This is a genomic window from uncultured Bacteroides sp. (assembly GCF_949298305.1).
In the GTDB taxonomy this organism is placed as follows: domain Bacteria; phylum Bacteroidota; class Bacteroidia; order Bacteroidales; family Bacteroidaceae; genus Bacteroides.
Genome location: NZ_CASFWU010000032.1, coordinates 1 through 57,671 on the forward strand (window position 1 = coordinate 1; position 57,671 = coordinate 57,671).

At 57.9% G+C, this 57,671-nt stretch carries 43 protein-coding genes and 1 pseudogene (1 of these 44 running past the window's edge); 13 read left to right on the top strand and 31 right to left on the bottom strand.

Going from position 1 to position 57,671, the window contains the following annotated elements; all coding sequences use genetic code 11:
- From Q1Y74_RS05955 to polA, 3 genes are all read right to left on the bottom strand, one after another.
- Positions 1 to 360 (bottom strand): BT4734/BF3469 family protein (locus tag Q1Y74_RS05955; RefSeq protein WP_300812884.1); only part of this gene is annotated, 360 nt, incomplete at its 3' end.
- A 344-nt stretch (positions 361 to 704) separates the two neighbouring features.
- Positions 705 to 1,088, bottom strand: coding sequence for a DUF3836 domain-containing protein (locus tag Q1Y74_RS05960; RefSeq protein ID WP_300812885.1), 384 nt, complete (start codon positions 1,086 to 1,088; stop codon positions 705 to 707).
- A gap of 278 nt (positions 1,089 to 1,366) precedes the next feature.
- Complete coding sequence (gene polA, locus Q1Y74_RS05965) at positions 1,367 to 4,201, bottom strand: DNA polymerase I (RefSeq protein WP_300812887.1); 2,835 nt, start codon at positions 4,199 to 4,201, stop codon at positions 1,367 to 1,369.
- 86 nt (positions 4,202 to 4,287) lie between these two features.
- On the opposite strand from polA, the gene Q1Y74_RS05970 reads away from it, so the two are divergent.
- Complete coding sequence (locus tag Q1Y74_RS05970) at positions 4,288 to 5,262, top strand: polyprenyl synthetase family protein (protein ID WP_300812890.1); 975 nt, start codon at positions 4,288 to 4,290, stop codon at positions 5,260 to 5,262.
- A 98-nt stretch (positions 5,263 to 5,360) separates the two neighbouring features.
- On the opposite strand, the gene deoC is transcribed toward Q1Y74_RS05970, so the two are convergent.
- The 6 genes from deoC to mnmG form a co-directional block, all read right to left on the bottom strand.
- Entirely contained in the window at positions 5,361 to 6,263 is a 903-nt protein-coding gene (deoC, locus tag Q1Y74_RS05975; RefSeq protein ID WP_300812891.1) for a deoxyribose-phosphate aldolase, read from the bottom strand.
- Positions 6,250 to 6,588 carry a nucleotide pyrophosphohydrolase gene (locus Q1Y74_RS05980; protein ID WP_300812894.1) on the bottom strand — a complete coding sequence of 113 codons (339 nt, stop codon included), beginning with the start codon at positions 6,586 to 6,588 and terminating at the stop codon, positions 6,250 to 6,252. Before Q1Y74_RS05980 ends, deoC begins: the two co-directional genes overlap by 14 nt.
- A 17-nt stretch (positions 6,589 to 6,605) precedes the next feature.
- Entirely contained in the window at positions 6,606 to 7,058 is a 453-nt protein-coding gene (gene dtd, locus Q1Y74_RS05985) for a D-aminoacyl-tRNA deacylase (RefSeq protein ID WP_300812896.1), read from the bottom strand.
- Between the two features lie 111 nt (positions 7,059 to 7,169).
- Positions 7,170 to 9,008, bottom strand: a complete 1,839-nt coding sequence (gene uvrC, locus Q1Y74_RS05990; RefSeq protein WP_300812898.1) for an excinuclease ABC subunit UvrC — start codon at positions 9,006 to 9,008, stop codon at positions 7,170 to 7,172.
- Between the two features lie 79 nt (positions 9,009 to 9,087).
- Complete coding sequence (locus tag Q1Y74_RS05995) at positions 9,088 to 9,612, bottom strand: adenine phosphoribosyltransferase (protein WP_300812899.1); 525 nt, start codon at positions 9,610 to 9,612, stop codon at positions 9,088 to 9,090.
- A gap of 57 nt (positions 9,613 to 9,669) precedes the next feature.
- Entirely contained in the window at positions 9,670 to 11,544 is a 1,875-nt protein-coding gene (mnmG, locus tag Q1Y74_RS06000; protein ID WP_300812901.1) for a tRNA uridine-5-carboxymethylaminomethyl(34) synthesis enzyme MnmG, read from the bottom strand.
- A 437-nt stretch (positions 11,545 to 11,981) separates the two neighbouring features.
- Here mnmG and Q1Y74_RS06005 point away from each other — a divergent pair, with 437 nt between their 5' ends.
- Positions 11,982 to 12,827, top strand: a complete 846-nt coding sequence (locus Q1Y74_RS06005; protein ID WP_300812903.1) for a hypothetical protein — start codon at positions 11,982 to 11,984, stop codon at positions 12,825 to 12,827.
- A 60-nt stretch (positions 12,828 to 12,887) separates the two neighbouring features.
- On the opposite strand, the gene ybeY is transcribed toward Q1Y74_RS06005, so the two are convergent.
- Together ybeY and Q1Y74_RS06015 are read right to left on the bottom strand one after the other, a co-directional pair.
- Positions 12,888 to 13,331, bottom strand: coding sequence for an rRNA maturation RNase YbeY (gene ybeY, locus Q1Y74_RS06010; protein ID WP_300812904.1), 444 nt, complete (start codon positions 13,329 to 13,331; stop codon positions 12,888 to 12,890).
- A gap of 166 nt (positions 13,332 to 13,497) precedes the next feature.
- Positions 13,498 to 14,727, bottom strand: a complete 1,230-nt coding sequence (locus tag Q1Y74_RS06015) for a nucleoside recognition domain-containing protein (RefSeq protein WP_300812906.1) — start codon at positions 14,725 to 14,727, stop codon at positions 13,498 to 13,500.
- Positions 14,728 to 14,892: 165 nt separating this feature from the next.
- Between Q1Y74_RS06015 and Q1Y74_RS06020 the strand changes: the two genes are divergently transcribed.
- Together Q1Y74_RS06020 and Q1Y74_RS06025 are read left to right on the top strand one after the other, a co-directional pair.
- A complete protein-coding gene (locus Q1Y74_RS06020; protein WP_300812908.1) occupies positions 14,893 to 15,633 on the top strand; it encodes a DNA alkylation repair protein in 741 nt (246 codons plus the stop codon).
- Between the two features lie 65 nt (positions 15,634 to 15,698).
- The gene (locus Q1Y74_RS06025; protein ID WP_300812910.1) at positions 15,699 to 16,703 is read left to right on the top strand and encodes a M28 family peptidase; all 1,005 of its coding nucleotides are present in this window, start codon (positions 15,699 to 15,701) and stop codon (positions 16,701 to 16,703) included.
- Positions 16,704 to 16,748: 45 nt separating this feature from the next.
- Here the strand turns inward: Q1Y74_RS06025 and mnmA are convergent, their stop codons facing one another.
- Positions 16,749 to 17,795, bottom strand: coding sequence for a tRNA 2-thiouridine(34) synthase MnmA (gene mnmA / locus Q1Y74_RS06030; protein WP_300812911.1), 1,047 nt, complete (start codon positions 17,793 to 17,795; stop codon positions 16,749 to 16,751).
- A 439-nt stretch (positions 17,796 to 18,234) separates the two neighbouring features.
- On the opposite strand from mnmA, the gene Q1Y74_RS06035 reads away from it, so the two are divergent.
- Both Q1Y74_RS06035 and cysS read left to right on the top strand, forming a co-directional pair.
- On the top strand, positions 18,235 to 20,544 hold the full coding sequence (locus Q1Y74_RS06035; protein WP_300812913.1) for a HAMP domain-containing sensor histidine kinase: 2,310 nt from the start codon (positions 18,235 to 18,237) through the stop codon (positions 20,542 to 20,544).
- 63 nt (positions 20,545 to 20,607) lie between these two features.
- Complete coding sequence (gene cysS, locus Q1Y74_RS06040; RefSeq protein WP_300812915.1) at positions 20,608 to 22,083, top strand: cysteine--tRNA ligase; 1,476 nt, start codon at positions 20,608 to 20,610, stop codon at positions 22,081 to 22,083.
- A 304-nt stretch (positions 22,084 to 22,387) separates the two neighbouring features.
- On the opposite strand, the gene Q1Y74_RS06045 is transcribed toward cysS, so the two are convergent.
- Both Q1Y74_RS06045 and Q1Y74_RS06050 read right to left on the bottom strand, forming a co-directional pair.
- Positions 22,388 to 23,932 carry a sulfatase gene (locus Q1Y74_RS06045; RefSeq protein ID WP_300812917.1) on the bottom strand — a complete coding sequence of 515 codons (1,545 nt, stop codon included), beginning with the start codon at positions 23,930 to 23,932 and terminating at the stop codon, positions 22,388 to 22,390.
- Between the two features lie 104 nt (positions 23,933 to 24,036).
- Complete coding sequence (locus Q1Y74_RS06050) at positions 24,037 to 25,242, bottom strand: glycoside hydrolase family 88 protein (protein WP_300812919.1); 1,206 nt, start codon at positions 25,240 to 25,242, stop codon at positions 24,037 to 24,039.
- 283 nt (positions 25,243 to 25,525) lie between these two features.
- On the opposite strand from Q1Y74_RS06050, the gene Q1Y74_RS06055 reads away from it, so the two are divergent.
- Positions 25,526 to 25,930 (top strand): hotdog fold thioesterase, encoded by a 405-nt coding sequence (locus Q1Y74_RS06055; protein WP_300812920.1) that lies wholly within the window; start codon positions 25,526 to 25,528, stop codon positions 25,928 to 25,930.
- Here the strand turns inward: Q1Y74_RS06055 and Q1Y74_RS06060 are convergent.
- Together Q1Y74_RS06060 and Q1Y74_RS06065 are read right to left on the bottom strand one after the other, a co-directional pair.
- A complete protein-coding gene (locus Q1Y74_RS06060) occupies positions 25,920 to 26,687 on the bottom strand; it encodes a DUF3108 domain-containing protein (protein ID WP_300812998.1) in 768 nt (255 codons plus the stop codon). The two genes, Q1Y74_RS06055 and Q1Y74_RS06060, sit on opposite strands and share 11 nt — an antisense overlap.
- Before the next feature lie 73 nt (positions 26,688 to 26,760).
- Complete coding sequence (locus Q1Y74_RS06065; RefSeq protein WP_300812922.1) at positions 26,761 to 28,668, bottom strand: Ig-like domain-containing protein; 1,908 nt, start codon at positions 28,666 to 28,668, stop codon at positions 26,761 to 26,763.
- Positions 28,669 to 28,968: 300 nt separating this feature from the next.
- On the opposite strand from Q1Y74_RS06065, the gene Q1Y74_RS06070 reads away from it, so the two are divergent.
- From Q1Y74_RS06070 to lpxA, 4 genes are all read left to right on the top strand, one after another.
- Entirely contained in the window at positions 28,969 to 30,144 is a 1,176-nt protein-coding gene (locus Q1Y74_RS06070; RefSeq protein WP_300812924.1) for an efflux RND transporter periplasmic adaptor subunit, read from the top strand.
- Positions 30,145 to 30,267: 123 nt separating this feature from the next.
- On the top strand, positions 30,268 to 33,687 hold the full coding sequence (locus Q1Y74_RS06075; RefSeq protein ID WP_300812925.1) for an efflux RND transporter permease subunit: 3,420 nt from the start codon (positions 30,268 to 30,270) through the stop codon (positions 33,685 to 33,687).
- 111 nt (positions 33,688 to 33,798) lie between these two features.
- Positions 33,799 to 35,184, top strand: coding sequence for a TolC family protein (locus Q1Y74_RS06080; RefSeq protein WP_300812927.1), 1,386 nt, complete (start codon positions 33,799 to 33,801; stop codon positions 35,182 to 35,184).
- Between the two features lie 28 nt (positions 35,185 to 35,212).
- Positions 35,213 to 35,980, top strand: a complete 768-nt coding sequence (lpxA, locus tag Q1Y74_RS06085) for an acyl-ACP--UDP-N-acetylglucosamine O-acyltransferase (protein WP_300812929.1) — start codon at positions 35,213 to 35,215, stop codon at positions 35,978 to 35,980.
- A 389-nt stretch (positions 35,981 to 36,369) separates the two neighbouring features.
- Here lpxA and dacB read toward each other — a convergent pair whose 3' ends face one another.
- The 15 genes and pseudogenes from dacB to Q1Y74_RS06160 all read right to left on the bottom strand — a co-directional run bounded on the left by dacB (position 36,370) and on the right by Q1Y74_RS06160 (position 54,997).
- The gene (dacB, locus tag Q1Y74_RS06090; protein ID WP_300812931.1) at positions 36,370 to 37,797 is read right to left on the bottom strand and encodes a D-alanyl-D-alanine carboxypeptidase/D-alanyl-D-alanine-endopeptidase; all 1,428 of its coding nucleotides are present in this window, start codon (positions 37,795 to 37,797) and stop codon (positions 36,370 to 36,372) included.
- A 195-nt stretch (positions 37,798 to 37,992) separates the two neighbouring features.
- Entirely contained in the window at positions 37,993 to 39,354 is a 1,362-nt protein-coding gene (gene lpdA / locus Q1Y74_RS06095; RefSeq protein WP_300812932.1) for a dihydrolipoyl dehydrogenase, read from the bottom strand.
- A gap of 103 nt (positions 39,355 to 39,457) precedes the next feature.
- Positions 39,458 to 42,577, bottom strand: a complete 3,120-nt coding sequence (locus tag Q1Y74_RS06100) for a chondroitinase family polysaccharide lyase (protein ID WP_300812934.1) — start codon at positions 42,575 to 42,577, stop codon at positions 39,458 to 39,460.
- 237 nt (positions 42,578 to 42,814) lie between these two features.
- Positions 42,815 to 43,321 carry a DUF4348 domain-containing protein gene (locus Q1Y74_RS06105; RefSeq protein WP_300812936.1) on the bottom strand — a complete coding sequence of 169 codons (507 nt, stop codon included), beginning with the start codon at positions 43,319 to 43,321 and terminating at the stop codon, positions 42,815 to 42,817.
- 516 nt (positions 43,322 to 43,837) lie between these two features.
- On the bottom strand, positions 43,838 to 44,746 hold the full coding sequence (locus Q1Y74_RS06110) for a DUF1593 domain-containing protein (protein WP_300812938.1): 909 nt from the start codon (positions 44,744 to 44,746) through the stop codon (positions 43,838 to 43,840).
- Between the two features lie 16 nt (positions 44,747 to 44,762).
- Positions 44,763 to 46,184, bottom strand: coding sequence for a nucleoside hydrolase-like domain-containing protein (locus tag Q1Y74_RS06115; protein WP_300812940.1), 1,422 nt, complete (start codon positions 46,182 to 46,184; stop codon positions 44,763 to 44,765).
- A 114-nt stretch (positions 46,185 to 46,298) separates the two neighbouring features.
- Positions 46,299 to 46,910 (bottom strand): epoxyqueuosine reductase QueH, encoded by a 612-nt coding sequence (locus tag Q1Y74_RS06120; RefSeq protein WP_300812942.1) that lies wholly within the window; start codon positions 46,908 to 46,910, stop codon positions 46,299 to 46,301.
- 164 nt (positions 46,911 to 47,074) lie between these two features.
- Positions 47,075 to 48,100, bottom strand: a complete 1,026-nt coding sequence (gene uxuA, locus Q1Y74_RS06125) for a mannonate dehydratase (RefSeq protein WP_300812943.1) — start codon at positions 48,098 to 48,100, stop codon at positions 47,075 to 47,077.
- Positions 48,101 to 48,274: 174 nt separating this feature from the next.
- The gene (locus Q1Y74_RS06130; protein WP_300812945.1) at positions 48,275 to 49,087 is read right to left on the bottom strand and encodes an SDR family oxidoreductase; all 813 of its coding nucleotides are present in this window, start codon (positions 49,085 to 49,087) and stop codon (positions 48,275 to 48,277) included.
- Positions 49,088 to 49,234: 147 nt separating this feature from the next.
- Entirely contained in the window at positions 49,235 to 49,915 is a 681-nt protein-coding gene (locus tag Q1Y74_RS06135) for a WbqC family protein (RefSeq protein WP_300812947.1), read from the bottom strand.
- A 119-nt stretch (positions 49,916 to 50,034) separates the two neighbouring features.
- Positions 50,035 to 50,947 (bottom strand): annotated as a pseudogene (gene lepB / locus Q1Y74_RS06140) (signal peptidase I).
- 10 nt (positions 50,948 to 50,957) lie between these two features.
- A complete protein-coding gene (locus Q1Y74_RS06145) occupies positions 50,958 to 52,448 on the bottom strand; it encodes a S26 family signal peptidase (RefSeq protein WP_300812949.1) in 1,491 nt (496 codons plus the stop codon).
- 14 nt (positions 52,449 to 52,462) lie between these two features.
- Positions 52,463 to 53,347 (bottom strand): DNA damage-inducible protein D, encoded by an 885-nt coding sequence (gene dinD / locus Q1Y74_RS06150; RefSeq protein ID WP_300812951.1) that lies wholly within the window; start codon positions 53,345 to 53,347, stop codon positions 52,463 to 52,465.
- A 9-nt stretch (positions 53,348 to 53,356) separates the two neighbouring features.
- A complete protein-coding gene (gene dapB, locus Q1Y74_RS06155) occupies positions 53,357 to 54,118 on the bottom strand; it encodes a 4-hydroxy-tetrahydrodipicolinate reductase (RefSeq protein ID WP_300812952.1) in 762 nt (253 codons plus the stop codon).
- A 285-nt stretch (positions 54,119 to 54,403) separates the two neighbouring features.
- Positions 54,404 to 54,997 carry a DUF3267 domain-containing protein gene (locus Q1Y74_RS06160; protein ID WP_300812954.1) on the bottom strand — a complete coding sequence of 198 codons (594 nt, stop codon included), beginning with the start codon at positions 54,995 to 54,997 and terminating at the stop codon, positions 54,404 to 54,406.
- Positions 54,998 to 55,204: 207 nt separating this feature from the next.
- On the opposite strand from Q1Y74_RS06160, the gene Q1Y74_RS06165 reads away from it, so the two are divergent.
- Entirely contained in the window at positions 55,205 to 56,449 is a 1,245-nt protein-coding gene (locus Q1Y74_RS06165) for a HAMP domain-containing sensor histidine kinase (protein WP_300812955.1), read from the top strand.
- A gap of 340 nt (positions 56,450 to 56,789) precedes the next feature.
- Positions 56,790 to 57,671: the 5' portion of a DUF2851 family protein gene (locus Q1Y74_RS06170; protein ID WP_300812957.1), read on the top strand. It continues 405 nt past the right edge of the window; the window shows 882 of its 1,287 coding nt (coding positions 1-882); it begins with the start codon at positions 56,790 to 56,792; the stop codon falls past the right edge of the window.

Here is a 57,671-nt window from a genome sequence, read left to right on the forward strand (position 1 = left end):
GGCAGCCACCACCCAAGGCAAGGTGCTGACGCGGCGTACGATTTCGTCCGTACGTTCGTCGGTATGGTCCAGGTCGATGCACAGCAGTCCGCTGTAGCTTGTCAGGTTGCGCACGGCGTGCCCGCCGCGGCAGGTGCCCGCCGTCACCACGCAGGGCGTGCGTCCCTTCACCGCCTGCGCCTCGGCCCTGCGGTCCGGCTGCGCGGCCAGTCGGCGGTAGTTCAGTGTGTGCGCCTTGAAGTCGTCGCCGCGCACCCGTTCGATGAAGCGGGCAAAGGGAATGTCGCGGGGCTTTTTGCTCCTGACGTCCGGAAACTCGGAGACCAGGAACGGTTCGTGTTTTGCAGTTGATGTTTCCATAGTAACCATCAAGTTTGAGTCCGACCGCCAGCACCATTGCTGCGGTCGCTGCAAAACAACACAAAATATTTTTGCCCGTTCCCCGATTTTGGAGTACTTATTTGCGCAACCCGCTGACAACCAGCGCCTCTTTCAGACAAAAACACTCCAAACGCAGTTTTATGGTTTATTAACGTGGCTGACCGGAGACCGGGATGCCGATGTGTCTTGCCGCAGAGGGCGGATATGTCCGTGCCGGCTATAAAGACAGAGGGCACACCGTCGGGGTGTGCCCTCAATCCTTGCGAAGCCGGCATCCGGCCGCCTTCGGATATGGTTTTTCTTAAGAGAGAATTGGCAGGTTGTTAGAGGTTGGGGTTGTCCATGGTGACGGTCATTTCGGGCTGCAGCACGTACTGGCCTTTCTTCTTGCTCCACTTGTAGTACTCGGTGGTGATGGTCTTGCCCTGATACAGGTAGTGGATGCAGATGTCCTTTTCCCACTGGTTGCGGTCGCTGTTCCACTTCAGTGTCTCGCTTTCGGTCATGCGGTTCTGCTCGTCGTACTTGTAGTTATGCTTCATGTAGTTGGCCAGCAGGTTGCCGTCTGTCTTGTACACTGTCTGTCCCACCATCACGCCGTTAACCTCTTCCGAATTGTAAATAAGGTTGTTCTTGTTGTCGGCCGAAGCATTCAGGGCACAAGTGAAGAGAAGAGTAGAGAACATCAAAGTTTTTAAAATTTTCATGGCTGTTATGTTTTTGGTTTATATTTTACATTTGTCTTTTGATTGCCTCTGAAATCGGGCGCAAAGGTAGGCATTAAATTGACACAACGCAAAGAAAAAGCAATTATTTTATCAATATGTCAGCTTTCCGTGTTTTCTACCCCTTTCTTTTTGGCAAGATGAATGAACAAAAAATATCCGGCAGTGGGGCTGCCGGATATTTTAGTGTACAAAGTGCACTTGAAAGGATTTGCTTGCTTGGCTTTCTGATTGTAAGTTAAATAACGTTATAGCCTCCGTTAGTGGGCTTCGAGCCAGTTCTTTCCCCAGCCGCAATCGGCCCTGAGGGGCACCTGCATGGGGTAGGCGTTCTCCATTTCCTCGATTACAATTTTCTGTACCAGCTCCTTTTCTTCGGCCGGAACGCTGAAATTCAGTTCGTCGTGGACCTGTAGAATCATCTTTGCTTTCAGATTGTAAGCTTCGAAGCGGCGGTGGATGCGCGCCATGGCCACTTTGATGATGTCGGCGGCGCTTCCCTGGATGGGGGCGTTGATGGCGTTCCGCTCGGCATAGCCGCGCACCACGGCGTTGCGCGAGTTGATGTCGGGCAGGTAGCGCTTGCGGCGGAAGATGGTCTCCACGTAGCCTTTCTCGCGGGCTGCCTCGATGCTGCGGTCCATGTATTCCTTCACTTGCGGATAGGTGGCGAAGTATTCGTCAATCAGTTCCTTGGCCTCCTTGCGGTCCACGTTCATGCGCTCGGCCAGCCCGAAGACCGAGATGCCGTAGATGATGCCGAAGTTGGCGGTCTTGGCCTTGCGGCGCATGTCGGACGTGACGTCCTTCAGGTCCACCTTGTAGACTTTGGCGGCGGTGGCGGCGTGGATGTCGTGTCCGCTGCAGAAGGCTTCAATCATGTTGCGGTCGCCGCTCAGGTGGGCCATGATGCGCAGCTCTATCTGCGAGTAGTCGGCCGAGAAGAACTCGCAGCCGTCGTCGGGGATGAAGGCCTTGCGTATCTCCTTGCCGTCCTCGTCGCGGATGGGGATGTTCTGCAGGTTGGGGTTGCTGGAACTGAGGCGGCCGGTGGCAGTGACGGCTTGGTTGAACGAGGTGTGTATCCGTCCCGTGCGCGGATTGATGAGCTGGGGCAGGGCGTCCACGTAGGTGCCGAGCAGCTTCTTCAGCCCGCGGTGCTCCAGTATCTTGCCCACGATGTCGTGCTTGCCGCGCAGACTCTCCAGCACTTCTTCCGAGGTGACGTACTGGCCCGTCTTGGTCTTCTTGGGTTTCTGCATCAGCTTCAGGCGGTCGAAGAGCACTTCGCCCACCTGCTTGGGCGAGGCGATGTTGAATTCGCCTCCGGCCAGGCGGTAGATGTCCTGCTCTATCTCCTGCAGGCGCACGTTGAAGTGTTCGGACGAGAGCTTCAGCGCGTCGGTGTCCAGGCGCACGCCGTTGGTCTCGAGATTGACCAGCACGGGGACGAGGGGCATCTCTATCCCGGCAAACAGCTGCTCGGCGTCTTGTGCCTTCAGCTCTTTCTCCAGCACGTTCTTCAGCCGCAGGGTGATGTCGGCGTCCTCGCAGGCGTAGACGTAGACATCCTCGGGCCGGAGGTCGCGCATGTTCTTCTGGCCTTTGCCCTTCGGGCCGATGAGCTCGTCGATGTGGATGGTGCGGTAGTGCAGGTATATCTCGGCCAGGTAGTCCATGTTGTGGCGCAGTTCGGGCTGGAGGACGTAGTGGGCGAGCATGGTGTCGAAGAGGGGGCCTTTGACGCGGACGCCGTAGTTCTGCAGGACTATCAGGTCGTACTTGATGTTTTGCCCCACCTTCAGCGAGCGCTCGTTTTCGTAGAGCGGGCGCAGGTCGTCCACGATGCGCCGTGCCTCTTCGCGTCCGGCGGGGACGGGGACGTACCAGGCCCTGCCTTCGGCGTCGCTGAAGCTCATTCCCACCAGTTCGGCCTCCATGGGCTCGGTGCCGGTGGTCTCCGTGTCTATTGAGAGAATTTCCGTTGTAAGCAACTTTTGAACAAATTCCTTTCTTTTCTCTTCTGTATCAATCAGTTGATAGTCTGTTTCTGCCTGATTGAAGCTCGCGAGATTTGAATTTTTCCGTTCGTCCGTCCCCTCGTCCGCAAATTCTGCAAACAAATCGCCTTGCAGCGGGGCGGTAGCGGCTGTCGGAGCGGCAGCGGCGAACAGGGTGCCTGCATAGGGGTCGGCTGCGGGAGAGGGTGGGGGAGTGGCGGACTTCTTCAGCACGCGGTCGATGAGCGAGCGGAACTCCAGCTCGTCGAAGATTTTGCGCAGGGCTTCCTCGTCCGGCTCTTCGCGCACCAGCTTCTCCATCTCCAGCTCGATGGGCACATCGGTCTTGATGGTCGCCAGAAATTTGGAGAAGCTGATGCTTTCGCGGTTGTTCTCCACCTTCTGCTTCAGCGCGCCCTTCAGGCGGTCGGTGTTGGCCAGCAGGTTCTCGATGCTGCCGAATTCGGCTATCAGCTTCTGCGCGGTCTTCTCGCCCACGCCGGGACAGCCGGGTATGTTGTCCGAGGCGTCGCCCATCAGGCCCAGCATGTCTATGACTTGGGCGGTGTTCCCGATGCCGAACTTGGCTTTCACCTCTTCCGTGCCCATCACCTCAAAGCCGCCTGTGTGTTTGGGTCGGTACATGAACACGTGTTCGCCCACCAGCTGCCCGTAGTCCTTGTCGGGCGTCATCATGTAGGTGGTGATGCCCCGCTTGCCGGCTTCGGTGGCCAGTGTGCCGATTACGTCGTCGGCCTCATAGCCGGGCACTTCGAGAATGGGGATGCGGTAGGCGCGGATGATGTCCTTTATAATAGGTACGGAGAGGCGGATGGTCTCGGGCGTCTCTTCGCGCTGGGCTTTGTATTGCTGGTAGGCTTCGTGGCGGAAGGTGGGGCCTGCGGGGTCGAAGGCAACTCCCAGGTGCGTGGGGTTCTCCTTTTTCAGCACTTCCTCCAGGGTGTTTACGAAGCCGAAGATGGCCGAGGTGTTCAGTCCCTTGGAGTTGATGCGCGGGTTTTTGATGAGTGCGTAGTAGGCCCGATAGATGAGCGCGTAGGCGTCGAGCAAGAAAAGTTTATCGGTTGAATCCATATATTTATCTTTTTTTTCTTGGTAAAAGTACAAAAAAATACGGTATTAACCGTTTTATTACTATTTTTGTAGGCAAATAGTCACGGATGAACATACTATCAATCATAAAATCTCCAATATCGGCCGAACTGGAGGATTTCGTACAGCTTTTTGACAGTTCGCTCGACAGCTCCAATATCCTGCTGAAGCGTGTCATCACCCATATCCGTCAGCGGAATGGCAAGATGATGCGTCCCATGCTGGTACTGCTGGTGGCCAAGCTGTGCGGCAACGTCAGCCGGCAGACTTATCATGCGGCGGTGGCGCTGGAGCTGTTGCACACGGCCAGCCTGGTACACGACGATGTGGTGGACGAAAGCTCCGAACGCCGTGGCCAGCTCTCGGTGAATGCGGTGTTCAACAACAAGGTGGCTGTCTTGGCGGGCGACTATCTGCTGGCTACGGCTCTGGTGCAGGTAGGGCAGACGCGCAACCACGACATCATCGACGTGGTGTCCGCCCTGGGTCAGAACCTGGCCGAAGGCGAGCTGCTGCAGCTTTCCAACGTCAGCAATCTTGAGTTTTCCGAAGCTGTCTATTTTGACGTCATCCGCAAGAAGACGGCCGTGCTCTTTGCCGCCTGTACCAAAGCGGGGGCCTTGTCTGCGGGAGCAACCGATGAAATGGTAGAATCCGCACGTCTTTTCGGCGAATACATCGGCTTGTGCTTCCAGATTAAGGACGACATTTTCGACTACTACGAGAGCAAGGAGATTGGCAAGCCTACGGGCAACGACATGCACGAAGGCAAGCTGACTCTGCCCGTGCTCTATGCGCTCAATTCTACCCGCAACGAAGAGGCCTGCGCCTGGGCCGTCAAGGTGAAGAACGGTACGGCCAACGCCGATGAAATCGGTCGTTTGGTGCAGTTCACCAAAGAGAACGGAGGCATTGAGTATGCTGCGAAAGTGATGGACGACTATCGGCAGAAGGCCTTTGCGCTTCTGCCCGAAGGTACCGATTCCGAGGTCCGGCAGGCTTTGGAGGCTTACTTGAATTATGTGGTGGAAAGGGAGAAATAATCCCTGGCAATGATACAAGCAAAAGGCCGCTTTCCGAATGGGAAAGCGGCCTTTTGTCTGTCGGAAAGGAACCTGTCGGTTCCCCTGGTGAGGATTGTTCAGAAGAACTTGGTCTCCTGTCCCAGAATGTCGCTCAGCAGCAGGTTGGCCAGTCGGCTGGTGCCCAGTCGGAAGAGCTGGTTGTTCAGCCATTCATCGCCCAGCACTTCCTTGACAATGGTGTAGTAGACGAGGGCATCACGCACGCAGTTGATGCCTCCGGCGGGCTTGAAGCCAATTTTGTTGCCAGTCTCTTCGTAGTATTCCTTGATGGCCTGGCACATGACGTAGGCGGCTTCGGGCGTGGCTGCAGGCTGTTGCTTGCCGGTAGAGGTCTTGATGAAGTCGGCGCCGGCATACATGGCCAGGATGGAGGCCTTCTTGATGTTGCTGGCTGTCTTCAGCGCTCCTGTCTCCAGAATCACTTTCAGATGGTGCTCTTTGCAGGTCTCCTTCAGCTCCTGTATTTCGTCGCAGAGGCCTTCGTAGTCGCCGCTGAGGAACTTGCCTACGGAGATGACAATGTCGATTTCATCGGCTCCTTCCATGATGGCCATGGCCGTTTCGGCCACTTTCACTTCGATGAAGGTCTGAGAGGAGGGGAACCCTGCCGATACGCAGGCAATCTTCACTTCTTCCACCTCCAGCGTGTCCTTCACGATTTCCGCGAAGTTGGGATAGACACAGATGGCGGCCACGTTCTTCAGGTCGGGAAACTCTTCTTCAAAGCGGTTGACCTTTTGCGTGAAGCGCATGACGCTTTCGTCGCTGTCTTCGGTCTTCAGGGTGGTGAGGTCAATGCAGTTGAACAGCCTTTTCTTCACCTCTTTCGTATCGTTTTCGGGGAGCTTTTCTTCGATGATTGCGGCTACTTTGGCGGCTATGTTGGCATCGTCGAGCCTTGTTTCGTACTTGGCCAGGGCGGCCTCGTACTTGTTTTGGGTGAGTTCATAATTCTCCATGCTCTTTCAATTTAGGGTTGTTGATATGTCTTGTCCGGTCTCTTCCGGTTTTCTTCTCGATGGTTTGTTGGAAAGCCTTTGTCAGGTCGGTGCCTGTCTGGTTGGCAATGCAGAGCAGCACCCAGAACACGTCGGCAATCTCTTCTTCCAGGTTCTCCTTTTCACCCGCCTTGAACGACTGGTCGCCGTATTTGCGGGCCATGACGCGGGCCAGTTCGCCCACTTCTTCGGTCAGGACGGCCATGTTGGTCAGTTCGCTGAAGTAGCGCACGCCGTATTGTTTGATCCAGTCGTCCACCTGTTTCTGTGCTTCTTCCAGTGTCATATCCTTGTCTTTATTCTTTATTCCTTGTTCTTTGTATCTATGCAGATGGTCACGGGGCCGTCGTTCATCAGCTCCACCTTCATGTCCGCTCCGAATTCACCGGTTCCGATGTCCTTGCCCAGCGCGGTGGAGAGCGCTTCGCAGAAACGGTTGTAGAGGGGGATGGACGTTTCGGGCTTGGCTGCCCGTATGTAGCTGGGGCGGTTCCCTTTCTTGGTCGAGGCGTGCAGCGTGAACTGGCTTATCACCAGAATGTCGCCCCCTGTCTCCAGGATGGATTTGTTCATTACGCCGTTTTCATCGTCGAAAATGCGCAGGTTTACTATCTTCTTGCACAGCCAGTCAATGTCTTCCTGCCCGTCGGCTTCTTCGATGCCCACCAGTATCATCAGCCCCTTTCCGATGGCCGATTTGCAGGTGCCGTTGATGGTGACCGAGGCGTGCCCGGCCCGTTGTATAACTACTCTCATAACTGCTTTTCTTTGTTTGTTGTCGGCTTCAAAGTTAAGAATAAAATCGGGACACCGTATTTCCCGGTCCCTGCTTTTACGTTTTTTCAGACAGTGCCGATGTGTTGTCTGTCATTCTTCTGCCTTCGTGCTGAAATGTTCGCGGATGATGCGTGCCTTTGCTTCGCCCACTACAGCGGCCAGGGCTTCGGGTTCGGCTTCGCGGATGCGCTTCACGCTTTTGAATTCTTTCAGCAGGGCCGTCTTGCTTTTTTCGCCGATTCCCTTGATTTCATCGAGGGCGGAGCTGATTTGTCTCTTGCTTCGCTTGTCCCGATGGAAAGTAATGGCAAAACGGTGTACTTCGTCCTGGATGTGGGTGAGCAGGCGGAAGAGGGGAGTATTCTGTTTCATGCCGATGACCTGCGGCGGAAAGCCGTAAAGCAGTTCCGACGTGCGGTGCTTGTCGTCTTTGGCCAGGCCTGCCACGGGGATGTCCAGCTTCAGCTCCTCCAATACTTCTTTAACGGCGCTCATCTGGCCTTTTCCGCCATCGGTGATGAGGAGGTCGGGCAAGGGTGCGTTTTCTTCTACAGCGCGCGAATAACGCCTTCTGACGACCTCCTGCATGGAGGCATAGTCGTCCGGCCCTTCTACTGTCTTGATGTTATACTTGCGGTATTGCTGCTTGGCAGGTTTGCCCTTGATGAAGACCACGCAGGCCGCTACAGGATCGGAGCCTTGAATGTTGGAGTTGTCGAAGCATTCTATCTGCATGGGCAGCCTGTCCAGATGGAGCTGGTCTTGTATTTCCTTCAGCAACCTTGTAGTCCGTTGTTCGGGGTTCAGCTTTTCCTGTTGCTTCAGCCTGTCAGCCTTGTATTGCTTTACGTTCAGAATGGACAGCTCCAGCAGTTTCTTCTTGTCTCCTCGTTGGGGTACGGTGAATTCGACATCCTTCAGCTCTATTTCCAGGGGGAAGGGAACGATGATTTCGCGGGAAAGGCTTTTGTAGCGTTCCCTCATCTCCACGATGCCCAGCTGCAGCAGCTCCTCCTTGCTTTCGTTCAGCCGCTTTTTGTACTCGAAGGTGAAGGCCTGGTTGATGGCGCCGTTCTTGATGTGGAGATAGTTGATGAAAGCGGCCTGTTCATCGTCGTCCTCTTCGATGGAAAAGACGTCAATGTTGTGCAGCACGTTGCTTACCACTTCCGACTTGGCACAGTAGTTTTCTATCAGCAGATATTTTTCCTTTATCTTCTGTGCTTCTTCAAACTTCATTTCCGCTGCCAGTTCCTGCATCTGCGTGTAGAGCATCTGCTCCACGCCGCGCGTATTCCCCTTAAGAATTTCCTTGATTTCACCGATATTTTTCAGGTATTCCTCTTCGCTCTGCTTGCCGATGCAGGGGCCTGCACACTTTTTGATGTGGTATTCCAGACAGACGTTGAACTTTCCCGTCCGGATGTTTTCGGGGGACAGGTTCAGGTTGCAGGTACGCAGCGGATAGAGTTGTTTGATGAGGTCGAGCAGCGCGTTCATGGTCGGTACGTGGCTGTATGGCCCGTAGTACGAAGAGCCGTTGCGGATGATGCGCCTGGTTTTGAACACCCGCGGGAAATATTCGTTTTGAACGCAGATGGAAGGGTAGGTTTTGTCATCCTTCAACAGGACATTGTAGCGTGGACGGTATTTCTTGATGAGGTTGTTCTCCAGCAGTAGGGCATCTTCTTCCGTGTTCACCACAATGTAGCGAATGTCTGCAATCTTGCTGACCAGAACTCTGGTCTTCCCGGGCTCGTGCTCCCTGTTGAAATAGGACGATACTCTCCGCTTCAGGTTTTTGGCTTTCCCTACGTAGATGATTGTCCCTCCGGTGTCCAGGTACTGGTAAATACCGGGGCTTTCGGGGAGGTTCAGTACAATTCCCTTCAGATATTCGTTTAGTTTAAGTTCGGTTGATGTGTCCATTCGTTCAATAGTTTGGTAGAAGGCTTGCAGAAATGCGATTTTGCTTCTGCTGCTGGTTGATTTGATGCTTTCTGAGCTTTTACAGTGTCAGTACGCTTTCGACCTCGATGTCTTTGTCGAATACATCTTTTCCATGCAGGGCCTCCAGTTCGATAATGAAGTTCACAAACACCTTTCGGGGATTCATTTGTTTTACGAGCTTGCAGGCGGCAGCCATCGTTCCTCCCGTTGCCAAGAGATCGTCGTGCAGCAGGACAACGTCGTCCTCGCTGATGGCGTCCTTGTGCATCTGTACGGTGTCCTTGCCGTACTCCTTGTCGTAGCTTTCCTCAATGGTTTCGGCGGGCAGTTTGCCGGGCTTGCGGATGGGGACGAAGCCGGCGCCCAACCGTGTGGCCAGGATGGGCCCCATGATGAAGCCTCTCGATTCGATGCCTACCACTTTCGTAATCCCCCGGTCCTTGTACATGTCGTACAGCGTGTCCGACAGTTCCTTCAGCGCCTCGGGGTTTTTGAAGAGGGTTGTCACGTCGTAAAACAGGATGCCGGGGATGGGGAAATCGGGAATTTCCCGAATGTTTTGCTTAAGCGTTTCTTTGCTCATAACCAGAATATTTAGTTCATTTATTGAATTATTTGTTTCACGTGGAACCAGCCTTGCTCAACGCCCGCAAAGCACCAGCAGGACGTTGATGTCGCTGGGCGATACGCCTGGGATGCGGCTGGCCTGGGCAATGGTCTCGGGGTCTATCTTCACCAGCTTCTGCCGGGCTTCGGTAGAGAGCGATTGCAGGGAGTTGTAGTCGAACTTGCCTTTAATCTTGATGCTTTCCAGCCGGGCCAGCTTGTCGGCAATGATTCTTTCCCGTCCGATGTAGCCTTCGTACTTGATGAGGATTTCGGCTGCCTCCAGAATTTCCTCGCGCCGTTCGTCCACCTTGTCCAGTTCGCGCTTGAAGGCGCTGATGTGGTCGCTCAGGTTGGCGATGGTGATTTGCGGACGGTTGAGCAGTTCTACCAGCTTGCAGCCCTGGCGGAGTGGAGTAGTGCCCAGCGCTTCGAGCGTGGGGTTGATGAGGGCGGGCTTGATGGAATAGTTGCGGGCAAAGTCGATGATGCGGTTCACAGCCTCGCGTTTCCGTTTCAGCAGTTCGTAGCGTTCGTTGCCGGCCAGTCCCAACTTCCAGGCGCGTTCCGTGAGGCGCATGTCCGCATCGTCCATGCGGAGCAGGATGCGGTATTCTGCGCGCGAGGTGAACATGCGGTAGGGTTCGTCCACGCCTTTCGTCACCAGGTCGTCGATGAGCACGCCGATATAGGCTTCGTCCCTGGCCAGGGTGAACGGTTCGCCTCCGTGGCAGTTGATGTGTGCGTTGATACCCGCCACGATGCCTTGTCCTGCCGCTTCCTCGTATCCCGTTGTGCCGTTCACCTGTCCGGCAAAGAACAGGTTCTTGACCTTCTTTGTCTCCAGTGTATGCTTCAGCTGGGTGGGGTCGAAGTAGTCGTACTCGATGGCGTAGCCCGGACGGTAGACCACCATGTCCCTGAAGGCCGGAATCTTCTTCAGCGCTTCCAGCTGGATGTCCATTGGCAGCGACGAGGAGAAGCCGTTCAGGTAGAGCTCCTGCGTCGTCTCGCCCTCCGGCTCCAGGAAGAGCTGGTGCTGCGGTTTGTCGGGGAAGGTGACAATCTTAGTCTCGATGCTGGGGCAGTAGCGGGGGCCGATGCTCTGGATTTGTCCGTTGAAAAGGGGCGAATCGGGCAGGCCGCGGCGCAACACCTCGTGTACTTCCTCGTTGGTGAAGCACGTCCAGCAGGGCAGTTGCCGCAGGTGTCGGGTGGGGGTGTCCATGAAGGAGAACTTGTGGAAGTCGTTTTCGCCTTCCTGTATTTCCATGTCTTCGTAGTGGACGCTGCGTCCGTCGATGCGGACGGGTGTGCCCGTCTTCATCCGCCCGTAGGTGATGCCCTGGGCCGCGATGGATTCGGTCAATTCGTAGGATGCAGGCTCGGCCATGCGTCCGCCCGGCAGCATGGTGCGGCCCACGTGCATCAGTCCGTTCAGGAAGGTGCCTGCGGTCAGTACGACGCATTTGGCGTGAAACGTCACGCCCCACACGGTCCTGACGCCCGCCACTTCGCCGTCCTTGACCAGCAGCTCGCGCACCGTGTCCTGCCAGATGTGCAGGTTGGGCGTATTCTCCAGCACCTCGCGCCATGCCCAGATGAACTTGTTGCGGTCGCACTGCGCGCGCGGGCTCCACATGGCCGGTCCTTTCGAGCGGTTCAGGATGCGGAATTGGATGGCGGTCTTGTCCGTCACCAGTCCCATGAATCCGCCCAGCGCATCCACTTCGCGTACCATCTGTCCTTTGGCTATGCCGCCCACCGCGGGGTTGCAGCTCATCTGCCCGATTTTGTTCATGTCCATGGTGATGAGACACGTCTTCGAGCCCAGGTTGGCAGCGGCGGCGGCGGCTTCGCATCCCGCGTGTCCGGCGCCTATCACGATTACGTCATACTTGAATTCCATTTGTAAATGTTGGTTTTGATTACGCCACAAAGTTACTAAAAAGTTATGGGTCTGTGGAAAATCCTTGCGATTTTTGCGGACAGGCGGACGGGAAGACGGAAATAACGGCGTAAAAACGCATTAGGGAAAATCAGGATGTCAGCTGCCGGTGGTGTATCTGATACATTTTGATGCTGTATTTCCCTTTTTCGCTTTCCTTGCGGCGACACTTCGCCTGCTTTACGGGCTGTTTCGCTTTCAAAATGATTGTTCCCGGCATTCCCGATTTACGTGCAAACCAGACACGGCGCCGGTTTTTCGGGCCTGCGGGCGGCCTGGCGAGGCCGTGTGGAGACGCCTGCGTTAAAGAATAAAAAATAAATGGCGGACGGGTAGGGGGAGTGGTGAGCTTTCTTTATCTTTAAGAGTGAATTTCCGCAAACAGAAAATAGCCAGTTATGAAAGCAAGAAGATATATCCTCCGTCTGTTGCCGGTGTTGGCCCTGTTGTTTGTCTCCTCTGTCCTCCGGGCGCAGGAAGACAGTACCCGTGTGCGGCGCGACAGTGTCAGCGCTTCTTTTTCGGGCAATCTTTTGCCTGCGCTTCCCGATGCACCGGCTCCGTCGGCCGGGAGTCTGTCCGGGAAGTTGTCTCCCGATGCCGGACAGACTCTGCCCCGTTTCCTCCCCAATCCGGCCAATGCCCTGCCTTACTACACCAATCCCTCGCCCATGTTCCGCGGCGACTATACCACGGGCGGCACGCTGGGCCGTTCGGGCCGCAACCTGTTCTGGGGTTCGGGCAGTCAAAACAGCATTCCCGGCATCGGGCGGATGAACGAGGCCACCCTGGGCTATCAGCGCGAGCTGAACGACAAACTTGCCTTGCAGGCCAGCATCAATGCCATCAAGATGAACATGGACCACTTCAGCGGCCAGTCGTTCACCGCCGGGGGCGCGCTTGTCTACCGTCCGCAGGAACATCTGCGCTTCACGCTTTTCGGTTCGGTGGACATGGGCAATGCCGCCGGCCTCTTCTCCATGCCCTACCAGTACGGCGGTACCGTGGGCTTCGACCTGGGCGACCACTTCAGCATGGAGCTGGGCGTGCGGCGTTACTACGACTCCTTCACCGGCCGCTGGGAGACACGCCCCGTCGTGATACCCACCATCAATTTCAACGAGAAATTCAAGCTGGGCCTGGACGTGGGGCCGCTGATTTACGATATTCTGCGTAGCGTCATCTTCGACCAGAAAGACCGTAGCAGCGGGCCTACCATCATGCCCGATTTCCCTCACCGATGAGGGTTAAGGCGGTTGGCGGCGTCTACACAGTCTGCGCTGTCTGCCGCTTGTGCCACGGGGTTATTCCTGGCTCTGCCGGGCGCCTGTTCCGCCTCTCATGTCCAATGCCCGGTTCTCGGCCTCTTCCATGATTTCCCGTTCTCCGGGTCCCTTGTCGTTGATGCCGCAGAGGTGCAGGATGCCGTGTATGATGACGCGGTGCAGTTCCCGTTCGTAGTCGTTGCCGGCAAACTGCTCGGCGTTGGTGCGCACGGTGTCCAGGCTGATGAAGAGGTCGCCGCTCAGGCGGTTGCCCTCGCAGTAGTCAAAGGTGATGATGTCCGTGTAGTAATCATGTTGCAGATACTGGCGGTTCACCTCCAGAATCTTTTCGTCCGAGCAGAAGATGTAGGCCACTTCGCCCACGCGTTTGCCGTAGCTGGCTGCCACGGCCTTGATCCACTCCGTCGTCTCACGTTTCTTGATGTCCGGCATTTCCACGCCGTCTGTTTGGTAGGTAATCATAATGCATTCAGGTCTCGCCTCCGGCTTCCTTTTCCCAAGGATAGGGCAGGGAAGGATGGAGGGTAATTGGGGTATTATCTATTGTTCTTATTTCACATTCTGTTCTTGTCTGTCTTTCTTTCCCGTCCGTTTTTCCTTTGTTTTGGAAGCGAGGCCGGGGGCGGGTTCAGAAGAACCAATAGCTGATGACGATGGCGGCCACGATGCCCGACACGTCGGCAATGAGTCCGCACGTCACGGCGTTGCGGGTGCGGGTGATGCCCACGCTGCCGAAGTACACGGCCAGGATGTAGAACGTGGTGTCCGACGCTCCGCGGGCCACGCAGCTCATGCGTCCCACGAACGATTCGGCTCCGTATTCCTTCATCGTGTCTATCATCAGGCCGTTGGCCGCGCTTCCGCTCAGCGACTTCATCAGGGCGGTGGGCAGGGCGCCCACAAAGCCGGTGTCCACCCCGCAGAGGCCCACGACGTAGCCGATGCCGTCCACCAGCAGGTCCATGGCGCCCGAGGCGCGGAACACGGCGATGCCTACCAGGAAAGCCACCAGATAGGGGATGATGCGCACGGCGGTGGTGAAGCCCTCCTTGGCGCCCTCAATGAAGGCGTCGTAGACGTTGATGCGCTTTCTTACGCCCCACAGGATGAAGAGCAGGATGATGCTGAACAGGATGATGTTGGCCGCCAGGGTGGAGTAGGCGCCCATCTCGTCGCGCCCCACACGGACAAACAGCCAGATGAGGGCGGAGAAGAAGAGCGCGATGCCGCCCACCAGGATGAGCACCGGCCGGCAGAACAGGTTGAGACGCTGCGACAGGCTGACCGCCGTCACGCCCACAAGGGTGGACACGGTGGTGGTGAGCAGGGTGGGGATGAAGATGTCCGTAGGCTGGGCCGCTCCCAGCTGCGCGCGGTACATCATGATGCTCACCGGGATGAGTATCAGCCCCGAGGTGTTCATCACCAGGAACATGATCATCGGGTTGGTGGCCGTGTCCTTCTTCGGGTTCAGTTCCTGCAGTTCCTTCATGGCCTTCAGGCCCAGCGGGGTGGCGGCGTTGTCCAGTCCCAGCATGTTGGCCGACAGGTTCATGAAGATGCTGCCCATGGCCGGATGTCCCTTGGGGATGTCCGGAAAGAGGCGGCAGAACAGGGGGCTGAGCCAGCGGCTCAGGGCATTGATCATGCCGCTGTTCTCGCCTATCTTCATCACGCCCAGCCAGAGGGCCAGCACGCCCGTCAGCCCCAGCGAAATCTCGAAGGCGTTTTTGGAAGAGTCGAAGGTGGAGTTCACCAGTTGCGTAAATATTTCCGTGTCGCCCATCAGCAGCAGGCGCACCAGCGCCACGATGAAGGCAATGACGAAAAAGGCAATCCAGATGTAGTTCAGTACCATAATGCAGTCGGGTTGGTTGGAATTTCTTTCATACGTAGCGGCAAAAATAGAGATTACTTTCCATAGTTTGTCAGAAAATACCGTATTTTTGTCCTCATCTTGGCCGGCTTGCCGTGCGCCCTGCCGCATGCGCCGCCTGCCGTACACCGTTTAACTGCCTGCCGCATGAAGCAATCAGAACAAATCCGGGCCGAGCTGGAGGCCTGCATCAATCCCGTGAAGCGCGAATACCTGCCCCGCTTCTTCAAGACGGGCAAGGGAGAATATGGCGAGGGCGACCGCTTCCTGGGCGTCGTGGTGCCCGACACGCGCCGGGTGGCCCGCCGCCACAAGGACGCGCCCTTCGGCGTGATGGCCGAGCTGTTGCAGAGCGAGTGGCACGAGTGCCGCCTCTGCGCCCTGCTGATGATGGTGGAGCGCTTCCGCAAGGCCGGCCCCGCCGGGCAGCAGGCCGTCTACGACTTCTACCTGACGCAGACCGCCCGCATCAACAACTGGGACCTGGTGGACCTGTCCGCCCCCTACATCGTGGGCGAGTATCTCAAAGACCGTCCCCGCGACGTGCTCTACCGCCTGGCGGAGAGTGACTGCCTCTGGGAGCGGCGCATCGCGGTGGTGGCTACGTTCGCGCTGATTCGCCGCAACGACTTTGCCGACATCCTGCGCCTGACGGAGTACTTCCTGCACCCGTACGCGTCGGCCGCGCCTTCGCTTCCTGCGCCCCGCATGCACGACCTGATGCAGAAGGCCCTTGGCTGGATGCTGCGCGAGATGGGCAAGCGCGACAAGGGCCTGCTGGTGCAGCTGCTCAGCCGCTATGCCGCCGTGATGCCCCGCACCATGCTGCGCTATGCCGTCGAGAAGTTCCCCGACGACGAGCGGCGGGAGTTCATGGGGCGGCGCTGACCCCTGCGGACAAAGGCCTCCACACAGACAAGAAACGAATTTAATCACCTATCAATCTGATGAATATGTATAGAACACTTCTCGGAATCATCTGTTTCCTTTTTGGCACATGTATGCTTCATGCGCAGTCTCCCAAGGAGAAAGGACTGAAAAGCATCAACCGAGCCTCGGCCGAGGCCATTGTGGGTTTCCTGGCCGACGACGAACTGCAAGGGCGCGAGGCCGGCATGCACGGCTCGCGGGTGGCGGCCCGCTATCTGGCTGCCTGGCTGAAAGACATCGGGGTGGCACCGCTCCTCGGCGAGAGCTACTACCAGCCCTTCGAGGCCTGTGCGCGCGAGCGCCAGCAGCGGGGGCGCTTCCAGGTCCATCCGGACTCCGTCGCCCTCTACAAGCAGGGCACCTACCGCTCCCTGCAACTGAACAACGTGCTGGGCGTCATCCCCGGCGAGCGGACGGACGAGTATGTGGTGGTGGGCGCGCACTTCGACCACCTGGGCACGGACTGCACGCTGGCGGCCGACGGCATCTACAACGGGGCCGACGACAACGCCTCGGGCGTGTCGGCCGTGCTCCAGATAGCCCGTGCCTTTGTGCTTTCCGGCCAGAAGCCGCTGCGCAACGTCATCATCGCCCTGTGGGACGGCGAGGAGAAAGGCCTGCTCGGTTCGGCCTATTTCACGGCTACGTGTCCCTTCGTCAGCCGGATTAAAGGGTACCTCAACTTCGACATGATAGGCCGCAACAACAAGCCCGACTGTCCGCAGCACGTGGTCTACTTCTACACCGAGTCGCATCCCGCCTTCGGCCAATGGCTGAAGCAGGACATCCGCACCTACGGCCTCGACCTGAAGCCCGACTACCGCCCCTGGGACCGTCCCGTGGGAGGCAGCGACAACGCATCGTTCGCCCTGCTGGACATTCCCGTCATCTGGTACCACACCGACGGGCACCCCGACTACCACCAGCCCACCGACCACGCCGACCGCCTGAACTGGGACAAGCTGACGGACATCACCCGCGCCTCGTTCCTGAACATGTGGAACCTGGCCAACGAGGAAACCTATTAGCACGCAAGAAGCGGCGGGAGGAACAGGCCTGCCGCCGCGCCTGCCTCACACAATAATCCCCCCGCCCAGCAGCAGCCCTTCGGCATCGTAGAAGGCGGCGGCCTGGCCCGAGGCAATGGCCTCCAGCGGCTCCAGCAGGTGTATGCGGAGCAGGCCGCCCTCGTCTGCCGTCACCCGGCAGCGGTTGGCCTGCTTGCGGTAGCGTATCTTCACAATGACCTCCTCGCCGCCCGTCACGCGGGCCTCGTCCACCAGGTTCCAGTCCTTCAGCCACATCTCCGTGCGGTAGAGCGAGGCGAGCGGTGCCAGCACCACCTCGTTCCGTCCGCGGCGTATCTCCTTCACGTAGACCGCGCGGTTCAGGTGGATGCCCAGCCCGCGCCGCTGGCCGACGGTGTAGAAGGGATAGCCCTCGTGCCACCCCAGAAAATCACCTTTTTCATCGAGAAACCGTCCCCGTCCGGGCAAGGCCGAGGCGGGCAGTTCGCGCCGCAGGAAGGCGCGGTAGTCGCCCGGGCAGAAGCAGACGCCCAGGCTGTCCTTCTTCTCCGCCACGCGCCCGAAGCCCCGGCGGGCGGCGTAGGCGCGGGCCTCGGCCTTCGTCAGGTCGCCCATGGGCAGAAGCATGCGCCGCAGGATGTCCTGCTTCAGTCCCCACAGGAAGAAGGACTGGTCCTTGTCGGGGTCGGCGGCGGGGGCGAGGTAGAACCTGCCTTCGCGGCACACCTTGCGCACATAGTGGCCCGTGGCTATGAGCGGAATGCCCATTTCATCGGCCATCTGTGCCAGCAGGGGCCACTTCAGCCGGTTGTTGCACAGGGTGCAGGGCACGGGGGTGCGGGCCGCCAGATACTCGTCGGTGAAGTAGCGGATGATGCGGCGGCGGAACTCGTCGCGCACGTCGCGCACGTAGTGGGCAATGCCCAGCCGGGCGGCCAACCGGCGGGCGTCGTCCAGGTGCGCCTCGCCGCCCTCCGCCTCGTAGAAGCGGAAGGTCACCCCGGCCACCTCGTAGCCGGCCTCCTGCAGGAGCATGGCGGCCACGGAGCTGTCCGTCCCCCCGCTCATGCCCAGTAATACTTGTTCTTTCATCGTTCCATCGTCATTCAACGGTTATTCAATCCATCCCCTACGAGCACCCAACGAAAAAACAGCGGTCATCCGCCCCAATCCCGACGGTTTTTCAATGGTCGTTGGGCTGGTTTTGTGCGAATCGCTGATAATCAGTCGTTTGCTGTTCGCCGGAAATCCGGCGCGAGCCGTGCAGGCATTGTCCGTGCACCGTGCAGGCATTGTCCGTGCACCGTGCAGGCATCGTCCGCGCACCGTGCAAGCATTGTCCGCGCACCGTGCAAGCATCGTCCGCGCACCGTGCAAGCATCGTTTTCCGCGGCCCTGCGGGCTGCACCCGGGCGGGCAAAGATACGATGCTTTTTCCGTCCGGCGGCAAAAACGCGCCACATTCCTCCGGCTTCTGCGAAAAATGTGTACCTTTGCAACGCCGAACCGGCCTCCCCCGCAATTCCGACACATGAAAACAAAAAACGTCCTCCTGCTCTCGTTCCTCGCCCTGCTGCTCATCAGCCTTTTCCAGCGGGCAGGCGTATGGTTTGCCTACCGCAACCAGATGCAGAAGGCCGAGGCCACGCTGGCTGCGTGCTTCAAGGAAACCTTTACATTGGTGACGGACGCCCAGGTGAACCGCCTGCCCTATCCCGAAGGGACCGTTACCCACATCGTCTATGCACCCGACAGCCTGCACTTGGACGTCGAGGACTGCCAGCTTCACTACGCCGAACAGACTTCGGCCGTGCTGCAGGACGGCTACGGGTTGCCCGAGACCTCGCTCGACTCGCTGCGCCTGACGCTGGCCGCCGTCCTGCAACGCGAAGGCGTGACGGGCAGCATCTACATCCGCAAGCTGGATGCCGCCACCGGCCGCACCCTTCAGACATCGCCCGCCGGTGTCCCGCTGCCCGACAAAGGCATCGGCGTGCTGACCTCGCCCCGCGCCCTGCTCCATCCGCAGCGGGGCATCGCCGTAGAAGCCGTCGCCGACCTGCATTACTTCGACCACCCGTCCAACCTGCTTTTCCCGGGGCTTACCTTCCTCATCACCGGCCTGCTGATAGGAGCCATTGCCTTGCGCATGCGCCTGCTGCAACGCCTGCGACGCGACATCGGCCGCCAGTGCGAGGACTTTTACCGGCTGGCCGAACAGATGGCGCAACCCGTCCGCCGGATGCAGGCCTGCCTGCATGCCTCCCGTTGGACCGAAGCCCGGCAGAAGGGGCAGCAAGTGCTCTGCGACACCGAAGCCACCCTGACCCGCGCCAAACAGGAGAATGCCCGCCTGCGTTCGCGCCGCACCACATGGCTGCGCCGCCTGTCGTGGGGCATGGTGCCGCTGGCCTTCGTGCTGCCCGCCCTGTGGGCCGGATACATCTACTACGAACAGTGGAGGGCCCTGAACCGCGAAGTACAGGTGTGCATCGAAGAAGCCTTTGTCGAGGAAAATGACCTGCGCCACAGCCGCTCGCTCGACGTCAACCACCTGCACGGCACCCGCAAGTCGCACATCACCGGGACGACCGACTACTTCCGCCATCAGATGGACTCGCTGCTGACCATCCTCTACCGGAAAACAACCGACGAGAAGGGCAACACCGGCTACGCACCCGCTTTCCCCGGCTCCGTCAGCGAGATTTATGTATCCCATCAGAGCATGAACCTGAGCGAAGGCACCCGCCTCTTCCGCGCTTACGGCACGCAGCAGCTCGTCAACCAACGGCCCGTCGCCGTACCTCTCGACACGCTCCGGATGGACTCGCTCTTTCGTGCCGCCCTCACCGATGCCGGACTGAAGACACCGGGCGGCATCCGCATCGTGCGCCCTGCCACGGGCCGGGTCGTCAGGCAGACGGCGCACGCCGTTCCCCGTTGGGGCAGCCTCGTCACTACGCCCCTGCGTCTGGCAGACGACGGCGCGGTGTGCGTGCAGGGCGTAGTGCCCGCCCCCGAAAGGCTCATCCTCCGTTCGGCGTGGTATCTCTTTGTGCCGCTGGGACTGACGTTCGCTTTCAGCCTACTGTGCATCGGTCTGCTGTGGCGTGCCTGGAGGCAGCAGCGCAGACTGGAGCAGTTCCGCAAGGACTTTACCTACTCCATGATACACGACATGAAGTCGCCCCTGCAAACCATTCTGATGGGAACACAAATCATGGAAAGCGGCCGCCTGGCCGACAAGCCCGAAAAGGCCGACAAGATAGTCCGGGCCATGAACGACGAATGTGCCCGTCTGCTCACCCTCTCGGGACGCGTGGTCATGCTGACGCAGATGGACCGCGGCGAGCTGGAGCTGCATCCCGTGCCTGTGTCCTTGCTGCCGCTGTTCAACGACCTCGCCTCCAAGTTCCGCCTCAAGGCATCCAAGCCGGTGGAGTTTGACATTGTCTGCCCGGACGGCCTTTGCGCCACGGCCGACGCCTTCTGCCTGCGCGAGGTGCTGTCCAACCTGATAGACAACGCCGTGAAGTACTCCGGCCCGTCCGTGCGCATCCGCTTGGAGGCCGAAGCCGCTGCCGACGGCACGCTGCACATCAAGGTACGCGACAACGGCATCGGCATCCCCCTGAACCGGCAGATGAAGATATTCGGCAAGTTCGAGCGCATAGCCTCGGGCAGCCGCACCACCGGCGCGTCAGGCTTCGGCCTGGGGCTGAACTTCGTGTGGCAGGTGGTGCAGGCCCACGGCGGCAGCATCGCCGTGGAGAGCCGTGAGGGCAGCGGCAGCGAATTTACCGTCGTGCTGCGGCCTGCCGACAAAAAAACAAGGCCGTAATGGAGCTACTTATCCGAAAAACAGTAACTTTGTGCGGCTAATCGGAAATAAATACCTAACAATATGGAACATCAACTGACAATTTACAACACCCTGACGCGCAGGAAAGAACTCTTCAAGCCGCTGCACGCCCCCCACGTGGGCATGTACGTCTGCGGCCCTACGGTCTATGGCGACCCGCACTTGGGACACGCCCGTCCGGCCATCACCTTCGACATCCTCTTCCGCTACCTCAAGCACCTGGGATATAAAGTGCGCTATGTGCGCAACATCACCGACGTGGGCCACCTGGAACACGACGCCGACGAAGGCGAGGACAAGATAGCCAAGAAGGCACGTCTGGAGCAACTGGAGCCGATGGAAGTGGCACAGTATTACGCCAACCGTTACCACGAGGCTATGGATGCCTTGGGCGTACTGCGTCCCAGCATCGAGCCGCAGGCGTCGGGACACATCATCGAGCAGATAGAACTGGTGAAGCAGATTCTGAAGAACGGATATGCCTACGAAAGCAAGGGTTCCGTCTACTTCGACGTGGCCAAGTACAACCACGACCACCACTACGGCAAGCTCTCGGGCCGCAACCTGGACGACGTGTTGAACACCACGCGCGAGCTGGACGGACAGGACGAGAAGCACAATCCCGCCGACTTCGCCCTGTGGAAGAACGCGCAGCCCGAGCACATCATGCGATGGCCGTCGCCCTGGGGCAACGGCTTTCCGGGCTGGCACTGCGAATGTACGGCCATGGGACGGAAGTACCTGGGCGACCACTTCGACATTCACGGCGGCGGCATGGACCTCATCTTCCCCCACCACGAGTGCGAGATAGCGCAAAGCGTGGCCAGCCAGGGCGACGACATGGTGCACTACTGGATGCACAACAACATGCTGACCGTGAACGGACAGAAGATGGGCAAGAGCTACAACAACTTCATCACGCTGGAACAGCTCTTCACCGGCACGCACCCGCTGCTGGAGCAGGCCTACACGCCGATGACCATCCGCTTCTTCACCCTCCAGGCACACTACCGCAGCACCGTGGACTTCGGCAACGAGGCCCTGAAGGCCGCCGAGAAGGGACTGGCCCGACTGATGGACGCCGTCAGCGGACTGGACAAGATTACGCCCGCGCAGGCATCGACAGTGGACGTAAAGCAGCTGCGTGAGAAGTGCTACGAAGCCATGGACGATGACCTGAACACGCCCATCGTCATTGCCCACCTGTTCGACGGAGCCAAGATGGTGAACAACATCGTGGCAGGCAACGACACCATCACCGCCGCCGACCTGGAGGAGCTGAAAGAGACCTTCCGCCTCTTCTGCTTCGACATCCTGGGCCTGAAGGGCGAGAACGCCTCGAACGCCGCCCGCGAAGAAGCCTTCGGCCACGTGGTGGACATGCTGCTGGAAGAACGCGCCAAAGCCAAGGCCAACAAGGACTGGGCCACGAGCGACAAGATACGCAACGAACTGACCGCCCTGGGCTTCGAGATTAAGGACGGCAAGGACGGCTCGGAGTGGAAGCTGAACAAGTAAGCCCCATCCGCGCCGGACAAGCGCACGGAAAAGAGAAAGGAGCGTACCCGAACCTGACGGGTGCGCTCCTTTCGTTTTTCTTTGGGAAATTGTTCCTTAATTATTTAAGTTTCGCAAGTTTATTAACTGGTTGTAGTTAAGGAGTTAAGAAGTTAAGGAGTTAAGTCAATACCTTTGTGAGAACGGATGCAGACCATACAAGCCCACCCTGGTGGAACCTCTCCCCCTTCGGGGGGAGTTGGAGGGGGCTTCCTTCTAACTCCTTTAACTCCTGCAAGTTTCGCACTTGCGAAACTTGAGTTAATTAATAAGGTATCATGTCCTTGAGGATGCCTTGCCGGTACCAGGGGTCGTCAATCTCTTTCAGCACCTTGCCCATCTCGGCGCAGAGCTCCTTCACGGCTTCGGCGTTCTCCTCCAGCGGCAGGTTCTTCAACTGGTAGGGGTCGTTCTCGTCGTCGAAGAGGAGGGACTTCTCCAACTGGTGGGTCTGGCGGTCGATGTAGAGGGCCAGCGTGTACTTGGCCGTCTTGAAGCCGCGGGCCGAGGGGAAGTAGCTCCGCACCTTGCCGTCGGCATCCTTCTCGCCGTCCATGTTCTGGATGTAGAGCGCACCCGCAGGACGCACGACATCGGCCTTTTCATCGAAGAAGAGGGGGGCGTAGTTGCGTCCCTGAACCGTAGCGGGGATGGAGTCGGCCAGTCCGGCCAGGCCCAGCAGCGTAGGCATGATGTCGGGCGAAGAAAGCATCAGGTCGTCCACACGCGGCACCAGCTTGCCGGGATAGCGGACGAGGAAGGGCACGTTCATGGACTCGGCATACGGTGAGTTCTTGGGGTCGTCGGTTCCCTGGCTGCACATGGTTTCGCCGTGGTCTGACGAGAAGACGACGATGGTGTTCTTGTCCAGTCCCAGTTCCTTCAGCGCGTCGAGTATCTGGCCGAAAGCGCGGTCGACGCCCGTCACCGAAGCGAAGTAGTAGGGCGTGCTGGCCGCTTTCTTCATCTTGGGGTCGGCGTTGGGGCGCACAAGGAGGCTGTCCAGCGGAATGTCCTTGTAGAGGTTGAAGTCCTCCTCCATGCAGTCGTCCAGCGAGCGGTAGGGGCTGTGGGGAGGGTTCATGCCCACCATGATGAAGAAAGGTTTCTGCGTGTCGCGCACATTGCCCTCGTTCTTCAGGTAGCTGACCACCATCCTGGCCTCGTGCAGGGGCGACCATTCCTTGGGGTCGTGGCGGCGTCCCTCGGTGTCCCAGTAATGGGGATTCTTATGCACGTCGTAGGTGCCGTAGGAGTACCAGTAGTTGAAGCCGTGGCGGCGTTCCTTTGGCGTATAGGCGTCCCAGGCGGGCACTTGTGTCTCCACATAGTTTCCGGGGTTGTTGGGGTCGTTGGGTGTGGGGCAGTCTGCGTGCAGTTTGCCGAAGTAGGCACAGTCGTAGCCGGCCTTGCTGAACACGTCGCTCACGCACTCCACATCCTCGCGCAGCGTGCTGATGGGGCGGTTGGAGTTGCAGTTGAGGGGCACACCGCTCTTGTTGGGGTACATGCCCGTCAGCAGGATGCCGCGGTGCGGGCTGCTCAGGGGGCAGTTGCTCTGTACAGACGTGAGCACCACGGACTCGCGGGCGAAATCGTTGAGGCGGGGTGTGTGGACGGGGTCGTTGCGGAAGTTCACGTGTTCGCGGAAGCCTTCCTGTCCCCAGAACTCCATGGCGTGGTTGCGGTATTGGTCGGGGAATACGTAGATGACGTTGGGCTGTTGGGCTTGTTGGGGTTGCTGTTCCTTGCATCCGGCCAGCGCCAGCAGTCCCAGCCCGCTTATGACAAGATTAAGGGGTTGTTTCATGGTTCGTAGATTCGTTGAAGCCACGAGCCGCAAGATGCGAGGGAATGCCGTCCGGCATTCCGCTTCTTCACTTGCAGCCCGTGGCCTATCGGTTATTGGCACAATTATTTTTCTTCCAGGTCGCGCTTGCGCATCAGGGCTTCCAGGAAATAGTAGTCGGCATAGTTCAGCGGAACGTCGATTTCCGCGCCGTGAGGAATGCTGCCTACGGAGTGCATCAGGATGAAGTTGCCGTTGGTGCCCACTTCGGCACGGTAGGCCGGAGAAGCCAGGCTCTCCATAATCTTGTCTGCGGTCTCCTTGTAGTTCTTTCCGGGCAGGTAAGTACTCATTTCGTAGAGGGCCGAGGCTGTGCAGGCGGCCGACGAAACGTCGCGCGGCTCGTTGGGAATGTTGGGAGCGTCATAGTCCCAGTAAGGAACGAGGTCGGCAGGCAGGTTCTTGTTGTTGAAGATGAAGTTGTAGACCTTCTCGGCATGGTCCAGATACTTCTTGTCGTGCGTATAGCGGTAGCAGGTGGTATATCCGTACAGGGCCCATGCCTGTCCGCGCGCCCACGAAGACTCGTCGGCATATCCCTGTGCGGTCTGCTTGCTGCGCACCTCGCCGGTCTCGGGGTCATAGTCCACCACATGATAGCAGCTGTTGTCGGCACGGAAATGGTTGGCCAGTGTGGTGTCGGCATGTTTCACGGCTATGTCATAGAAAGTGGAGTCGCCCGACAGACGGGTGGCCTCGAAGAGCAGTTCAAGATTCATCATGTTGTCTATGATGACCGGACACTTCCATCCGCGCTCAGCCTGCCAGCCCCTGTCGGCATCCCACGACTGGATGACGCCCGCACCGGGACGGAAGCGGGTGGACAGCGACCTGGCAGCCTCGACAATGACATCCTTGTAGGCCGTCTTTCCGGCCAGGCGGTAGCCGTTCAGGTAACTGCATCCGATCATGAAGCCTACGTCGTGATGCCACTTCAGGTGCTTCACAGAGTCCAGGTCTTCCGTATATTTCTCTGCCAGTTTCTCCCACTTCTGGTCGCCTGTCAGTTCGTAGGTCAGCCACATGCTGCCGGGGAAAAAGCCGGAGCACCAGTCGTCAATGGGTATGTAGTGGATGCTTCCATCCTTGTTGACCGTACGCGGATTCAGTATTTTGCCCGACTTCTCGATAATGTCTGTCTGGAGCGTGTGCTGCGCCACGGCATTGTCTATGTTGTCTTGGATGAAGTTGCTTTCAGGCTGCTGTTTCTGTCCTGCGCAACTGGCAAAAAGAAGGATTGAAACTCCCAGGGTAGTGAGGGCTGTTTTCATAATAATGGATTTATTAATTAATGATACAATGTTTTTCCGGATGCAAATGTAGGGTGAATGCGCTTATTTGACCTTCCTAAAAAATTCAATTAAAGGGTAATTTTGTTACATTTGCATCCGTCCAGAAGAAGACGGCCGGAGAAAGAACTGTACGATTTGCGTTCTTCTGCCTCCCGAAGCCCTGTGGCGATGCCTTCACAAGATGGCAGAGTGCACAAATCGTACATCGCAGGAATGTCTGTCTGGAAAACGAAACGGAAAATCACTAAATACAACAAGAACCATGACACCGCAAGATTTTTTCAAGAACGACCGCTTTGCCGCACAGGCCGGAGTGGAACTGCTGGAAGTGAAAGAGGGATACAGCAAAGCCTCGATGACCATCAAGGAGGAACACCTGAACGCCGGACACCGCACGCAGGGCGGAGCCATCTTCACACTGGCCGACCTTGCCCTGGCCGCCGCGGCCAACTCGCACGGCACACTGGCCTTCTCGCTCTCGTCGAACATCACCTTCCTGCGCGCCAGCTGTGCGGGCGACACCCTTTATGCCGAGGCGCGCGAACGCTACACCGGCCGCAGCACGGGCTACTACCAGATTGACGTCACCAACCAGCGCGGTGAACTGATAGCCACCTTCGAGTCGAGCGTATTCCGCAAGTCGGACCCGCTGCCGTTCAGTCTGTGATTACGGATGTGAGCGGATAGCGGTTGCCTCGAACGCTTTTCAGAAAAGCCTTTGCCGAACCGAAGTTCAAGTACATGTCCAGGCGGATGGGAAGGTGGTTGTCATCATCCGAAATGAAGAATGTGATGACTTCTTTTTCTTTTCCTTTGTCATTGTACTCCACAAAGGAAAAGACCAGACAGCGGTAAGTTACATCGTCGTTGGCTTCCACGTTCTCCTTACCGCGGTAGATTAGCGTCTGCTGCTCCACCTTTCGGCCAGTGGCCATGGGGAAGTGAATTTTGTCTCCTATCTTATAATCATTGGGATTGTAGGAACGTGCCTGTGCCAGGATGCTCAGCATGTCGAAGATGCAGCGCGAGTCGTTGTACTCCATTTCCTGCACGCGTCCGTCGCGCCACGTGCGGCGTTGTTTTACGTAGGATACGCCGTCGTTGTAGGAGAACCAGGCTTCGTCTACGGTATAGCGCTTGCCTTCTTCGGCCGCCTTGCGGAAGTAAAGGGGCTCGAGTTTGTCGCTGACATAGCAGGTCAGCGTATCGCGCATCTTGAAGAAGAAGTCGGTCTGCTTGCTGCCCACCGAGAGCAGGTTGAAGCGGAAGGCGGGCTTCGACTGGTAGGTGGAGGCGTTGGTGGTCAGACTGGCCAGACCCACCTTTTTCCAGATAAATTTCCAATTAAAGTAAAGGTCGTACATCACGTGTTCGCCCGACTGGAACGCCTTGTTTACAGCCGTACATTGTGCCGATGCCGGCATGGCAAAAACAAGGCAGAACAGTCCGCACGCCAACAGCGCGAATGACTTCTTGCGTCCGGCAGCCGCCATACCGTTAATAACTGCTGCTACTGCTGCGGTTATTCTTTTTCTTCTTTTCATCTGGTTTTTGTTTTTTAAGTTCATTAGGCTTTTGTTGGTCCAAAGGTCTGTCTTTGATGTCCCAAGTTTGGGTTAACTCAAAGTTGGCCTTCAGTTCGAGGACCTGCCAGTAGTAATATACTTCCTCTGGTTGAATCTTATCTTTATACTTTCCTGTGTCCCAAACTCCGTTGCCATTCTTATCATGTACCAACCTTGCTCCGTATTTGCCGGGGTTCAGGAAGTAGAAGTCGGCTTTTCCGTCCACTACAGGAACCGTACGCACTACTTTGTCTTGCGCATCTAACAGTTCGACAAAGTCTGTCGAGTCGGCTCCGGCTATGTTAAAGAAAATGGCACCGTATTCTTCGGGCGTCTTCACTTTGAATTCCTGCTTGATGGCTTTTGTGAACAGTCCGTAAAGGCCGAAGCAGGCGGCGGAGTCCACTTCGAAGGCATAACTTTCGCCAAACTTCCAGTCCTCGCCCGGATAGATGTTGTACACCTTCTTGTCCAGCGAATCGGGGCTCAGCTGGAAGGGGATGTCGTTCCAGAGCGAGTCCACCTTGTGCCGCAAATGGATGGCGCCTTCGTTCAGCGAGTCCAGCGGTTCCTGGAAGGTCAGCGTGATGTAGTCGTACACGTCCATGCTGGAAGGGGCGTAGACATCTACCGGCAGATACTCAATTTCGGGTACAATCTCCTCTCCTTTCTTCCTTTTCTTTTCCAGCTCCTTCTCTTTCTCCTTCGCCTCCTTTTCCTTCTCCTTCTCGGTCTTGGGGCGTTGTTTGGAAACCAGTTTCAGCGTGTCCGTGCGCGGTACCAGTTGTTTCAACGAGTCGGTATAGAGGTAGGAAAGGCTCAGCTTCAACGTGTCAATCTGATAGACCAGCGAATCCTTTATCCAGTAATGGAGCGTATCGTTGCGTCCGGTGGTCTGGTCAACCACAAAAGCGTCCTTTTCATCGAAGTTCAGTCCCTTGATGACCGGCAGACTGTCGGCCGGAGCCGTAAAGTAGAGCGAGAACTTCTGCGGAGTCGGTCGCTCGCTGCGGGCCAGACGCTGGTTGTAGACCAGTTCCCTAAAGCAGCGCAGCATCACGTTGTCCGGCAGGAAGTGGGTATAATTGCGGTCTACAATCGTGTCTATCGTCAGCGAATCCTGCCACAGCGTGTCGCGCCGCATCCGCTGCTCGGACGTGGGGACAATCAGCGAATCGTAGTAGGCAATGATTTCCGTGGGCTGCGAGTAGGAATAAGTCTGGTCGTTCTCCTGCAAGGCATAGATGCGGTACTTGCCGGGAGCCACACCGCGAATCCAGAACTGCCCGCGGCTGTCGGTACGCCCCACGCGCTCGAAAGGCTGTGTGGTAAAGGCGGAATCCTCCAGGTTGGAATGCAGGCCTACCAGCATTCCCTTCACCGGCTCCAGGTCGGCCGCATTGAGAACCGTACCCGAGATGACCATCGTGTCCAGCTGGGCTCCGGTAGAGAAGGTGTACGTGAATGCCTCCAGCGGATTGCCTTCGTTGTTGTCCTGAATGGCGTCGCCGAAGTCTATCGTATAGGTCACATTCTGTTTCAGGCTGTCTTCCAGATTGATGATGACCTTCTTGCTGCTGGCCTTGATTTCGGGTTGCTGCTTCTGGGGAGGAGATATGACAACCTTCTCGTTGGGCTTGTCCAACGTGATGAACTCATCAAATTCGATGACAATCCTCTTCTTGTTGTTGTGAAGAGAGCCGGGTGACGGGCTTCCCGACAGGAAACGAGGCGGGTCTTCGTCGATGGCTCCACCCTCCAGGCGGCCGTAGCTGGCACAAGAGAACAGAATTGCCACGATGACAACCGCTATGCCAAGCTGGCAAATCAAGCGTTTCATCAGATTATTATGGTGACTACAATTTAACATGATGCAAAAATAAAGGTTCTCTACCAAATGACAGAGCACTTTACAGAATTTTATACAAAAAACAAACATTTCACAAATACAATATGAAACATAGTTAAAAAACATGCGTTTTCACATACTATATAAGCGGAAAAGAATAATTTTGCGCCAAAACTGAACAAAACATTTTAGTTTTCTTATAAGCCATTAGATTTTTGGCTACCATAAAATGCACAAAACGCGCCGAACAAATCTTGAAACAACATAAATCAGAAATAATTAAAAGAGAGTATGAAGAGTAGATTAGGATTATTAGTATGTTGCGCGGCACTGCTAAGCAGTTGCGGAGGAAGCGACAAAAGCACAGGCAGTGCTCCCGAAATCGCAGTTATGGAGGTTAAAACCACTACTGCCCACCTGACGAACAGCTATCCGGCTACCATCAAAGGTAAGCAGGATGTGGAAATCCGGCCGATGGTGAGCGGTTTCATCACAAGACTGCACGTAGACGAAGGTGCCGTAGTGAAGAAAGGACAAACCTTGTTCACCATCGACCAAGTACAGTACAAAGCAGCCGTAGAGACGGCGCAAGCAGCCGTGAAAACTGCCGAAGCAGCACTGAAAACCCAACAGCTGACTACTGAAAACAATCGCGAACTGAACAAAAGAGGCATTGTGAGCGATTATCAACTAAGTACATCCGAAAACCAGCTTGCACAGGCTGAGGCCACACTGGCGCAGGCCAAAGCCACACTGACCAATGCACGCCGCAATCTGGAATATACCGAAGTGGCCAGCCCCAGTGACGGCATTGTAGGCGAAATCCCCTACCGTATCGGTAGCCTGGTAAGTGCCTCGATGGCTACGCCGCTCACGACCGTGGCCGACAACTCGGAAATGTTTGCCTATTTCTCCATGCCCGAGCGCCAGTTGCTCAAAATGATTCAGGAAGGCGGTTCTACCAAAGAAATCCTAGCAGACATGCCCAATGTCAATCTGCAACTCATTGACGGTACAATCTATGCCGACAGCGGACGCGTAGAGACCATCAGCGGTGTCATCGACCCCACCACCGGTTCGGTCAGCATGCGCGCCAAGTTCCCCAACCCGCACAACCTGCTGCGCAGCAACTCTACGGGAGACGTGGTATTCCCCAACATCTTGACAGACATCATCCTGGTGCCCCAATCGGCTACGACCGAAATCCAGGACAAGAAGTTTGTCTTCGTACTGCAACCGGACAACACGGTGAAGAATACCGAAATACAAATCTACAAGCTGAACGACGGCACTCATTACTACGTGACCGGAGGACTCAAGGCCGGCGACAAGATTGTGGTTGAAGGCGTACAAGCCATCCACGACGGACAGGCCATCACCCCCATTACTCCGGCAGATAAAGAAAACGCCTACCAGCAAGCACTGAAAGACCAGCGGGAAGGCAACATCCAGACCGCATTCAACTGATGGAGGATTGAGTTTATTAGTTAATGAGTTTTTAAGTTGACGCATTGACGGGAGAAGCCAAGAGCCTCGCAGGTTCCGTTCACCCGTCCGCCTGTCAGCTAAAGGCATAAAAAAGAAAAACAAATGAAATTAGACAGATTCATTAATCGTCCGGTATTGTCCACGGTTATCTCCGTGTTGCTGGTCATCCTGGGCTTCATTGGGTTGGCCACACTGCCTATCACCCAGTACCCGGACATTGCGCCGCCTACCGTTTCGGTAAGCGCCACCTATACGGGCGCCAACGCCCAGACCGTGCTTAACTCGGTCATCTCTCCGCTGGAAGACCAGATTAACGGTGTGGAAAACATGATGTACATGACTTCCGATGCCTCCAACAACGGTTCGGCCTCCATCACCATCTACTTCAAACAAGGCACTGACCCCGATATGGCGGCCGTGAACGTACAGAACCGTGTGTCCATGGCACAAGGCCTCCTGCCGCAGGAAGTAACCCAGATTGGTGTGACCACCCGTAAGCGCCAGACATCCATGCTGATGATTTTCTCCATCTACGATATGGAGGACAAATACAACATCGAGTTCATCGAGAACTACGCCAACATCAACATCATTCCCGAAATCAAGCGTGTAGCCGGTGTGGGTGATGCCTTTGTGATGGGTGCCGATTACTCCATGCGTATCTGGCTGAAGCCTAACGTGATGGCGCAATACAAACTTATCCCTTCGGACATCAGCACGGCCTTGGCCGAACAGAACATCGAAGCTGCTCCGGGACAGTTTGGCGAACGTGGCGGACAGACGTTCCAATACACCATCCGCTACCGCGGACGTCTGCAGACACCTGAAGAGTTCGAAAACATCGTCATCAAGTCACTTGAGAACGGCGAAGTGCTCCGCATGAAGGATGTGGCCGACATCGAATTGGGACGAAGCAGCTACGGCTTCGACAACACCATGAACGGCCACAAGGGCGTCAGCTGTATCGTCTACCAGATGGCCGGTACCAACGCCACAGCCACCATCCAAGACCTTGAACGGGTATTGGAAGAAATGCAGAAGACCATGCCTGCCGGCCTGGGTGTCAACATTGCCCAAAGCGCCAACGACTTCCTCTTCGCCTCTATCCACGAGGTGGTGAAGACGTTGATTGAGGCCTTCATCCTGGTGTTCATTGTGGTGTACATCTTCCTGCAGGACATGCGCTCCACGCTCATTCCGGCCATTGCCATCCCGGTAGCCTTGATTGCCACCTTCTTTGCATTAAAGCTCATCGGATTCAGTATAAACTTGCTTACCCTCTCGGCCATGGTGCTTGCCATCGCCATTGTGGTGGACGACGCGATAGTCGTCGTCGAGGGCGTCCATGCCAAGCTCGACCAGGGCTACAAGTCGGCCCGTCTGGCTTCCATTGACGCCATGCACGAACTGGGCGGCGCCATCGTGTCCATTACGCTGGTGATGATGTCCGTGTTTATCCCTGTGAGCTTCATGGGCGGTACGGCCGGTACGTTCTATCGGCAGTTCGGTCTGACCATGGCCATCGCCATCTTCTTCTCGGCTGTCAACGCCTTGACGTTGAGTCCTGCCCTGTGTGCCATCTTCCTGAAACCGCACAACAGCGACGCCAACCTGAAAGAGCGCGTAGGAACAGCCACCCGCGAGGCACGCCAGATTATGATTGCCCGCTACACCCAGGCACTGGGACGGATTATGAAACCCAGCATGACCATACTCTTTACTATCATAGCCGTTCTGGGCATGATATTCGGCCTGTTCAGCTTCAGCGAACATCCGGTGCTCTGCTCCATTCTGATTGTCATCAGCATCCTGGCCCTGGCCGGTATGACAACCGACAAGTTCAAGCATACGTTCAACACCAAGTACGACTCCATCCTCGAGAACTATAAGAAGAAGGTAACGTTCTTCATCCAGAAGGGATGGCTGACCGGCGGAGTGGTCATTGCCACCATTGTCCTGCTGATGTTGTTCATGCAGACGACCCCGACAGGTATGGTGCCCAACGAAGATACAGGTACCATCATGGGCGCCGTGACGCTGCCTCCCGGTACTTCGCAACAGCGTGCCCAGCAGATTCTGGCACGTGTGGACAGTCTGGTTGCCGCCGACCCGGCTGTTGAGTCACGTACGGTCATCTCCGGCTTCAGCTTCATCGGCGGCCAGGGACCCGGCTACGGCTCCATCATTATCAAGCTGAAACCGTGGGAAGAACGTTCCACCATGCAGAACTCCACCATTGTCTACGCCACCCTGTTCATGCGTGCGCAGAAGATCATCAAGGAGGCACAGGTGCTGTTCTTTGCTCCGCCTATGATTCCGGGTTACTCCGTTTCTACCGATATCGAGTTGAACATGCAGGACAAGACGGGCGGAAGCCTGGACCGCTTCTTTGAAGTGGTGAACGCCTACACGGCCGAACTGGAGAAACGTCCCGAAATCAACTCGGCACGTACCAGCTTCAACCCCAACTTCCCGCAGTACCGCCTCGACATCGACGCCGCTGCCTGTAAGCGTGCCGGCATCACTCCGAACCAGATTCTGAGCGTGATGCAGGGATATTACGGCGGTCTGTATGCCTCCAACTTCAACAGCTTCGGTAAGATGTACCGCGTCATGATACAGGGTGAGCGCGATGCCACGAAGAACCTGGAGTCGCTGGAAAGCATCAAGGTGCGTAACGCCAACGGTGAGATGGCACCCGTCAGCCAGTTTGTAACGCTGACCAAGGTTTACGGACCGGATGTCATCAACCGTTTCAACCTTTACACCTCCATGAAGGTGATGGTGGCTCCTGCTACCGGCTACACTTCGGGACAGGCCCTGCAGGCCATTGCCGAAGTTGCCGGCCAGAACCTGCCCGCCGGCTTCGGTTACGAGCTGGGCGGTATGGCCCGTGAGGAGGCCCAGACCAGCGGAAGCAGCACCGGACTGATTTTCGTGCTCTGCTTCGTGTTCGTCTACCTGTTGCTGAGTGCGCAGTACGAAAGTTACATTCTGCCGCTGGCCGTATTGCTCTCCGTACCTTGCGGATTGATGGGTAGCTTCATCTTTGTGAACGCAGCCAGTCTCATCGGCGGCATTCCGGCCTTGCAGATGATTATCGGCACCATGTCCAACAACATTTACATGCAGATTGCCTTGATTATGTTGATGGGTCTGTTGGCCAAGAACGCCATCCTGATTGTTGAGTTCGCCCTCGACCGTCGCAAGATGGGCATGAGCATCACCTCGGCCGCCATCTTGGGTGCCGGCGCCCGTCTGCGTCCTATCCTCATGACTTCACTGGCCATGATTATCGGTCTGCTCCCGCTGATGTTTGCCAGCGGTGCCGGTGCCAACGGTTACCGTACACTGGGTACCTCGGCCATCGGTGGTATGTTGGTCGGTATGATTCTGCAGATTTTCGTGGTTCCGGCCCTGTTCGTTGCCTTCCAGTATCTGCAGGAGAAGTTCAAGCCGATGGAATGGGACGATGTGGACAACGCAGACGCTACTTCCGAAATCGAGCAATATAGTAAATAACATGGCATGAAGAATGAAGAGTCCGGGCACGAAACGTCAGTTACGGCCCCCGCTCCTTCATCGGGAAGCAGATTCTTCATTCTTCATTCTTAATTCTTCATTTTATACAGTATGAAAGGAAAAATCATCACCCTGATGTGTGCCGCAGCCCTGCTGAGCAGTTGCCACATCTACAAAGCATACGACAGGCCCGAGGACATTACCACGGAAGGCCTGTACCGCGACACGGCGCTGGTGAACGGAACACTGCCCGAAGACACGGCCAACTTTGGCAATGTGCCCTGGAGGGAAGTGTTCACCGACCCCCAGCTGCAGACCTACATCGAGCAGGCGCTGACCAACAACGCCGACCTGCGCACCGCCTTGCTGAACGTCAAGTCGGCACAAGCCGCACTGATGTCGGCCCGGCTGGCTTACCTGCCGCAACTGGCGCTCTCGCCCCAGGGAACGCTGACCAACTGGAACAAAGGCGAAGTCACCGCCGCAACCTACTCCATCCCTGTGACCGCAAGCTGGCAGCTCGACCTCTTCGGCCAGATACTCAACCCCAAACGGGCCGCACAGGTATCGCTCAAGCAGGCTGAATTCACCCGCCAGGCCGTGCAGACACAACTGATTGCCAACGTGGCCAACGTCTACTACACCCTGCTGATGCTGGACCGCCAGCTGCAGATTTCGGAAAGTACGGCCGACATCCTGAAGAGCTACGTGGAGACCTTGGAAGCCATGTACGACTTCGGCAGCGTGAACAGCGCCGCCATCGAACAGAGCCGCAGCTCGTATGCCCAGGTCGTGGCTTCCCTCTCCGACCTGCGTCAAAGCCTGACAGAGACCGAGAGCGCCTTCTGCCTGATGCTGAACGAACCTGCACACGCCGTTGAGCGCGGCAAGCTGGAAGACCAGAACCTGCCCACCGAGTTCTCGGCAGGCATCCCCTTGCAGCTCCTCTCCAACCGTCCGGACGTGAAGGCCGCCGAAATGGCCCTGGCCGCCTGCTATTATAACACCAACAGCGCCCGCGCCGCCTTCTATCCGCAAATCACTCTGAGCGGTTCGGCCGGATGGACCAACAATTCCGGAGCAGGCATCATCAACCCCGGCAAGCTGCTGGCCAACGTGGTGGGTTCGCTCACACAGCCTCTCTTCTACCGCGGTGCCAACATTGCCCGCCTGCGTCAGGCCAAGGCACAGGAAGAGCAGGCCAAGATTGCCTTCCAGACATCGCTGCTCAACGCCGGAAACGAGGTGAGCAATGCCCTTGCCCTCTATCAGAACACTACCGAAAAGGTCTATTCGCGCACCATGCAGGTAAATTCTGCACAGAAAGCGGCCGAAGACACCAAGGAATTGTTTAACCTGGGCACGTCAACCTATCTGGAAGTCCTCTCGGCACAGCAGAGCTACCTCAGCGCACAGCTCTCCGAAGTGACCGACACGTACGACCGGATGCAGGCCGTCATCAACCTGTACCAGGCATTGGGCGGAGGAAGAGAATGATATGTGTTACTTATAAATACCTAATATTATGATTAGTCCATTAGCTTATGTAGATCCTGCCGCAAAGATAGGCAAGAATGTGACCATACAGCCGTTTGCCTACATCGAAGGCGATGTAGTGATTGGCGACGAATGCATCATCATGTCCGGAGCGCGCATCCTGAACGGCACCCGCATGGGAAAGCAGAACATTGTTCACCACGGCGCCGTGCTGGGCAGCACGCCGCAGGATTTCAAATACGAAGGCGAAGACAGCCTGCTGATTATCGGTGACAAGAATGACTTCCGCGAGAACGTGGTCGTGGCCCGTGCCACGCACAAGGACGGAGGCACACGCATCGGCAATGAAAACTACCTGATGGATGGCACCCACCTCTGCCACGACGTGCAGGTGGGCAACAAGAACGTGCTGGGCATACGCAGCATGATGGCCGGCGAAAGCCGCATCGACAACTGCAGCATCCTCAGCAGCGGCGTCATCATCCAGCAGCACTGCCACATCGGCGACTGGGTGCTCATCATGGCCGGCTGCCGCATTGCCAAGGACGTGCCGCCCTACATCATCATGGAAGGCAACCCCGCCAGCTACCACGGCATCAACGCCATGGTGCTGCAGCACAAGAACCAGATGGGAGAGCGCATCCTGCGCCACATCATGAACGCCTACCGTCTGGTCTACCAGGGCAACTTCAGCGTGCAGGACGCCTTGCTGAAGATTGAGGACCAGGTGCCCATGAGCGACGAGATACACAACATCATCAACTTCATACAGAACTCCAAGGAGATTGTGAAGTAACCCGTTCGTGTTCACCCTATTCAATGCAGAGAGGCTGCTTCAAAGACAGGTTTGAGGCAGCCTCTTTTGTATCCGTAGCTCCGGATGCGACATTTTCACCCGTGTTTCCACCGCCAGGAAATCCAATCAAGCCCTCCGCCCAACCGGACCAACCGCTCCGGGCGCATCCACGTTGTAGAGACGCAAAATTTTGCGTCTCGCCCAGAAGCAACGGCGGCATCTATCCATACGGACAGAAGGCTGCGCGACGTGAGACGCAAAATTTTGCGTCTCTACAACTGCGTGCAGGCAATTGGAAAATTCGCCATCAGGACTGCACCGATTAGCTTATCATCGGACGGGATGTCTGTCCCCGTATGTATCGCCTCAGGGAAGAAGGGGGAAGAGGCTCAGTCCAGCCGCATCAGCTCGTCGCACACCGTGTCCTGAAAGGCACGTGCCTCCTTGCCCGAAAGCGCGTTCTGGTTCATGATGGCAAAGGCCACCCAGTGTCCGTTGGCCGCTTGCAGATAGCCTGCCAGGCAGTTGATGGCGGTGTAGGAGCCTGTCTTGGCGAATACGCGTTTGTGGGCGGGCCGTCCGGCTTTCATGCGGCGTTTCAGCGTGCCGTCCACGCCGCCCACGGGCAGGGCCTTGTAGAGCTTCTGAAAGAGGTCGGTGCGCGAGTAGGCATACTTCAGGAAGGCCACCAGCAGCTCGGGCGATACGTAGTCGTAGTTGGACAGGCCACAGCCGTCGGCCAGGCTGTAATGGTCGGGGTCGTAGCCCAGCCGTTTGATGAGGGCCCGCACGGCTGCCAGTCCGTCGCCGGCAGAGACGTGTTTCTTGCCGGTGGCCTGCGCGCCCAGGCGGCAGAGCAGGGCTTCTGCGTTCAGGTTGTCGCTCTCCTTCATAATCTGTCTCACAACGGCCTGAACAGGGGTCTCGTAGGCGGCTATCCGTACGGCCAGACTGTCGGCCTCCAGCTCGCTGAATTCATAGGCAGAGAGGCAGCGCACGCCGCGGCCTTGCAGCCGTTCCACGAAGGTGCGCATGAAGAAGTCCTGCGAGGCAAAGAGATTGACCGTTCCCGTCCGTTCCCCGTCCACATTGCCCGTCACGCAGACGGCGTTGCCGTTCTCCAGCCAGTTGCGCGTCACGCGGAAGCGTCCTGCCGAGGGTGTCCGCGAGCGGGTCTTGTTCTCTACCGTATAGTAGGACGAGGCGGGCCTGCACTCCAGCCGTGCCGTGTCGCCCCTGGCTCCGGGGGTGGCGGTCACCGTCAGCACGCCCTTGTCCAGCATGAGCGGCGACAGGTAGGGCTGGAAGGCATAGGGCGTGTCGTCCCACAGCCAGCCGCTGCCCCAGTAGAGGGAGTCTTTCATGGAGACGTCGCCGTACACTTGCCCGTAGATGACTTTGAATGGCTGTCGGGCCACCATGCTCACCAGCGAGTCCAGCGCCTCATCGTCCAGTTCGGGGTCAAAGCCGCCCACTACGTAGAGGTCGCCCTTCAGCGTGTCGGCTTCGACTGTCCCCCGATACCACACTTCGGTGCGGAAGGGTTCGTCGGACTTGGGCTGTGCCAGGGCCGTAATGGTCGTAAGCAGTTTCATGGTGGAGGCGGGACGGGAGAGCTTGTCGGCCTGGTAGGCATAGAGCGGCTTGTTGGCGCTCAGGTCGTAGGCGGCAATGCCTACGTTCGAGCCCTGCGGCAGGCCGTATTTCACCAGCGTGTCCAGCCGTGCGGTGAGTGTCTGGTCGCCGCCCTCTGTCTTTTGGGCAGACAAGGGCAGGCAGAGCAGCAGAGAGAGAAGCAAAGAGAATGTACGGAACACTTGTTTAATGGTAAATGATGAATGGTTAATGGTAAATGGAGATTTTTCAGACGCGGATGACACGGATGGCGCGGAATTATTCTTTTTATTTCTTTTAATCCGCCCCCAGTGTCGCCCCTGTGGCCAAAGGCCTTCAGGCTCAAGACTTGAAAATCTATGTTGTCCGTGTCATCTGCGGCTGAAGAATGTTCCGGTTCAGAGTGCCTCGCGGAAGATTTCGCCCACCGTGGGATGCGGGAATACAACTTTCTTCCACTCTTCGGCGGTCAGGCCCAGTTCGACGGCCATGCCCGCCAGGGTGATGATTTCCGAAGCGGGGTTGCCCAGCACGTGCGCGCCCAGGATGCGGCCTTCCTTGTCCAGCAGCAGCTTGCAGAGGCCGTTTACGCCCTCATTCTCCGCCACGAAGCGGCCCGAGTAGGCCATCGGCAGCTTCACCGCCTCGTAGTCCGTGCCCTTCTGCCGCAGGCTGTCCTCGGTCTCGCCCACGCCTGCAATCTCGGGGTTGGTGTAGACCACGCCGGGAATGGCGCGGTAGCTCATGGCGTCCGCCTTCCCCGCCACGGTGTGTACGGCCACTTCGGCCTCGCGCACCGCCGTGTGGGCCAGCAGCGAGAATCCGGTCAGGTCGCCGCAGGCATATACGCCGGGCACCGAGGTGCGCATCTGTGCATCCACGCGGATGTGACCGCGCTCCGTGCGCTCCAGCGCCAGGTTCTCCAGTCCCAGGCCGGCGGTGCAGGGACGGCGTCCCACGCACATCAGCAGTCTTTGTGACTCTACCGTCAGGCCGTTGCCTCCGGCGTCGGTGCATTCGGCCCGGAGCAGGGTCTGTCCGCCGTCGGCGGCAACCGCAGCGAGCGAGAGCACCCGCGTACTCGTCAGGAACTTCACGCCTCGGCGGGCATATTCGGCTCTGAGCAGGGCGGCCAGTTCACGGTCCATGCCGTTCAGTATCTCGTCCATCATTTCCACCACCGTCACCTTCGTGCCCAGGCTGCTGAAGAACGAGGCGAACTCCATGCCTATCACTCCGCCGCCCACGATGGTCAGCGACTCGGGCAGTTCCTTGCACTCCAGCGCGTCGCGGTGGGTCCAGTAGGGCACCGTGTCCAGTCCGGGGATAGGGGGTATTACCGTCTCCGAGCCCGTGCAGAGCAGCAGGTTGTCGCACTCGTAGAGCGTTCCGGCACAGCTCACGTGGTTCTTGTCCACCACCGTGGCCTCGCCTTCCACCACGTCCACGTGGCAGGCGCTCATCTTGCCCTTGATGCCCAGCACCAGCTTGCGCACCACCTTCTGCTTGCGGGCAATGATTTTGGGCAGGTCGGCCTTCACCTCGCCCGTGCTGACGCCGTACTTCGACGCATGGCGCGCCGCGTCGCAGGTCTTGGCGGAATAGAGCAGCGTCTTGGTGGGGATGCACCCCTCGTTCAGGCAGACGCCGCCCAGGCTACGTTTCTCGAACAACACTACACTCAGTCCTGCCTTTCCGGCAGCTTCGGCGGCCGTGTATCCCGCAGGACCCCCGCCGATAATGGCTACTTGGTATTTCATATCTTTTCAGGTTAAGTCAAGGCTTGCGCCGTATTTTTCGGTGAAGATACGACTTCTGTTCCAAAAAAGAATGAAGCGGGCGCTCTTTTTTCACGGCTTCCGCCTATTTGGACAGCTCCACCTCGAAGCTGGCAGCGTCCTTGCAGGCAAAACGGAGCACCGTCTGCTTCCTGTCGGCCGAAATCACCTTGCAATAGGGCGTCTCCTTCACCTGCCAGCGGCCTTTCAGGGTGAGGGTCAGGGGCATGTCCCGGCTCTTGTTGTCAATCCACGGGCGGGAGTAGATGCTGCGTTCCTTGCGCTTGCCCTGCTCGTCGAAAGCCTCGTCGCTGGGACCGCTGTAAAGGGCCAGGTCGGGCTGGCAGACGGTGAGCAGCGCCTTGCCGCCTTCCTGGCGCACCATCACGAGGCAGGATGTGTCGGCCGCCTGCACCAGCCCGGCCTTGGGCAGTGACTGCGGTGTCTCGAAGAGTACGTACGAAGTGAGCCGGCCGTCGGCGGTACGTACGATGTGGGCGTTACGGTCCTGCCGCAACACTTTATAGTCCGGCTTGCGGGCGAAGCGTTTCAGTGCGGCTGCATCGGTGCGCGGCAGGACGGCATACTCGTAGGAAGCGCCTTCCGGTGCCTTGCCGTGTTGCAGGGTGAGCGATACCCAGTCGCCCGTAGTGGGCTTCACACTGCGTTCGCCTACGGTAGTCTGAGGGAAGTTCCGCTCAAATTTAGCCCATTTCATCGAACTTTCCGGCAGGTAGTAGCCCACTCCGTTGGGGTCGAGGTAGGTATTCCCATCCTCCTGGTAAGTTTCCCAATAGGTGCGGAAAGCGGGCGTAGTGGCCGCCAGCTGGAAGACGGTAGTCTCCGTGGGATAGTCTGCATTCGTGTTCTCGATGTCCGAGCCGAGGCAGACGATGGTGCCGTCCAGGAAGTGGTAGGACTTGCGTGCGCGCAGCGAGCCGTTGTACTTGTCGTGCTCGTGCAGCTTCATGCCGAAGTTGCCGTTCTCGCGGCCTTGCGAAAGCCCGCCGGCAAAGGCTTCGTCGGAGTAGAGCATTTCCTCCATGCCCGAGAAGGTGTCTACGTTGAGCACCCGGGCGCGCAGCTGGTCGAAGGGCAGGTGGATGCTGGTGGCGCCCGGTATGCGGTTCCAGTCGAACCCTGCCTCCTGCCAGCCGCTGGTGCTGAAAGTGACCATTTCATCGGGTTTTCCTGTCAGTATCTGCATGCTTCCGTGTGCCAGGTAGCGGCCGTAGAAGTTGGCGTCCAGGTAGTGCTCGGCCGCCCAGAGGTAGCGCGAGTGTCCGCGCACCACGGCTGCCCAGTTGTCGCGTCGCTGCACGCTGACACAGCCGTAGCCCAACGCCAGGTTGCCCTGCGGGTCGGGTTCGGGTCGGAAGCCCTGTGCCTCCAGCTCCTGCTTCAGCTGCAGTTCCTTTTGGGTCGAGGTGCGGGGCAGGTAGTCGGGGTCGCTCTCGCTGACCCGTCCGCTGTACGCCATCAGGCGCAGGTAGGCGGCGGCCATGTCGGCGTCGTACTTCTGCTGTCCGTCCGGTGTGCCCGAGAGGGCCATCATGGCGTACTGCACGGGGATGAGCTGTCCCTTGCCGTTGGGGTGGCGTCCGGACATGGAAAGCGCCCACTGGCGGGTGTTGCAGTAGAAACGCATGGTGAGCAGTACCTTCTTCACCGTTGCGTGCGCCAGTTCAGACACGCGGAACTGCGTACCGCTCAGCAGGTAAATCATGTTCGTGGCACCGTCCAGTCCGCCCACGGCGTAGGCGGGATAGTTGTTGCGGTGGTGGAAGCAGGCGCCGTCGCTCTTGAACGAGCCTGCCAGTCCGTCGGCCGGCCGGCATCCGTAGTCCAGCCAGCGTGAGAAGGAACGCAGATACTGCACCTTTTCGGGCGAGTCTTCCATGATGAGGATGCTGGCAATGCGTCCCTGTGTCTGGGTGTTGAAGGAGTCGATGTCGATGCCGTTCACCGTGGGCATGGGGTAGACCTCGTTGGTGATGGCATACCAGCGCAGCGTCCGCTCGGCCTCGGCCAGCTTGCCTGCCTCGCGCAGCACGTCCTTCATCAGGAAGTAGGCCACGTAGAGGCCGCGCATGCTGTAGCCGTAGTGGTGGATGTTGCCCCAGCAGCTGCCGTAGGCCACGCCCTGGTCGGTGATGTGGTCGTACATGGCCAGGAACTTCTGCCGCAGCTCGTCGCGCAGCGTGTGGTCCTTGGCGTTCAGGTAGGCGACGGCAATGCGCTTCATCAGGTTGAAGTAGGCGTTCATCTCCATGCCCAGCTTGGTGAACATGTCCTTGTCCCAGTCCGGCATCATGCGCTCGTAGGCCTCGGCCTGGCGCACCATGAAGATGGGCAGGCCGCTCACCTTTCCGTTCCTATAAGTGATGCCGTAGAAGTCGTAGGCCTTGCGGATGGCCTGCATCTCCTTGTCGGTGAGCCGGCCGGGCGTGTAGAGCATGTCGCGGAAGCGGGCTTCCATCCGTTTCATGTCGGCCTTCTGTTGCTCGTCGAGAGGTGTCAGGGCCATGTCGGGCTTCCAGAGCGAGTGCTCGTAGATGACCAGCCAGTGGCTCGTGGTTCCCTTGTTGACAAAAGGCACCTGCACGTCTGCCGTCTGCTGGCGGGAGTCGACCTTGCTGCCGGTGACGATGTGGTCGAAGTAGAGTTTGCCCTTCACGTCGGGCGCCACCACGCGCAGTTCGTCCATGCCTTCCTCGGGCGTGCCCTCCATGTCGCGCTCGTAGCATACCCAGGCCCCGCGCCAGCCCGTGAAGTTGATGCCGAAGGGGAACGATGTGCAGACCTTGCCGTCCTTCAGGAACTCGAAGCGCAGCTGTTTGTCCTGTGCCTGCTCGTTGTACACCCACACGATGAAGGCCGACAGGTAGGTGTCCTTGCCCGTGGGGTCTTTCTTTTCAAACATCAGGTCTTTCTTCACACGAAGCACGGCTCCCGGTTCAAACTCCCAGCCGAGGCTGTGCTGGCCGTCTTTGTAATGTTCGTCGTTGATGTACAGGCGCGAGCCTTCGCCGGTTGACATGAAGGCGGGCACGGCTCCGTCCTCGAAAGAGAGCAGCCGCTCGTTTTTCACCACCTGGGCCCGCAGGCCGCCTGTTGTCAGAAGGAGGCCGAGCAATGACAGGGCTGCAGCCTTGCAGATAAGGGAATGAGATTTCAGCATGGTTTCCAGTTTTATGTTTTTCATCGTTAAGCCGTCTGTACACCCCCTTCGGCGCGGTGGGCGCAAAGGGTTGTTCAGGCGGCACAAAGGAAGCCAACTTCTGCAAAAAGAAAGGTCATAAATAGTACATAAGAAGTCCAAAAAGTTTCAGACGCATTGGCGGGGGAGGCTGAAGGCGCTTCCCTCATGCCCCGCGCATCCGTTTCCCTCCGGCCGTTCCTGCCTTCCGGACAGGCGGGGCGTGCGCCGGGCCGTCCGGACTCAGGGATGCTGCTTCTCGAAAGCCCTGTTCTCCTCCTGCACGGTGCGCACGGTTTCCTCCAGCTCGCCGATGGGGAGGTCAATGTTGTACCAGTCGTTGTAGCAGTCGGTGACATACCATTTGCCGTCAATCAGCTCGAAGATGACGCGCAGCGAGGGCTCGGACTCCTCGTAGCCGGCCTCAAACTCCTTCATTGCCGGCTGGTCTGCCGTGAAGTGCGACACGTACACTCCGCCCTCTTCTTCGGTGATTCTTCCTTCTTTCATCGTCTCGGCGTCCAGCAGGGGCCACTTCTCGCGGGTGAAGGGGAAGGATTGTTCCGTTTCGCCGTCGTCCTTCAGCAGGGTGATGGGCGACTTCAGGGGGAACTTGACGCGCGAATACTGGAAGGACGCACTGGTTGTGAATTTCTGGAGGAAGGTCTTGAAGTCCTCACCGGCGCGGCTGCCGGAAACAAAAAGGGTCAGTGCTGCAAACAGACAAAATACGTAGCGGATTGTCTTCATATAAAAGGGGTATTGATTCGGGGGACAAATATACGAAATGGATGCGAATCTCATTCCGTCACGGACAAAATTCACAACTGTTGCAATCGTTTCACACCGGCGTCCTTCGGCCCGGCTGCCGGTTGTTTGCACCGTGCAAGCATCGTCCGTCTGCCATGCAAGCATGGTCTGCGGACCGTGCAGGCATTGTCCGCGGACCGTGCAAGCATCGTGCATCGGCCCCTCAGACATCGTGCCAGGGGCCTTCGCACAACGGTTTCTCACGCGCCTTGTGCGGCATCCGGCATGCGTCTTGCACGCCTTTGCGCAGATGCGGCGGCCTGTTGCGGGGGTGGGGGCGCCGGAGTCCGGGGGCTTGCGCCGCAAGCCGGCCTACTTTGCAGGCGGCAGCATCCGGTCGGCCCTTCTGGCGAAGTCTTCCTGAAACTGCGCGCGCCATTGGTAGACGGACTTTCCGCCTTCGGGAGCGTCGAACCAGTGGTTCTTGCCTGCGTCGGGGCGGACAAAGCGGCCGCCCTAGCCGGGCTGGTCGGGCTTCTCGGCGTCGCTGATGCCCAGGGCGGCGCTGACGAGGTAGAGGAACGAGGGCGAGTCGCCTTCCCACACGCCGGGCGTGTCGGGGTAGAAGCCGCTTTCGGGATAGGCCATTCCCAGCAGGCCGTGGCCGCGGCGGATGTACTGGTTCACCCATTTCAGGTCGGCCACCGACGGGTCGGAGCCTGCGGCGTTCCAGAACATGCCCATGTGGTTCTGTCGCGACACAATCATGAACAGCCGTGGGAAGGTGTCCAGCAGCCATTGTCCCGAGCCGTCCTGCAGCCCGATGGTGTAGATGCGCACCTTGTCCAGGAGGCGTTCGGCTTCGGCCTGCGGTCTGGTCTGCGTTATCTTCCACAGGGCCTGGGCCAGGTCGGCTGTTCCTCCCCAGACGCAGAACCACACGGGGCGTGTGTCGGGTTCTTCCAGCAGGCGGATAATCTGTTCGGATGCCTCGCTGTCGCAATCTTTTCCTACGATTTCATCGGCCTTTTTACCCCACGTGCCCGAGCGTCCCTGCCACGTCACCCGGCGCAGGGCGTCGGCCGTAGGGTAGCGGTTGTCGTGCCGCTGCAGGTTGGGCTGCACGGCTTCGTAGAGGTAGAGCATGTCCAGCAGATTCTGTTTGTTGGCCACGTTGGCAAAGGTGCCCGAAGTGGCGATGAGGCCCTCTACGTCGAACTCGTTGGTGTAGAGCAGGAAGCGGACCATCGACTGCACGTCGTCCGAGTCGCTTCGGCGTTCGGGAGCGCCGAATCCCATTCCGCCGGGCACTACGTCCACTGGAGGGAAGTCGGTCATGATGACTACACGCAGGCGCGGTGCTGCCTGCAACAGGCTGCCCGCTACGAGCAGCAGAAGAAAGGCGAGGGATAGTTTTTTTCTCATGAGTTATAGGGTGTTGTTAGGGGTTGACGGTTATGATTACTCTGCGGTATCCCTTCAGTGCGGGCTGTCCGTTGTCGGTCACTTCGCAGATGACGTGAAGGGCCTTTCCGGCTGCGTCGGCAGGCACGGTGAGGGTGGCACGGGCCGCGTCGGCATGCTCTATCTCCGGCGTACCGGCATAGGTTCCGGCTTCGGGCAGTATCCACCAGTGGTAGCTGAGGCGGTCGCCGTCGGGGTCGGACGATTTCGAGGCATCCAGTTGGATGGTTTCTCCGGCACGGGCTTTAAGACTGACGGCATCCAGGCCTTTCTGGCGGTTGACTATCACGACGGGGTTGCGGTTGCCTTTCCCTTGGGTAGCCCAGTCCATGCGGGCGGCGAAGTTGGCAAAGATGGCGGGGTAGAAGTAATTTTCGTACTTCTGCGATATTTTCTTCACTTCGGGCTGGTGGTTGGTGTAGCAGCTGGTTTCGCCGTCGGGACTCAGTCCCCATTCGAAGTAGCCGCCCCAGCCCGCTTCGTTGAATACGGCAGGGTTGTTCAGCCCGTTGGGCATCAGGTGCAGGTAGGAGGGCGTGTCGCCTTCCACGCCGTATTTGTTTTTGGGGTAGATGCGGCCCAGGTGTCCGTGGCCCTGTATATGGGTGGCGTATTCGCCCCAGCGGCTGCTGCCCAGTCCGCATTGCGAGAGCCAGGCGCTTTCGTCCCAGATGAAACGCAGCGACTGGCCGCACGTCTGACGCATCCAGTAGTGCGAGCTGTACTTGTGGTTGCCGCGGTCGCCCCAGGGCACGTCCTGGTCGGTGATGGTGTAGACGTAGAGCTTGTCCAGGAAGGCTTTCAGCTGTTCTTCCGTCCGTTCGCGGCGCACTTTCCAGATGGCTTGTGCCAGGGTGTTGGCTCCGCCCCAGGCGGTAATCCACAGCGGGCGGTCGTCGTCCTCGTCGGCCAGCTGAATCAGGAAGTCGCTGCCGCGCGAGTTGTTTTTTTCTCCCAGTTTGTCTTTACCCAGTTCCAGGCTGCCCGCCATCACCCTGCCGCGCAGGTAGTCGGCGCTGGGCCAGTAGCCCAGCCGCTGTTTGCCGTTCTCTTTCTCCAGCGGCAGGAAGCCGTTCTGTTCCGAGCGTTTCATCAGGTTGGGCAGGTCTTTCTGGTAAGCGTCGATGACGGTGCTGATGCTGTCCATCCAGCTGGTGGGGTAGGGACCGCCGCTGCTGTTCCATCCGCTGGTGGCGATGATGGCTTCTATCTCGTACAGGTCGGCGTGTACCAGCAGGCGGATGAGCGACTCCATGTCGTCGGGCTCTACGTTGGCCGGAGCAATGTCTGTCAGCACCACGAGGCGTGGCTTCAGGGTTTTGTCTTGTGCGTTTGCCGGATTGGTACAAAGGCAGCTTCCTGCAAGCAGGATAAACAGTGTTTGGAATAAGGTTCTCATGATACAGGACATATTTAAGTTAACACGGCGCAAAGTTACGTCTGAAATCTGATTTAAACCGCTTCTTTTTTAGGGAAAACAGAGCGTATTCCGAGGTTCTGCACGGCCAGACTGTTAAAGTATGTTCCGGGGCTCGCCCGAAGAGGGGGCAGGCGGTTGCAGCCGCCTCATGCTGAACTCGCAGCCGCAATACTGCTGGTTGTAGAAGTCGTATTCGCGCAGCAGCTGGTTGCGGCGTTCCTGCAGGCCGCCTTTGCGCCAGTTCTGCTCCCAGAACAAAGTTCCGGGATAGAGGGCGGCGGCACGGCGTCCGGCTTCGTTGATTTGTTCCAGACTCTTCCAGCGCGATGAGGCCAGGGTGGTGGTAAAGAGGGTAAAGCCGTGTGCGGCGGCATAGCGGGCCGTCTCCGTCAGTCGCAGGGTGAAGCAGCGCAGGCAGCGGGAGCCTCGTTCGGGTTCGTCTTCCAGTCCTGCCATTTGGGCTTTCCAGCGGTTGTAGTCGTAGTCGGCGTCGATGAAATCGAGGTTTTGCGAGGTGACGAAGCGGATGGCCTCGTTCTTGCGTGTCTCGTATTCTTCCTGCGGATAGATGTTGGGGTTGCAATAGAACACGGTGGGGCGTATGCCGTTGGCCAGCATACACTCGATGATGGCCGATGAGCAGGGAGCGCAACACGAGTGCAGCAGCACCCGGTCTTCGCCGTTGGGAGTCTTGAGTTGGAGCATGTGGCGGGGGAAAAGCGGTAAGTGGTTGGCGGAAAATGATTAGTGGCAGGTGGTGGGCGGTTGGCGGTCAGTGGTCGGCCATGGGTGATAAGTGGCAGCCGGCACTTCCGGATGGAATGCCCACTGCTGATTGCTGACCACTAACCGCCTGCCACCAGCCGCCGTTATTTGAACAGCGTCTTCGCAATTCCCATCTCCAGTCCGCGCAGTTCGGCCAGTCCGCGCAGGCGGCCTATGCACGAGTAGCCGGGGTTGGTCTTCTTGCGCAGGTCGTCCACCATCTGGTGTCCGTGGTCGGGACGCATGGCGATGGAGACGCCGCGGCGCTGTTGCAGTTCGAGGAAGGCCTTCATCACGCCGTACATGTCTACGTCGCCTTCCAGGTGGTTGGCTTCATAGAAGTTGCCTTCGGCATCGCGCTTGGTGGAGCGCAGGTGTACGAAGTTGATGCGGTCGCCGAAGCGGGTCATCATGGCGGCACAGTCGTTGGCGCTGCTCACACCTAAGGAACCGGTGCAGAGGCAGAGTCCGTTGCTGGGGTTGGGCACGGCGTCGATGAGCGCCTGGAAGTCTTCGGCGCAGCTCATGATGCGCGGCAGGCCCAGGATGGACATGGGCGGGTCGTCGGGGTGGATGACGAGCTTCACGCCCACTTCGTCGGCCACGGGGCAGATTTCGCTCAGGAAGTAGATGAGGTTCTGGCGCAGGCGTTCGGGCGTGATGTCCTTGGTATAGTCGGCCTCGGCGCCGGGGCGGTGCAGCAGGAAGAGGTCGAAGGCGATGAAGGCGGCACGCTCGAAGCGCAGGGCGCGGCTGCCGTCGGGCAGCTCGTAGGCCAGGTCGGTGCGTGTCCAGTCCAGTACGGGCATGAAGTTGTAGGTGACGATGTTCACGCCGCATCGGGCCAGGTTGCGCAGGCTTTCCTTGTAGTTGTCGATGTACTTCTGGTAGTCGCCTGTCTGTGTCTTGATGTGCTCATGCACGGGCACGCTTTCGACAACGGACCACGTGAGGCCTACTTCCTCAATCATCTGCTTGCGCTTCATGATTTCTTCTACGGTCCACACCTCGCCGTTGGGGATGTGGTGCAGGGCATTGACAATGCCGGTGGCTCCGGCCTGCTTGATGTCCCACAGGCTGACGGGGTCGTTGGGCCCGTACCAGCGCCAGGTTTGTTCGCAAAGTATCATAATGGTATTGTTTTTAGGGTTGGGGAAGTTAAAGGTCGTTAGAAGGAGTTATCATTCCGCTTCGCTCCGTTCAGGGAGTTAAAAGCCGATACTACCTTGCTATTGGCTTTTAACTCCCTCAGCCCGCATCGCAGGCGATAACTCCTTCTAACTTCTTTAACTCCTAAAAGAAATTTACATGGCAAACACATTGAATCCGCCGTCAACGACAGCTACGGTACCAGTCACGAAGCTGGCGGCGTCGCTGATGAGGTACTGGATGGTGCCGCACAGCTCTTCGGGGCGACCCATACGGCCGAAGGGGGTCTGACGGATGACGTCCTGTCCGCGTTGCGTCCATGAGCCGTCGGGATTGGTCAGCAGGGTGCGGTTCTGTTCGGTCAGGAAGAAGCCCGGGGCTATGGCGTTCACGCGGATGCCTTCGCCGAACTTCTTGGCCACTTCGGTAGCCATGAAGGCGGTGTAGTTGGAGATGCCGGCTTTGGCGGCGGCGTATCCGGCCACGCGGGTCATGGGGCGGAAGGCGGCCATGCTGGAGAAGTTGACGATGGCTCCCTTCTTCTGTTCCACCATCGGCTTCAGGAAGACCTGTGTGGGCAGTACGGTGCCGGTCAGGTTCAGTTCGAGCACGCGCTGGAACTCTTCAATCTTCAGGTCGAAGAAAGTGCCGTCCGGCGCGATGGTGGCTCCCGGCATGTTGCCTCCGGCAGCGTTCAGCAGGGCGTCTACCCGTCCGTAGGCTTTCAGGATGTCGGCCAGGTTCTGCTCCAGTATTTCGCGGTTCATGACGTCGGTGGTCAGGAACATGGCTTCTCCGCCGTTGGCTTTGATGCCCTCCACAATGGCGTTTCCTACTTCGGCCTTGCGTCCGAGGATAACTACTTTGGCTCCTTCTTCGGCCAGATGGGCGGCAATGGCTCTGCCCAGAATACCTGTACCTCCGGTGATGACTACTACTCTGTCTTTGATGTCGAATAAGTTTTTCATGATGCGTTATGAGTTTATAATGATATGTTAGACTTGTCTGTCATGTGGAGCACAAAGTTACGCATTTCTTTAGTCAGATGTATTGTTTATATGTATCAAATACTTCTTTCCAGGTATCACGGGATACATTCTTTATTTTCGGTAGGGTTAGTGCTGACGGCACGTTTGCAGTACCAGCAGGCTTTCGGGGCCCATGTTGAACAACAGGTCGACGATGCTGAGGTTGGGCAGGAAGCCCAGCTTCTCCTGAAACACCTGATAGTAGGGACGGGGTTGGAAGTCGCTGTCTTCCGTGCGATAGTCTTTCTTGGGGTGGATGCGTTCGCGGAAGTCGTCTGTGTCCGGTCCGAGGTCGGCCCGGTATTCCGGGGTACGTTCCATGCGGGGCTGCAGGTCGATGAGCGAGCACACCAGGCGGCAGAGGGCCTCGTTGAAGTCCATCAGGAACTCATACTTCTGTTCGTAGAAGGGACGGAAATCGTCCTTATAGTATTCGAAGAAGGGTGTGTGGTTGTAGGCCGATTCCAGGGCGTTCCAGTGCAGGTGGCGCCAGTTGCCGTGGTCGGAGATGCGGATGTCGCGCATGAAGCACTTGGGCGTGTCGGGCTTTACGATGGGCACGGTGAGGGCCAGCGGGCCGTCGGGGGCGGCAATGGTGCAGCGGTTGCGGTAGGTCTGCTTCAGGTAGTGGTCGTACTGTTCCACAAGTACCCGGTCGTATGCCAGCAGTTTGACGTAGTACTCTACGGGTGCCAGATAGGCCGAGGTGAGGCAGACGGCAGGAGGAAGGGGAGCCGGAGCGGCGAGTGGGTCGGGATGCTGTGTCATGATTCTGTATCTATTATGTATAAATGAAGAATGAGGAATGAAGAATGAAGAATTAGAAACAGATTGCAAACCTGCCGGATGGCAATTCTTCATTCTTCATTCCTCATTCTTCATTTTTTTTACCTTACTCTTGTCCACATCCTGTCCCAGCGGTAGCCGCTGAAGAGGCCGGTACCTTTCTTCTTGGAGAACCAGATGAAGGATGCCTTTCCGATGATGTGGTCTTTGGGGACGAAGCCGAAGAGGCGCGAGTCGGACAGGTTGATGGAGTTGTTGGCCACCACCCAGCAGTAGTCCTGGCTGAAGCGGCAGTATTGCGTGGGCTTGCCGTCCACGTAGAGGGTGTCGTTCTTGATTTCGGCCTGCCGCTTCTCGTGCAGCACCAGTGTGTTGCGCAGCAGGGTCATGTTCCACGGATAGACCTTGACGGCCACTTCCTTGCCGGGCACTATCAGGGGATGGAGGTGACGGGTGGAGTCGGCGGCGTCCAGCGGGCTTATCCAGCAACTGTCTGTGAAGGCCTGCTCCAGCAGGTAGTATTCGTAGCGGCTGAAGCTGCGCACGTTGCGTGTGGAGTCCTGTCCCAGCAGACGGTTGGAGCGAGTCAAGCTGCCGCTCCCTCTCGGGCGGGTAAGTGTAGAGGAACTTCTGGTCGGGGGCATTTTGTTCGGAGGGGATGACGAAAAAGAGGGAGTCGGTCAGCAGTGTGTCGCCTGCCGTGCCGATACAGCGCCCGATGAACACTTCGCGGCGGTCGGCTACAGGCTGGGACAGGTCGGCAGGGTTGTTGAAGACCACGATGTCCTCCCGCTTCAGCGGCCTGTCGGCCCAGCGGTGATAGCCCAGCAGTCCCATGAAAGGCAGCCTGAGCCCGTAGCTCCACTTGTTGACCAGGATGCGTTCGCCGCAATAGAGGGTGTTCTCCATGCCCGACGAAGGAATGAGGTAGGGGGCAGCAACGCAGCCGCGGAGTAATATTACGGCCAAAATTACTCCGACGCAGGCTGCTGTTATCTTCCATACCTTCTTCACGTTGCCGCGCTTAATTGTTGTCCACCCATTTGAACAGACGGTTCCAGCGAATCTTGCCGTCCAGCCAGCCGCGGTCCTTGTCCAACGAGAGCCATACCAGCAGCGGCTTGCCCACCACGTGGTCCTCGGGCACGAAGCCCCAGTAGCGCGAGTCGGCGGAGTTGTGCCGGTTGTCGCCCATCATCCAGTAGTAGTCCATCCGGAAGGTATAGGTGTCGGTCTTTTGGCCGTTGATGTAGATGCCGTCCTCGCGGCGCTCCAGCTTGTTGCCCTCGTAGGCCTCGATGCAGCGCTCGTAGAGGGGCAGGTTGTCGTCCGTCAGGGTGATGGTGGCGCCTTTGGCGGGAATCCAGATGGGGCCGTAGTTGTCGCGGTCCCACTTCGTATAGAGGTTCTGCGGGTATATGTCGTTCGAGTAGATGGAAGGTTCCTTCACGATGCGGCTCACCAGTTTCTTGTTGCCTGCCAGCGTGTCGTACATCTTCTGCGTCAGCGGCAGGTGGTAGACAGGCGTCAGTTGTCCCTTGCCATCGCGGCGGTCCAGGCCCATTTCTACGAGGCTGGGCTCCCAGCTCGGGTCGTCGTTCATCAGCATCCGGTCGTCGTTGCTGATGCCCAGTTCGCGGAACATCGTCTCGGGTATCAGTGGTCCGGTGGTCTGCACGAAATAGTTGAACTGCATGTTTTCGGGATTCTCGATGGCCTGACCGTCGATGTACACCTGTCCGTCCTTAATCTGCAGCGTGTCGCCCGGCAGGCCCACGCAGCGCTTCACGTAGTTCTCGCGGCGGTCTACGGGGCGTGTCACCACCTTGCCGTACATCCGCGGGTTGGACAGGATGAGGTTGCGTCCGGCCTGGTAGTAGAGGTCGTACACGGCCCGCTGCTGGCGGCGTGTCAGGCTGTCCATGTCCACGTGTTTCGGGTACAGGCGGCGGCCTTCGTTGTAGGCCAGGCTGTAGAAGTCCGTCTGCTGGAAGTTGGTGGCCACGGTGTCGCCGGCGGGGAAGTTGAACACCACGATGTCGTTCAGCTTCACCTTGCCGAAGCCGGGCACGCGCTTGTACTTCCACTGCGGCCACTCGATGTACGACTTGCAGTCGAACAGGGGCAGCGTGTGCTGTGCCAGGGGCATGGACAGCGGCGTGTTGGGTACGCGCGGCCCGTAGCTCACCTTGCTCACGTAGAGGAAGTCACCCACGAGCAGCGACTTCTCCAGCGACGACGAGGGTATCTGGTAGTTCTGGAACAGGTAGATGTTGACAAAGTAGACGGCCACCAGGGCGAACACGATGGCGTCCACCCAGCCCATGACGCCGCGCACGGTGGCGTTCTTCGACTTCTTCCACCATCCCCAAGGTATCTTCTTGCTGATGTAGACGTCGAAGATGAAGGGCACCACAATCAGTCCCCACCAGCTCTTGACCCACAGCAGGAAGAGCAGATAGAGCAGGGTGACGATACTGAATTTAATCCATTGTTTGCGGGATGCTTGTCTCATAGGATTGTTTCTTGTTATTCTGTTTTTGTTTCTTTGATTTGTTTGGGTAGCTTCTGCGACGCTTTTTCTATTTTCTTTTCGTTGCTTGTCACGCGGCGTTCCACTTTCTTGATGTCCTCGGCTGCGGGCAGGTCTTCGGGCTTGATACCCCGTTGTCCCAGCATCTGACGGACACTCCGGTTGTTCTGTATGTGTTCGTGGGTGATGGTGGTTTCGCCGTACAGGTCTTTCTGTTCTACGTTGTAGTTGGTCATCTCCGTTGCCAGATTCTTGGCGGCGATGGTCAGCGTGGGCAGGAAGTCTGCCAGTGGACGGGTGGACTTTACTCCCAGCCGTAGCTTCATGTCTTCGGTAGTGTGTCCGCCGAACAGGGCTGTATCGCCCTTCGAGCGGATGCGGGCAAAGCCCTTGTCGTCGACACCGCGTTGGTAGATGTTGCGTGACAGTTGTTTTTCAGAGGCACGGAGGCGGTCGCGCGTTTCCAGACGGGCCACTTGTTGCAGGTGTTCGGCGATGAGTTCCGCGCGGCGGGTCTGCAGGGCGAAGTAGCCTTGTGCGAAGGCTATCTCTTCTTTCTTCGGGTCTCCGTTTTGGGCAATCAGATAGCAGGCGTAGCGGGTGAGCATGTAGTCGGTCACTTCGCGCTTGGCACCACTGCCTAATGTGACCATTTTCGTGACCTCACGAAAATGGTCGTCGATGTTGATTCCCTGCGACTTGCAGGATTCAACAGCTCGGCCGATGGCTACCTGGAAGTTTTCCCAACGGCTATAGCCCAAGACGGTCTGAAGTTCGCGGGCAAACCATACTTCCACCTCTTCGCGGTCGTCATCGCTCTTGATGAAATGCATGATTTCATCAAACGTCTGCTTATGCTGATTGATTCTCTGAATGTCCATGTTTCTTGTTTACTTCAGAAACGGAAATAAGTCGCTCATCCCCAGGAAGCCTTCGTGTGTGGCGGTGTATTCGGCTGCCAGCACGGCGCCCAGTGCGAAGCCGCGGCGGTTCTTGGCGTCGTGGGTGATGGTGATGCTGTCCGCCTCGGAGTCGTAGCGGATGCTGTGGATGCCCGGCACTTCGCCTTCGCGGATGGAGCTGACGGGCAGTTCGTCGGCAGCGCAGGCGGTGGTGCCCGTCACGGTGCCGTCGGGAGCCTGAAGCGTGCCTTTCACCCACCGAGTCTTGCGGTCAAGGTTCTCCAGGATGCCTTCGGCCAGGGTGATGGCGGTGCCGCTCGGGGCGTCCAGCTTGTGGATGTGGTGCGTCTCGCTCATGCTCACGTCGTAGCCGGGGAACTGGTTCATGATGCGGGCCAGGTACTTGTTGACGGCCGAGAAGATGGCCACGCCCAGGCTGAAGTTGCTCGACCAGAACAGCGTCTTGCCACCCTCGGTGCAGAGGCGGCGCACTTCCTCGCCGTGTTCTTCGAGCCAGCCGGTACTGCCCGACACCAGTTTTACGCCCGCCTCGAAGGCCTTCATGTAGTTGCCATAGGCGGCTTTGGGATTGGTGAACTCGATGGCCACGTCGGCCGAGCGGAAGGCTTCGGAGCGGAAGTCCTCCTGGTTGTCGATGTCGATGATGCAGACAATCTCGTGTCCGCGGCCGAGGGCAATCTTCTCAATCTCCTTGCCCATCTTTCCATAACCGATAAGTGCTATTTTCATTGTTCGCTATTTTTCTTATATATAATAATGTGTGCGCAAAGATAGGACTTTTCTTACACAAACCGTTACAATTAACTTCTTGTTAACAATGCCGTGGAGAGACAGCGAAGAATCGGGTGGCGACTGCCCAGGGGCGTATTTTGTCTCATGCGTATGAGAACGGTTTTCTCATGCGTATGAGAATAGTCTTCTCATTCTTATGAGAACATCATTCTCATGCCTATGAGAATACTTCTGTGTGACGCGGGAGGCGTGCCGTTCCTTTCCGGCGTCTGCGCTCCGTTCCTACTTTGCGTAGTTGCGTCGGATGACGGTGCCCTCGAAGGGTTTTCCCTCGGCTTGATAGAGGTCTTCGTCGTCGAAGGGGCGCAGCTTCCAGTAGAGCATCACGTCGCCCACGGCGCAGGCCAGGCTGAAGATGCCGAAAGCATAAACCGTCTTGTTGCCCGTGCAGAAGCCGTGCAGGAAGGGCAGGACACCCAATACGATGGCGGGCAGCAGCAAGAACAGACGATACCACTTTAAGGAGACAGGGCGGGTGGAGTAATAGCCTACGCCTGACCAGCTGGAGTGGCAACGTATAGCTTTCGTTTGCCGCCCGTTGCAGAAGTAGAGAATCAGATAACCGGACAGAATGTTGGCGGCGAAGGCAAGGAGTGTCATCTGCCAGATGTAGCCTCTCCAGAAATTGCCGATGAAGTAGCCCACATTATAGGCCGAGGAGTCTTCCCACACGTAGCAGTAGAGCAGGGAGCCGGAGAAGAGGAGCAGGAAGAAGATGACTATCGTCCACAGATTGGCGCTTTTCGTGTTGAGTTTTACTTCGATGCCGTCAGTCTGCGGGGTATGGTTCGAGTTGAGTTGTGCAGTTGTTTTCATAATGGTATGTTTTTAGTTGTTGTTTTCTGGTTGACGTTGCAAAGATAAGTCCTCTCAGGTAAACGGAAGGTTAACGTTACGTTATCTTTACGTTAACGGAGTTGGAGGGAAAGGGAAAAGAAGTTACTTTTGTAGCGGTTAGCGGTGAGTGGTTAGCGGTTAGTACCTGCACTCACCGCTCACCGTTAACCACTAACCGCTACAGACATGAGCAAGTCCTACTACATCCTCCTCACCCTCGTGGCCGCCGCCGTGGCCGTCTTCTTCCTCGGCCGCTGGACGGGCATGGGGCTGGGACTCAACAGCCAGCGTGTGACGCGCACCGTCCACGAGGCCTGGTGCCGCGCCGACGACCGCCACGCCCTCTGCCCCGGGGCCGGGCTCGACTCCCTCTTCCGCCAGCAGCTGCGCGAGGGCGGGTTGCGCCGCCTCCGCTTCCGGCTGGACACGGTGCCGCTGGCGGACGATTCGACCGTGGTGCTCCGCTCTGCCTTGCCTTACTTCGATGACTACGAACGCGAGCTGGAGCATCGGCGCACGTTCGTCATCCCGCTGGACAGCCTGCAAGGCGTGCGGGCCCGCCTCCTCAACCTTCGTGCCGAGACGGTCGGGTCACAGCTCTACTACCTGCTGGGCACGGTGGCGGGTTTCTTCTTCCTGGCCTTCGGCATTGCCAAGCAGGTGGACATCATCCGCCGTCAGGACAAGTTGTCGCAGATGCGCGAGGATTTCTCTTACGCCATGGTGCACGACATGAAGACGCCTATCAGCACCCTTCTGATGGCGGTGAGGAACCTGCGTAGCGGTCGCCTGGACGCCAAGCCCGAACGCAAGCGCGAGCACTTCGACCTGCTGGAAAAGGAGAGCCTGCACCTGCTCGACCTGACCAATCGCGTACTGACCCTCTCGAAGATGGAGCATCACCAACTGCTGCTCGACAAGGACTGGCATCCCCTTCGTCCCGTGGTGGACGAGCTGATACAGGTGTTCGAGGCAAAGGCGGCGAAGCCCGTCACCTTCAGCACCGACCTTCAGGCCGAAGCGGTCTATGCCGATATGGAATTCCTGAAGGAAGCCCTTTCCAACCTGATAGACAACGCCCTGAAATACTCCAAAGACACAGTAGAAGTACGCATTGCCTCGCGTCAGGAGGGCGGTTTCGTCCGCATCAGTGTCCGCGACAACGGCATCGGCATCCCCCTTTCGGCCCAGCGTACCATCTTCGACAAGTTCGAGCGCGTGCTGCCCCGCGACGACGGCAGCGGACAGAAGAAGGTTTCCGGCTTCGGCCTCGGCCTGAACTACGTGATGAACGTGACCCGCGAGCACGGCGGCTATGTCAGTGTGGAAAGTGTGCAGGGGCGGTTCAGCGAGTTTACGATTTCGTTGCCCGAAAGCCTCACCCCCGGCCCCTCTCCCAAGGAGAGGGGGGAAGGAATGGAGTCGGAATAGAGAATGGCATATAAAATAATTCAAGTTTCGGTTTTACCGAAACTTGCAGGAGTTAGAGGAGTTAGAAGAAGTTATCGCCCGCCAGGGCGGGCTTAGAAGTTAAAGGCCAATAGACCTGTTACTGCTAATTTTTCTTTTTGCAAGACTATCGGCTTTAACTTCTAACAGAGCAAAGCGAAGTGGTAACTTCTATAACTTCTTAACTCCCAGTGAAATATCAAACCCGAAACTTGAGTAAAATAATATATGAATAAAATATGTAAGACTGAATACTAACTTAAATCACCACCCCCTTCCTCCCCTCTCCTTGGGAGAGGGGCCGGGGGTGAGGCTTCTGTTTATGGAACACCTTTTACACTACCTCTGGAAACACAAAATCTTCCCTTTGCAGGAACTGCACACGACCGACGGGCGGCGGGTGGAAGTCATTGACCCCGGCCTGCCCAACACCAACGCCGGGCCCGACTTCTTCAACGCCAAGCTGAAGCTGGACGGCGTGCTGTGGGTGGGAAACGTGGAGCTGCACGAGCGCTCTTCGCTCTGGATGAAGCACGGACACCAGACGGACAAGGCCTACGACAACGTCATCCTGCACGTGGTGGGCGAGGCCGACTGCGACGTGTGCCGCACGGACGGCGAGCCCATCCCCCAACTCGTGCTGACTTGTCCTGCCGACGTGGCCCGTCGCTACGACGAGCTGCGTCAGTCCGAAATCTGTCCGCCCTGTTACTCCGTCCTCCCGTCCCTGTCGCGCCTGACGGTTCATTCCTGGTTTTCGGCCTTGCAGGCGGAGCGTTTCGCACGGAAGGCGGCCGACATCCGCGCCCGTCTCGATGCCTGCCAAAACCATTGGGAGGACGTGTTCTTCATCACCCTGGCGCGCAACTACGGATTCGGCCTGAATAGCGATGCCTTCGAGGCCTGGGCCCGGCTCATCCCCTTCCGTGCCGTAGACAAGCACCGTGACGACCTTTTCCAGGTGGAGGCCTTCTTCTTCGGTCAGGCGGGCCTGCTGGAGGAGGAACTGCCCGATGCCGACGACTATTACCTCCGCCTCCGAAAGGAGTTCCGCTACCTGCAACGCAAATTCGACCTGCCGGCTCCGCTGGATGCCTCGCGCTGGCGCTTCCTGCGCCTCCGGCCGGGCAACTTCCCCCACGTGCGCCTGGCCCAGCTGGCCAGCCTCTACCACACACGGCCCGCCCTCTTCTCGCAGGTGATG

Coding starts and splice junctions, on each gene's coding strand:
- Q1Y74_RS05960 (WP_300812885.1), bottom strand. CDS start 1,088: ATGAAAATTTTAAAAACTTTGATGTTCTCTACTCTTCTCTTCACTTGT.
- polA (WP_300812887.1), bottom strand. CDS start 4,201: ATGGATTCAACCGATAAACTTTTCTTGCTCGACGCCTACGCGCTCATC.
- Q1Y74_RS05970 (WP_300812890.1), top strand. CDS start 4,288: ATGAACATACTATCAATCATAAAATCTCCAATATCGGCCGAACTGGAG.
- deoC (WP_300812891.1), bottom strand. CDS start 6,263: ATGGAGAATTATGAACTCACCCAAAACAAGTACGAGGCCGCCCTGGCC.
- Q1Y74_RS05980 (WP_300812894.1), bottom strand. CDS start 6,588: ATGACACTGGAAGAAGCACAGAAACAGGTGGACGACTGGATCAAACAA.
- dtd (WP_300812896.1), bottom strand. CDS start 7,058: ATGAGAGTAGTTATACAACGGGCCGGGCACGCCTCGGTCACCATCAAC.
- uvrC (WP_300812898.1), bottom strand. CDS start 9,008: ATGGACACATCAACCGAACTTAAACTAAACGAATATCTGAAGGGAATT.
- Q1Y74_RS05995 (WP_300812899.1), bottom strand. CDS start 9,612: ATGAGCAAAGAAACGCTTAAGCAAAACATTCGGGAAATTCCCGATTTC.
- mnmG (WP_300812901.1), bottom strand. CDS start 11,544: ATGGAATTCAAGTATGACGTAATCGTGATAGGCGCCGGACACGCGGGA.
- Q1Y74_RS06005 (WP_300812903.1), top strand. CDS start 11,982: ATGAAAGCAAGAAGATATATCCTCCGTCTGTTGCCGGTGTTGGCCCTG.
- ybeY (WP_300812904.1), bottom strand. CDS start 13,331: ATGATTACCTACCAAACAGACGGCGTGGAAATGCCGGACATCAAGAAA.
- Q1Y74_RS06015 (WP_300812906.1), bottom strand. CDS start 14,727: ATGGTACTGAACTACATCTGGATTGCCTTTTTCGTCATTGCCTTCATC.
- Q1Y74_RS06020 (WP_300812908.1), top strand. CDS start 14,893: ATGAAGCAATCAGAACAAATCCGGGCCGAGCTGGAGGCCTGCATCAAT.
- Q1Y74_RS06025 (WP_300812910.1), top strand. CDS start 15,699: ATGTATAGAACACTTCTCGGAATCATCTGTTTCCTTTTTGGCACATGT.
- mnmA (WP_300812911.1), bottom strand. CDS start 17,795: ATGAAAGAACAAGTATTACTGGGCATGAGCGGGGGGACGGACAGCTCC.
- Q1Y74_RS06035 (WP_300812913.1), top strand. CDS start 18,235: ATGAAAACAAAAAACGTCCTCCTGCTCTCGTTCCTCGCCCTGCTGCTC.
- cysS (WP_300812915.1), top strand. CDS start 20,608: ATGGAACATCAACTGACAATTTACAACACCCTGACGCGCAGGAAAGAA.
- Q1Y74_RS06045 (WP_300812917.1), bottom strand. CDS start 23,932: ATGAAACAACCCCTTAATCTTGTCATAAGCGGGCTGGGACTGCTGGCG.
- Q1Y74_RS06050 (WP_300812919.1), bottom strand. CDS start 25,242: ATGAAAACAGCCCTCACTACCCTGGGAGTTTCAATCCTTCTTTTTGCC.
- Q1Y74_RS06055 (WP_300812920.1), top strand. CDS start 25,526: ATGACACCGCAAGATTTTTTCAAGAACGACCGCTTTGCCGCACAGGCC.
- Q1Y74_RS06060 (WP_300812998.1), bottom strand. CDS start 26,687: ATGCCGGCATCGGCACAATGTACGGCTGTAAACAAGGCGTTCCAGTCG.
- Q1Y74_RS06065 (WP_300812922.1), bottom strand. CDS start 28,668: ATGAAACGCTTGATTTGCCAGCTTGGCATAGCGGTTGTCATCGTGGCA.
- Q1Y74_RS06070 (WP_300812924.1), top strand. CDS start 28,969: ATGAAGAGTAGATTAGGATTATTAGTATGTTGCGCGGCACTGCTAAGC.
- Q1Y74_RS06075 (WP_300812925.1), top strand. CDS start 30,268: ATGAAATTAGACAGATTCATTAATCGTCCGGTATTGTCCACGGTTATC.
- Q1Y74_RS06080 (WP_300812927.1), top strand. CDS start 33,799: ATGAAAGGAAAAATCATCACCCTGATGTGTGCCGCAGCCCTGCTGAGC.
- lpxA (WP_300812929.1), top strand. CDS start 35,213: ATGATTAGTCCATTAGCTTATGTAGATCCTGCCGCAAAGATAGGCAAG.
- lpdA (WP_300812932.1), bottom strand. CDS start 39,354: ATGAAATACCAAGTAGCCATTATCGGCGGGGGTCCTGCGGGATACACG.
- Q1Y74_RS06100 (WP_300812934.1), bottom strand. CDS start 42,577: ATGAAAAACATAAAACTGGAAACCATGCTGAAATCTCATTCCCTTATC.
- Q1Y74_RS06105 (WP_300812936.1), bottom strand. CDS start 43,321: ATGAAGACAATCCGCTACGTATTTTGTCTGTTTGCAGCACTGACCCTT.
- Q1Y74_RS06110 (WP_300812938.1), bottom strand. CDS start 44,746: ATGAGAAAAAAACTATCCCTCGCCTTTCTTCTGCTGCTCGTAGCGGGC.
- Q1Y74_RS06115 (WP_300812940.1), bottom strand. CDS start 46,184: ATGAGAACCTTATTCCAAACACTGTTTATCCTGCTTGCAGGAAGCTGC.
- Q1Y74_RS06120 (WP_300812942.1), bottom strand. CDS start 46,910: ATGCTCCAACTCAAGACTCCCAACGGCGAAGACCGGGTGCTGCTGCAC.
- uxuA (WP_300812943.1), bottom strand. CDS start 48,100: ATGATACTTTGCGAACAAACCTGGCGCTGGTACGGGCCCAACGACCCC.
- Q1Y74_RS06130 (WP_300812945.1), bottom strand. CDS start 49,087: ATGAAAAACTTATTCGACATCAAAGACAGAGTAGTAGTCATCACCGGA.
- Q1Y74_RS06135 (WP_300812947.1), bottom strand. CDS start 49,915: ATGACACAGCATCCCGACCCACTCGCCGCTCCGGCTCCCCTTCCTCCT.
- Q1Y74_RS06145 (WP_300812949.1), bottom strand. CDS start 52,448: ATGAGACAAGCATCCCGCAAACAATGGATTAAATTCAGTATCGTCACC.
- dinD (WP_300812951.1), bottom strand. CDS start 53,347: ATGGACATTCAGAGAATCAATCAGCATAAGCAGACGTTTGATGAAATC.
- dapB (WP_300812952.1), bottom strand. CDS start 54,118: ATGAAAATAGCACTTATCGGTTATGGAAAGATGGGCAAGGAGATTGAG.
- Q1Y74_RS06160 (WP_300812954.1), bottom strand. CDS start 54,997: ATGAAAACAACTGCACAACTCAACTCGAACCATACCCCGCAGACTGAC.
- Q1Y74_RS06165 (WP_300812955.1), top strand. CDS start 55,205: ATGAGCAAGTCCTACTACATCCTCCTCACCCTCGTGGCCGCCGCCGTG.